This window comes from Roseateles sp. P1_C1_2, assembly GCF_056406535.1.
The window spans coordinates 1-57,103 of record NZ_JBFUAB010000015.1; the positions used below are offsets into that span (position 1 = coordinate 1).

Annotated in this window: 50 protein-coding genes (1 of these 50 cut by a window edge); 24 read left to right on the forward strand and 26 right to left on the reverse strand. The window is 68.0% G+C overall.

All coding sequences use genetic code 11. The features are described 5' to 3' along the window. From AC1D2H_RS15770 to AC1D2H_RS15780, 3 genes are all read left to right on the forward strand, one after another. The coding region (locus AC1D2H_RS15770; protein ID WP_478011609.1) for a hypothetical protein at window positions 1-484 on the forward strand (484 nt) is incomplete at its 5' end. Between the two features lie 13 nt (window positions 485-497). After that, the gene (locus AC1D2H_RS15775) at window positions 498-3,272 is read left to right on the forward strand and encodes a serine/threonine-protein kinase (RefSeq protein WP_478011610.1); all 2,775 of its coding nucleotides are present in this window, start codon (window positions 498-500) and stop codon (window positions 3,270-3,272) included. 123 nt (window positions 3,273-3,395) lie between these two features. Then, window positions 3,396-5,096 (forward strand): AMP-binding protein, encoded by a 1,701-nt coding sequence (locus tag AC1D2H_RS15780; RefSeq protein WP_477931086.1) that lies wholly within the window; start codon window positions 3,396-3,398, stop codon window positions 5,094-5,096. A 141-nt stretch (window positions 5,097-5,237) separates the two neighbouring features. On the opposite strand, the gene AC1D2H_RS15785 is transcribed toward AC1D2H_RS15780, so the two are convergent. After that, window positions 5,238-6,143, reverse strand: a complete 906-nt coding sequence (locus AC1D2H_RS15785; RefSeq protein ID WP_478011611.1) for a LysR family transcriptional regulator — start codon at window positions 6,141-6,143, stop codon at window positions 5,238-5,240. 158 nt (window positions 6,144-6,301) lie between these two features. Here AC1D2H_RS15785 and AC1D2H_RS15790 point away from each other — a divergent pair, with 158 nt between their 5' ends. The 4 genes from AC1D2H_RS15790 (at window position 6,302) to AC1D2H_RS15805 (ending at window position 16,204) form a co-directional block, all read left to right on the forward strand. Continuing rightward, window positions 6,302-8,473 (forward strand): malate synthase G, encoded by a 2,172-nt coding sequence (locus AC1D2H_RS15790; RefSeq protein WP_478011612.1) that lies wholly within the window; start codon window positions 6,302-6,304, stop codon window positions 8,471-8,473. Window positions 8,474-8,642: 169 nt separating this feature from the next. Next, on the forward strand, window positions 8,643-11,660 hold the full coding sequence (locus AC1D2H_RS15795; protein WP_478011613.1) for a TonB-dependent receptor: 3,018 nt from the start codon (window positions 8,643-8,645) through the stop codon (window positions 11,658-11,660). Between the two features lie 461 nt (window positions 11,661-12,121). Then, window positions 12,122-14,899, forward strand: coding sequence for a TonB-dependent receptor domain-containing protein (locus AC1D2H_RS15800; protein WP_478011614.1), 2,778 nt, complete (start codon window positions 12,122-12,124; stop codon window positions 14,897-14,899). 99 nt (window positions 14,900-14,998) lie between these two features. Beyond that, window positions 14,999-16,204, forward strand: coding sequence for an NAD(P)/FAD-dependent oxidoreductase (locus AC1D2H_RS15805; RefSeq protein ID WP_477931096.1), 1,206 nt, complete (start codon window positions 14,999-15,001; stop codon window positions 16,202-16,204). Here the strand turns inward: AC1D2H_RS15805 and pcaF are convergent, their stop codons facing one another. The 3 genes from pcaF to AC1D2H_RS15820 form a co-directional block, all read right to left on the reverse strand. Further along, window positions 16,205-17,407 carry a 3-oxoadipyl-CoA thiolase gene (pcaF, locus tag AC1D2H_RS15810; protein ID WP_477931098.1) on the reverse strand — a complete coding sequence of 401 codons (1,203 nt, stop codon included), beginning with the start codon at window positions 17,405-17,407 and terminating at the stop codon, window positions 16,205-16,207. 165 nt (window positions 17,408-17,572) lie between these two features. Next, window positions 17,573-18,985 carry an FAD-dependent oxidoreductase gene (locus AC1D2H_RS15815; protein WP_478011615.1) on the reverse strand — a complete coding sequence of 471 codons (1,413 nt, stop codon included), beginning with the start codon at window positions 18,983-18,985 and terminating at the stop codon, window positions 17,573-17,575. After that, entirely contained in the window at window positions 18,982-19,779 is a 798-nt protein-coding gene (locus AC1D2H_RS15820) for an enoyl-CoA hydratase-related protein (RefSeq protein WP_478011616.1), read from the reverse strand. The genes AC1D2H_RS15815 and AC1D2H_RS15820 overlap by 4 nt, the downstream gene beginning before the upstream one ends. A gap of 116 nt (window positions 19,780-19,895) precedes the next feature. On the opposite strand from AC1D2H_RS15820, the gene AC1D2H_RS15825 reads away from it, so the two are divergent. The 3 genes from AC1D2H_RS15825 (at window position 19,896) to AC1D2H_RS15835 (ending at window position 23,509) form a co-directional block, all read left to right on the forward strand. Further along, window positions 19,896-20,939: a sensor histidine kinase gene (locus tag AC1D2H_RS15825; RefSeq protein WP_478011617.1), complete on the forward strand. Its 1,044-nt coding sequence runs from the start codon at window positions 19,896-19,898 to the stop codon at window positions 20,937-20,939. After that, complete coding sequence (locus AC1D2H_RS15830; RefSeq protein ID WP_478011618.1) at window positions 20,936-21,691, forward strand: LytR/AlgR family response regulator transcription factor; 756 nt, start codon at window positions 20,936-20,938, stop codon at window positions 21,689-21,691. The genes AC1D2H_RS15825 and AC1D2H_RS15830 overlap by 4 nt, the downstream gene beginning before the upstream one ends. Before the next feature lie 99 nt (window positions 21,692-21,790). Beyond that, window positions 21,791-23,509, forward strand: a complete 1,719-nt coding sequence (locus AC1D2H_RS15835; protein ID WP_478011619.1) for a M14 family metallopeptidase — start codon at window positions 21,791-21,793, stop codon at window positions 23,507-23,509. A gap of 45 nt (window positions 23,510-23,554) precedes the next feature. Here the strand turns inward: AC1D2H_RS15835 and udk are convergent, their stop codons facing one another. From udk to AC1D2H_RS15850, 3 genes are all read right to left on the reverse strand, one after another. Then, on the reverse strand, window positions 23,555-24,196 hold the full coding sequence (udk, locus tag AC1D2H_RS15840) for a uridine kinase (RefSeq protein ID WP_478011620.1): 642 nt from the start codon (window positions 24,194-24,196) through the stop codon (window positions 23,555-23,557). Window positions 24,197-24,341: 145 nt separating this feature from the next. Continuing rightward, window positions 24,342-24,953: a LysE family translocator gene (locus AC1D2H_RS15845; protein ID WP_478011621.1), complete on the reverse strand. Its 612-nt coding sequence runs from the start codon at window positions 24,951-24,953 to the stop codon at window positions 24,342-24,344. A 48-nt stretch (window positions 24,954-25,001) separates the two neighbouring features. Further along, window positions 25,002-25,646 carry a glutathione S-transferase family protein gene (locus tag AC1D2H_RS15850; protein WP_478011622.1) on the reverse strand — a complete coding sequence of 215 codons (645 nt, stop codon included), beginning with the start codon at window positions 25,644-25,646 and terminating at the stop codon, window positions 25,002-25,004. Window positions 25,647-25,859: 213 nt separating this feature from the next. Here AC1D2H_RS15850 and AC1D2H_RS15855 point away from each other — a divergent pair, with 213 nt between their 5' ends. Together AC1D2H_RS15855 and AC1D2H_RS15860 are read left to right on the forward strand one after the other, a co-directional pair. After that, on the forward strand, window positions 25,860-27,281 hold the full coding sequence (locus AC1D2H_RS15855) for an aminotransferase-like domain-containing protein (protein WP_478011623.1): 1,422 nt from the start codon (window positions 25,860-25,862) through the stop codon (window positions 27,279-27,281). A gap of 250 nt (window positions 27,282-27,531) precedes the next feature. Continuing rightward, window positions 27,532-27,972 (forward strand): hypothetical protein, encoded by a 441-nt coding sequence (locus tag AC1D2H_RS15860; RefSeq protein ID WP_478011624.1) that lies wholly within the window; start codon window positions 27,532-27,534, stop codon window positions 27,970-27,972. A 253-nt stretch (window positions 27,973-28,225) separates the two neighbouring features. On the opposite strand, the gene AC1D2H_RS15865 is transcribed toward AC1D2H_RS15860, so the two are convergent. The 8 genes from AC1D2H_RS15865 to AC1D2H_RS15900 all read right to left on the reverse strand — a co-directional run bounded on the left by AC1D2H_RS15865 (window position 28,226) and on the right by AC1D2H_RS15900 (window position 35,856). Then, window positions 28,226-28,567, reverse strand: coding sequence for a hypothetical protein (locus AC1D2H_RS15865; RefSeq protein ID WP_478011625.1), 342 nt, complete (start codon window positions 28,565-28,567; stop codon window positions 28,226-28,228). A 167-nt stretch (window positions 28,568-28,734) separates the two neighbouring features. Beyond that, on the reverse strand, window positions 28,735-29,697 hold the full coding sequence (locus tag AC1D2H_RS15870) for a YncE family protein (RefSeq protein WP_478011626.1): 963 nt from the start codon (window positions 29,695-29,697) through the stop codon (window positions 28,735-28,737). Window positions 29,698-29,704: 7 nt separating this feature from the next. Next, window positions 29,705-30,082, reverse strand: coding sequence for a hypothetical protein (locus AC1D2H_RS15875; RefSeq protein ID WP_478011627.1), 378 nt, complete (start codon window positions 30,080-30,082; stop codon window positions 29,705-29,707). 61 nt (window positions 30,083-30,143) lie between these two features. Then, a complete protein-coding gene (locus AC1D2H_RS15880; RefSeq protein WP_478011737.1) occupies window positions 30,144-31,250 on the reverse strand; it encodes a Gfo/Idh/MocA family protein in 1,107 nt (368 codons plus the stop codon). Window positions 31,251-31,267: 17 nt separating this feature from the next. Next, on the reverse strand, window positions 31,268-32,272 hold the full coding sequence (locus AC1D2H_RS15885; RefSeq protein ID WP_478011628.1) for a sugar phosphate isomerase/epimerase family protein: 1,005 nt from the start codon (window positions 32,270-32,272) through the stop codon (window positions 31,268-31,270). 175 nt (window positions 32,273-32,447) lie between these two features. Further along, a complete protein-coding gene (locus AC1D2H_RS15890; protein WP_478011629.1) occupies window positions 32,448-33,395 on the reverse strand; it encodes a substrate-binding domain-containing protein in 948 nt (315 codons plus the stop codon). Window positions 33,396-33,407: 12 nt separating this feature from the next. Then, window positions 33,408-34,385, reverse strand: a complete 978-nt coding sequence (locus tag AC1D2H_RS15895; RefSeq protein WP_478011630.1) for an ABC transporter permease — start codon at window positions 34,383-34,385, stop codon at window positions 33,408-33,410. Further along, the gene (locus AC1D2H_RS15900; protein WP_478011631.1) at window positions 34,366-35,856 is read right to left on the reverse strand and encodes a sugar ABC transporter ATP-binding protein; all 1,491 of its coding nucleotides are present in this window, start codon (window positions 35,854-35,856) and stop codon (window positions 34,366-34,368) included. Before AC1D2H_RS15900 ends, AC1D2H_RS15895 begins: the two co-directional genes overlap by 20 nt. A 182-nt stretch (window positions 35,857-36,038) precedes the next feature. Here AC1D2H_RS15900 and AC1D2H_RS15905 point away from each other — a divergent pair, with 182 nt between their 5' ends. Genes AC1D2H_RS15905 through AC1D2H_RS15920 form a run of 4 tightly spaced genes read left to right on the forward strand, consistent with a single transcriptional unit; the run spans window position 36,039 to window position 38,266 of the window. Continuing rightward, the gene (locus AC1D2H_RS15905; protein WP_478011632.1) at window positions 36,039-36,488 is read left to right on the forward strand and encodes a hypothetical protein; all 450 of its coding nucleotides are present in this window, start codon (window positions 36,039-36,041) and stop codon (window positions 36,486-36,488) included. Then, complete coding sequence (locus AC1D2H_RS15910) at window positions 36,485-36,898, forward strand: VOC family protein (protein WP_478011633.1); 414 nt, start codon at window positions 36,485-36,487, stop codon at window positions 36,896-36,898. The genes AC1D2H_RS15905 and AC1D2H_RS15910 overlap by 4 nt, the downstream gene beginning before the upstream one ends. Beyond that, window positions 36,895-37,839, forward strand: coding sequence for a 2-hydroxyacid dehydrogenase (locus tag AC1D2H_RS15915; RefSeq protein WP_478011634.1), 945 nt, complete (start codon window positions 36,895-36,897; stop codon window positions 37,837-37,839). Before AC1D2H_RS15910 ends, AC1D2H_RS15915 begins: the two co-directional genes overlap by 4 nt. Before the next feature lie 46 nt (window positions 37,840-37,885). Then, window positions 37,886-38,266, forward strand: coding sequence for a GFA family protein (locus AC1D2H_RS15920; RefSeq protein ID WP_478011635.1), 381 nt, complete (start codon window positions 37,886-37,888; stop codon window positions 38,264-38,266). Between the two features lie 262 nt (window positions 38,267-38,528). Here AC1D2H_RS15920 and AC1D2H_RS15925 read toward each other — a convergent pair whose 3' ends face one another. From AC1D2H_RS15925 to AC1D2H_RS15935, 3 genes are all read right to left on the reverse strand, one after another. Further along, window positions 38,529-39,467, reverse strand: coding sequence for a hypothetical protein (locus AC1D2H_RS15925; protein ID WP_478011636.1), 939 nt, complete (start codon window positions 39,465-39,467; stop codon window positions 38,529-38,531). A 90-nt stretch (window positions 39,468-39,557) separates the two neighbouring features. Then, window positions 39,558-40,544, reverse strand: coding sequence for a substrate-binding domain-containing protein (locus AC1D2H_RS15930; RefSeq protein ID WP_478011637.1), 987 nt, complete (start codon window positions 40,542-40,544; stop codon window positions 39,558-39,560). Continuing rightward, window positions 40,541-41,407: a 23S rRNA (adenine(2030)-N(6))-methyltransferase RlmJ gene (locus AC1D2H_RS15935; protein ID WP_477931116.1), complete on the reverse strand. Its 867-nt coding sequence runs from the start codon at window positions 41,405-41,407 to the stop codon at window positions 40,541-40,543. Before AC1D2H_RS15935 ends, AC1D2H_RS15930 begins: the two co-directional genes overlap by 4 nt. A 102-nt stretch (window positions 41,408-41,509) precedes the next feature. On the opposite strand from AC1D2H_RS15935, the gene AC1D2H_RS15940 reads away from it, so the two are divergent. Together AC1D2H_RS15940 and AC1D2H_RS15945 are read left to right on the forward strand one after the other, a co-directional pair. Then, window positions 41,510-42,592, forward strand: coding sequence for an alkene reductase (locus AC1D2H_RS15940; protein ID WP_478011638.1), 1,083 nt, complete (start codon window positions 41,510-41,512; stop codon window positions 42,590-42,592). Between the two features lie 115 nt (window positions 42,593-42,707). Continuing rightward, entirely contained in the window at window positions 42,708-43,973 is a 1,266-nt protein-coding gene (locus AC1D2H_RS15945; RefSeq protein WP_478011639.1) for a PEP-CTERM sorting domain-containing protein, read from the forward strand. Here AC1D2H_RS15945 and AC1D2H_RS15950 read toward each other — a convergent pair. Both AC1D2H_RS15950 and AC1D2H_RS15955 read right to left on the reverse strand, forming a co-directional pair. Continuing rightward, window positions 43,933-45,075, reverse strand: coding sequence for a hypothetical protein (locus AC1D2H_RS15950; RefSeq protein WP_478011640.1), 1,143 nt, complete (start codon window positions 45,073-45,075; stop codon window positions 43,933-43,935). The genes AC1D2H_RS15945 and AC1D2H_RS15950 overlap by 41 nt on opposite strands. Next, window positions 45,075-45,641, reverse strand: coding sequence for an MOSC domain-containing protein (locus AC1D2H_RS15955; protein ID WP_478011641.1), 567 nt, complete (start codon window positions 45,639-45,641; stop codon window positions 45,075-45,077). Before AC1D2H_RS15955 ends, AC1D2H_RS15950 begins: the two co-directional genes overlap by 1 nt. A gap of 93 nt (window positions 45,642-45,734) precedes the next feature. Between AC1D2H_RS15955 and AC1D2H_RS15960 the strand changes: the two genes are divergently transcribed. Continuing rightward, window positions 45,735-46,994 carry a cation:proton antiporter gene (locus tag AC1D2H_RS15960; protein ID WP_478011642.1) on the forward strand — a complete coding sequence of 420 codons (1,260 nt, stop codon included), beginning with the start codon at window positions 45,735-45,737 and terminating at the stop codon, window positions 46,992-46,994. Next, a complete protein-coding gene (locus tag AC1D2H_RS15965) occupies window positions 46,991-48,106 on the forward strand; it encodes a YbdK family carboxylate-amine ligase (protein WP_477931126.1) in 1,116 nt (371 codons plus the stop codon). Before AC1D2H_RS15960 ends, AC1D2H_RS15965 begins: the two co-directional genes overlap by 4 nt. A 30-nt stretch (window positions 48,107-48,136) precedes the next feature. Here the strand turns inward: AC1D2H_RS15965 and AC1D2H_RS15970 are convergent, their stop codons facing one another. Further along, window positions 48,137-48,985, reverse strand: coding sequence for an amidohydrolase family protein (locus AC1D2H_RS15970; RefSeq protein WP_478011643.1), 849 nt, complete (start codon window positions 48,983-48,985; stop codon window positions 48,137-48,139). A 506-nt stretch (window positions 48,986-49,491) separates the two neighbouring features. Here AC1D2H_RS15970 and AC1D2H_RS15975 point away from each other — a divergent pair. Continuing rightward, window positions 49,492-51,366 carry a phosphoenolpyruvate carboxykinase (GTP) gene (locus AC1D2H_RS15975; RefSeq protein ID WP_478011644.1) on the forward strand — a complete coding sequence of 625 codons (1,875 nt, stop codon included), beginning with the start codon at window positions 49,492-49,494 and terminating at the stop codon, window positions 51,364-51,366. 61 nt (window positions 51,367-51,427) lie between these two features. On the opposite strand, the gene AC1D2H_RS15980 is transcribed toward AC1D2H_RS15975, so the two are convergent. Together AC1D2H_RS15980 and AC1D2H_RS15985 are read right to left on the reverse strand one after the other, a co-directional pair. Beyond that, a complete protein-coding gene (locus AC1D2H_RS15980; protein WP_477931132.1) occupies window positions 51,428-51,646 on the reverse strand; it encodes a hypothetical protein in 219 nt (72 codons plus the stop codon). A gap of 105 nt (window positions 51,647-51,751) precedes the next feature. Continuing rightward, window positions 51,752-53,482 carry a hypothetical protein gene (locus AC1D2H_RS15985; protein ID WP_478011645.1) on the reverse strand — a complete coding sequence of 577 codons (1,731 nt, stop codon included), beginning with the start codon at window positions 53,480-53,482 and terminating at the stop codon, window positions 51,752-51,754. A gap of 143 nt (window positions 53,483-53,625) precedes the next feature. Between AC1D2H_RS15985 and AC1D2H_RS15990 the strand changes: the two genes are divergently transcribed. Continuing rightward, window positions 53,626-53,916, forward strand: a complete 291-nt coding sequence (locus AC1D2H_RS15990; protein WP_477931136.1) for a hypothetical protein — start codon at window positions 53,626-53,628, stop codon at window positions 53,914-53,916. On the opposite strand, the gene AC1D2H_RS15995 is transcribed toward AC1D2H_RS15990, so the two are convergent. Genes AC1D2H_RS15995 through AC1D2H_RS16005 form a run of 3 tightly spaced genes read right to left on the reverse strand, consistent with a single transcriptional unit; the run spans window position 53,913 to window position 55,592 of the window. Beyond that, a complete protein-coding gene (locus AC1D2H_RS15995) occupies window positions 53,913-54,449 on the reverse strand; it encodes a DUF924 family protein (RefSeq protein WP_477931138.1) in 537 nt (178 codons plus the stop codon). The genes AC1D2H_RS15990 and AC1D2H_RS15995 overlap by 4 nt on opposite strands. A gap of 5 nt (window positions 54,450-54,454) precedes the next feature. Further along, window positions 54,455-54,676: a hypothetical protein gene (locus AC1D2H_RS16000; protein WP_478011646.1), complete on the reverse strand. Its 222-nt coding sequence runs from the start codon at window positions 54,674-54,676 to the stop codon at window positions 54,455-54,457. A gap of 40 nt (window positions 54,677-54,716) precedes the next feature. Then, window positions 54,717-55,592: a hypothetical protein gene (locus AC1D2H_RS16005; protein ID WP_478011647.1), complete on the reverse strand. Its 876-nt coding sequence runs from the start codon at window positions 55,590-55,592 to the stop codon at window positions 54,717-54,719. 188 nt (window positions 55,593-55,780) lie between these two features. Between AC1D2H_RS16005 and AC1D2H_RS16010 the strand changes: the two genes are divergently transcribed. Both AC1D2H_RS16010 and AC1D2H_RS16015 read left to right on the forward strand, forming a co-directional pair. Further along, window positions 55,781-56,542 carry a hypothetical protein gene (locus AC1D2H_RS16010; RefSeq protein WP_478011648.1) on the forward strand — a complete coding sequence of 254 codons (762 nt, stop codon included), beginning with the start codon at window positions 55,781-55,783 and terminating at the stop codon, window positions 56,540-56,542. Window positions 56,543-56,631: 89 nt separating this feature from the next. After that, window positions 56,632-57,103, forward strand: partial view of an AAA family ATPase gene (locus AC1D2H_RS16015; protein ID WP_477931145.1) — the 5' portion only. 422 nt of this gene lie beyond the right edge of the window; 472 of the gene's 894 nt are visible here — the first part of the coding sequence; it begins with the start codon at window positions 56,632-56,634; the stop codon falls past the right edge of the window.

The following is a 57,103-nucleotide window of genomic DNA, read 5'->3' on the forward strand; positions in this document are numbered from 1 at the left end:
CCGCCGCCTGGCCGATGAGCTCGCCCGCAGCCGCGACGTCAGCGGCCCGCCCTGGGCCGAGGCCGGCCTGGCCATCGCGCGTGTCGGCCTGCACCTGGGCGACCTCGCCCTGGCCCAGCAGGCCCTGGCGCCGCTGCAGGACCTGCAGGCGCAACCCTGGCTGAACGTCCACCAACAGCTGCGCAGCCGCGTCGAGCAGGCCGCCGGCGAACTGGCCCGGGCGCGCGGCCAGGCCCCCGCCAGCCTGGCGGCGCTGCGCCAGCGCGTGGCGCTGCTGGACGCCCTGCCCCAGCCCCAGGGCCTGCCGCATTGGCGGGCCCAGCTCGACCTCGCGGCCAGCCTGGCCGGCACGCCGGAGGCCGCCGCGGCGCTGCAGCGCGCCGACGCGCTGCGCCCGGCCTGGCTGGCCAGCCATCCTCTCGATGCCCTGCGCCGCGAGCTGGAGAGCRGCAAGCCCGCCCGTCAATGGGAAGGTCAGTTCTAGCCCCATGAACGCCATGGACGCCACCGACTGGCCGCGCATCTCGGCCCTCTTCGACGAACTGGCCGACCTGCCCGCCGCCGAACGCCAGGCGCGCCTGGCCGCTCTGCAGCCGCCCGCACTGGCCGAACGGCTGGCGCGCATGCTGGCCAATCTGCCGGAGGACGACGACGCCACCGTGCTGGTCGGCCAGACCGCCTTCAATGCGCAGCTGGCCGATGCCCTGGTCGAACGCCCCCACAACAAGCGGCCCGAGCCCGGCGACCGCTTCGGCGCCTGGTGCCTGGCCGAGCTGCTTGGCGAAGGCGGCATGGGCCAGGTGTGGCGGGCCGAACGGGCCGACGGCCTCTACCAGGGCGAAGCCGCCATCAAGCTGCTGCGCGAGGACCTCGCCAGCCCCGGCCTCGCGGCCCGCTTCGCCCGCGAGCGCGCCGTGCTCGGCCGCCTGACGCATCCCGGCATCGCGCGTCTGCTGGATGCTGGCGAGCAGGACGGCCGCGCCTACCTGGTGCTGGAGTACGTGTCCGGCCAGACGCTCAGCGCCCATGCACGCAGCCATGCCCTGCCGCTGGCGGCGCGCGTGAAGCTGCTCGTCGAAGTGGCGCGTGCCGTCGAGCATGCGCATGCCCAGCTCATCGTGCACCGCGACCTCAAGCCCGGCAATGTGATGCTCGACGAGAGTGGTTGTGCCAAGTTGCTGGACTTCGGCATCGCCGGCCTGCTGAACGACGCCGGCATGCAGGCCGACAGCCAGTTGACGCTGATCTCGGGCCGGCGCCTGACGCCCGCCTATGCGGCGCCCGAGCAGATCTCCGGTGCCGCCGTGGGTGTCGCGGCCGACATCTACTCGCTGGGCGTCATGCTCTACGAACTGGCCAGCGGCCAGCTGCCCTTTGACAGCAAGGGCCGCAGCCGCACGGAGCTGGAGCATGCGGTGCTGCACACGGAAGCGGTGCGGCTGACGCGCACGACCGGCAGCGGTGCCGATGAGCGCGACCAGGGCCCGGGCCGCCCGCCCGACGCGGCGCGCGCCCGCGGCGACCTCGAGGCCGTGGCTGCCAAGGCGCTGCGCAAGGATCCCGCCGAGCGCTATGCCAGCGTCGGCGCCCTCATCGACGACCTGCAACGCTGGCTGGAGCAGCGCCCGGTCAGCGTGCGCGCCGAGGAGTGGCGCCACCGCGTCCACCTCTGGGCCAGGCGCAACGCGGCCGTGGCCATCGGCGGCACGCTGGTCATCGCGGCGCTCAGCCTGGGCCTGGCCGTGAGCCTGTGGCAACGCCGTGAGGCGCAAGCCGCGGCGCGCGAGTCCGACCAGGTGACCGGCTATCTCGCCGAGATGCTGAGCGCCGCCAGCCCCGACCAGAACGGCGGCCGCCAGCCCACCGTCGTCGAACTGCTGGACCGCAAGCGCGACGAGCTGGCGACGCGCTTCAACGACCAGCCCGAGGTCAAGGACCGCGTCTTCAACACGCTGGTGAAGACCTATTTCGCGCTGCAGCGTTTCGACGTCGCCGCGCCGCTGGCCGAGGCCCGCCTGGCCCATGCGCGCCAGGCCTTCGGCGAGGACGACCCGCGCGCCGAGGACGCCGTCGTCTCGCTGGCCGGCATCCACACGGCCGTGGCCGGCGGCCAGCCCGTCATCGACCTGCTGGAGCCGCTGCTGCCCCGCTGGGACCAGCGCTACGGGCCGCTCAGCGAGAAGTCGCACAACCTGCGCCTGCACCTGCTGACCGCCTATGGCCGCCTGGGCCGCTTCGCCGAGGCCGAACGCGAGCTGGCGCTGGCACGGCGTTCCAACGACGTGATCTACGCCAAGAACCCCTTCGAGCATGCGCGCTTCGCGACCTACGAGAACGTGCTCTACGTCTACGAGGGCCGGCTGCGCGAGGCCGAGCGCTCGCTGGAGGCGGCCAAGCCGTTCTGGAATCCGAAGGAGGCCGAGCGCATACGCCCGGCGCTGGTGCTGGAACGCAACCTGGCCTTCGTGCGTTGGCGGCTCGCACGCGAGAGCGCGGCCGAGGCCACGGCGCGCAGCGATGACCTGATTCGCCGCTGGGATGCCGTCGCCCGCCCCGGCAACCATGCCAGCACGCTGATGCGCCAGTTGCTGGCCGTCTATCTGCAGCAGCTGGGGCGCTTCGGCCCGGCCCTGGATCAGCTGGAGAAAGCCCAGGCCGAGACCGAAGCCGCCGGCGCCGACGACGCGGTGACCGGGCTGCTGCGCCGCACCCTGGTGCTGGAGGCCCGCGCGCTGGCCGCCGGGCGCGCCGACACGGCCACGGTACGGGCGGCCGCCGAAGCCCTCGTCAAGCTGGACGCGGCACCGCTGATCGGAGACGTGCGCCGCGCCGAGGGCCTGCTGACGCTGGCCCATGTCGCCATCGCCCCCGGGGCCGGCGAGGCCGGCCAGGCGCTGGCGCGCGACATCGAGCACCGGCTGAACACGCTGCGCCCCCTGCTCGCCCAGGCCGGCAACCTGGCCAGCCGCATCGACCTCCTCAAGGGCCGGCAGGCCGGCACGCCGGCGGCCTGGCTGGCGGCGACGCGCATCCGCGTGGCCTATTTCGACGGCCTGCCCGAATCGCAGGGCCTGCCGGACTGGACCGCCCGCCTGCAACTGGCCTGCGCACTGCGCGCGGCGGGCGAGCCCTGGGAGGCGGCCCTCACGCGCGCCGAAGCCGCGCGGCCACCCAATCTGGCCGAGCTGACGCCCGACCTGCATCCACTGACCGGCGTCGCCGCGCAGTTGCAGGCCGGCACGGCAGCGGCCGACTGCGACTGGCGTTTCTAGAGACCTGCCTCTAGGCGCTGTGGGCAGGGCGTCACGGCGCAAGGTGTTTACCCGGGGGAGGGGCAGCTTTACAGGCGGTTAACTTTGCGGCTCCCGAAAAGAATCCCCTGAGGAGACACGCCCATGGCCACCATCGCCGCCGACCAGCTCGCCCTGCAACGCCTGTATCACTGGGAGCGCACGGCCGGCAGCACGGTCACGCTGACCCAGCCCATGGGTGGGCCCGAGGTCAAGGACTTCACCTGGGCCCAGGTGGGCGACCAGGTGCGCCGCATGGCCGCCTTCCTGAAGGCCAAGGGCGCCGCCGAAGGCTGGCCGGCCGACGCCAAGGTGGCGATGCTGTCCAAGAACTGCGCCTGGTGGCTGATGACCGACCTTGCCATCTGGATGGCTGGTTATGTGTCCGTGCCGCTGTACCCGACGCTGGCCGCCGAGACCATCACGCAGATCCTCACGCACAGCGAGGCGCGCTTCGTCTTCATCGGCAAGCTCGACGGCTGGGAGGGCATGAAGCCCGGCGTGCCGCCCAGCCTGCCTGGCGCCAGCTATGCGCTGTCGCCCGACGACGTGAAGAAGAACTACGAGAGCTGGGACGCCATCTGCGCCCGCACCGAGCCGCTGAAGGGCGAGCCTACGCGCGCCGCCGACGAGCTCTGCACGCTGATCTACACCTCGGGCACGACGGGCAACCCCAAGGGCGTGATGCACAACTTCGGCGCCTTTGCCTGGGCCATCAGCGAGGGCCTGGCGCGCTTCCCGATGAGCGTCAACGACCGCATGATGTCCTATCTGCCGCTGGCCCACGTGGCCGAGCGGGTGCTCGTCGAGCACAGCTGGCTGAAGGTCGGCCTCAAGGTGTTCTTCGCCGAGTCGCTGGACACCTTCACGGCCGACCTGCAGCGCTCGCGGCCGACCATCTTCTTCAGCGTGCCGCGGCTGTGGGTCAAGTTCCAGCAGGGCGTGCAGGCCAAGATGCCGCCGCAGAAGATGAACAAGCTGCTGCGCCTGCCCATCATCGGCGGCCTGGTGCGCAAGAAGGTGCTCAAGGCCCTGGGGCTGGACCAGTGCCGCATCGCCGTCGGCGGCGCCGCGCCCATGCCGGTGGCGCTGCTGGAGTGGTACGAGACCATCGGCCTGCACATCAACGAGGGCTATGGCATGACCGAGAACCTGGCGCTGTCGCACATGACGATGCCGGGCAAGAACCAGCGCGGCACCGTCGGCCCGGCCTATGGCGGCGTGCAGACGCGCATCGACCCGGCGAATGGCGAGCTGCAGATGCGCAGCCCGGCGCTGATGATCGGCTACTACAAGGAACCCGGCCTGACCGCCGACGCGCTGACGTCGGATGGCTGGCTGCACACCGGCGACAAGGTGAGCCAGGACGGCGATGGCTGCGTGCGCATCACCGGCCGCGTGAAGGACCTGTTCAAGACCAGCAAGGGCAAATACGTCGCCCCGGCGCCCATCGAAGACAAGCTGGGCATGAACCCCAACATCGAGGCCTGCTGCGTGGCCGGCGCCAACATGGGCCAGCCGCTGGGCATCGCCATGCTGTCGCCGCAAGGCATCCAGCGCGCCAGCACCGACGCGGAGCGCGCCGCGTTGATGGCCGAGCTGAGCAAGCATCTCGACGACGTCAACGCCCGCCTGGACCCGCACGAGCAGCTCGACACCCTGGTGCTGATCAAGACGCCCTGGACCGTCGACAACGGCTTCATCACGCCGACCTTCAAGGTCAAGCGCAACCGCATCGAGGAGGCTTACGCCGGCAAGTTCGACAGCTGGGCTGGCAAGCGCGCCAAGGTGCAGCTCGGGGATTGAGACCCCTCGCCCGGTCTGGCCCCACTGAACGCGGGCGAGCCCGGTCGGTCCCCCGAGGGGACGGCGATGCTTGCGGCATTGAGCCGCAAGCACATCGCCATGGCGGGCCGGCTAGGGAGCTGCCCGGCGCTCGGCCCGAATTCAAGAGCGCCAGTAGTCAGCGCGGCCGTAGTGGCCGCGCAGATGCTCCACCCAAAGCCGCGTGCGCAGCGGCAGATGGCGTGACTGCGGGAACACCGCGTAGATGCCGTTGGGCGGCGCCGCGAAGGCGTCCAGCACGCTGACCAGCCGCCCCGCCGCGAGATCGGCCTCGACCTCCCAGGTGCTGCGCCAGGCGATGCCCAGCCCTTCCACGCACCAGTCGTGCAGCACCTGACCGTCGCTGCAGTCCAGGCGCCCGACGGGCCGCAGGTGTTGCAACGCACCTTCGATCTGGAAGGCCCAGCCACGCACCTGGCTGGCTTCGGAGCTCAGCGTCAGGCAGGCATGGCGGCCGAGTTCATCGGGGTGCTTGGGCGTGCCGGCCCGCTTCAGATAGCCGGGCGCGGCGACGCACAGCCGCCGGTTGTCGGCCAGGCGCGTGCTGACGAGGCTGGAGTCGGGCAGGTCGCCGACGCGCACCGCGCAGTCGAAGCCCTCATGGACGATGTCGACGACGCGGTCGCTCAAGTTCAGCGACAGGCTGAGGTCGGCATGCTCGGCCAGGAAGCTGGGCACCAGCGGCGCGACATGGCGGCGGCCAAAGCCGGCCGGGGCCGTCACACGCAGATGGCCGCTGGCCTTCAGCCCGCCGGCACTGACGGCGGCCTCGGCATCGGCCAGCGACGCGACGAGGCGCTGGCAGTCCTCCAGGAAGGCCTGGCCCTCGGGTGTCAGCGTCAGCCGCCGCGTCGTGCGCAGCATCAGCTTGACGCCCAGGCGCGCTTCCAGCGCGTCCAGCCGTCGACCCATGACGGCCGGCGCGACGCCCTCGGCCTGGGCCGCCGCCGTCAGGCTGCCCTTGCCGGCGACGAGGACGAAGGACTCGATCTGCTTGAGCTTGTCCATGACGGGATTGTGCTGGCCCAAAGGTGCAAAGACAGCGGTTTCAGGAAAGATCTTTGCGTTTTTGTCACAGATGAATGGCGCGGCCCGCAGCGAATCCCGACACGCGACGCGGCTAGATTGGCGACATCCGTTGTTGCCTCTCGCAGGAGTTGTTCGCCATGCCCCGCACCACCCTCCACCGCCTGCAGGTCGATACCGACCTGGCCCGCTTCATCGACACCGAGGTGCTGCCCGGCACCGGCGTCGCAGCCGACGCCTTCTGGGCCGGCTTCAGCCAGTTGGCCCACGAACTCGCGCCAATGAACCGCGCCCTGCTGGCCGAGCGCGACCGCCTGCAGTCCGAGCTGGACGCCTGGCACGAGGCCCATCCCGGCCCGATCACCGACATGCCGGCCTACCGGACCTTTCTGCAACGCATCGGCTATCTCGTCGAGCCGCCCGCCCAGGTGCAGGCGACCACGGCCAACGTCGACGCCGAGCTGGCCCTGCAGGCCGGCCCCCAGCTCGTCGTGCCCATCCTGAACGCCCGCTATGCGCTGAACGCGGCCAATGCGCGCTGGGGTTCGCTGTACGACGCGCTGTACGGCACCGACGCCATCTCCGAGGCCGACGGCGCGACGCGCGACGGCGGCTACAACCCGGTGCGCGGCGCCAAGGTCATCGCCTTCGCCCGCCAGGTGCTGGACCAGGCCGCGCCGCTGGCCAGCGGCTCGCATGCGCAGGCGACCGGCTACCGCGTGGAAGGCGGCCAGCTCGTCGTCACGCTGGCCTCCGGCGCCACCACGGGCCTCAAGGACACCGCCGCCTTCGCCGGCTACCAGGGCGACGCCGCCACGCCGACCAGCGTGCTGCTGGTCCACCACGGCCTGCACCTGGACATCCGCATCGACCGCTCGACGGCCATCGGCAAGAGCGACGCGGCCGGCGTCGCCGACGTCGTGCTGGAGTCTGCGCTGTCCACCATCCTCGACCTGGAGGACTCGGTCGCGGCTGTGGACGCCGAGGACAAGCTGCTGGCCTACCGCAACTGGCTGGGCATCCAGCTCGGCACGCTGACCGAGGAAGTGGCCAAGGGCGGCAAGAGCTTCACGCGCCGCCTGAATGCCGACCGCGTCTACACGGCCCCGAACGGCGGCACCGTGACGCTGCATGGCCGCTCGCTGATGTTCGTTCGCAATGTCGGCCACCTGATGACCAACCCGGCCATGCTGCTGGCCGATGGCAGCGAGATCCCGGAGGGCATCATGGACGCCGTCGTCACGACGACGATCGCGATGCATGACCTGAAGCGCCGCGGCAACTCGCGCACGGGCTCGGTCTATATCGTCAAGCCCAAGATGCACGGCCCCGCCGAAGTGGMCTTCGCGGCCGAGCTGTTCAGCCGCGTCGAGCAGTTGCTCGGCCTGCCGGACAGCACCGTCAAGCTGGGCATCATGGACGAGGAGCGCCGCACCTCCGTCAACCTCAAGGCCTGCATCGCCGCCGCCGCCAGCCGCGTCGCCTTCATCAATACCGGCTTCCTGGACCGCACCGGCGACGAGATGCACACCGCCATGCGCGCCGGCCCGATGCTGCGCAAGGGCGACATGAAGACCTCGAGCTGGATCCAGGCCTATGAGCGCAGCAATGTGCTGACCGGCCTGGCCTGCGGCCTGCGTGGCCGGGCCCAGATCGGCAAGGGCATGTGGGCCATGCCCGACCTGATGGCGGCCATGCTGGAGCAGAAAGTGGCTCACCCCAAGGCCGGCGCCAACACCGCCTGGGTGCCGTCGCCGACCGCCGCGACCCTGCATGCGCTGCACTACCACCAGGTCAGCGTCAGCGCGGTGCAGCAGGCGCTGGAGAAGGTCGACCTCGCCGCCGAGCGCGAAGCCATCCTGAATGCGCTGCTGACCATCCCGGTCGCCCCCCAGGCCGACTGGACGCCCGAGCAGCGCCAGCAGGAGCTGGACAACAACGTGCAGGGCATCCTGGGCTATGTGGTGCGCTGGGTGGACCAGGGCGTGGGCTGCTCCAAGGTGCCGGACATCAATGGCATCGGCCTGATGGAAGACCGCGCCACGCTGCGCATCAGCAGCCAGCACATCGCCAACTGGCTGCGCCATGGCGTCGTGACGGCCGAGCAGGTGCGCGAGACCTTCGCGCGCATGGCCAAGGTCGTCGATGGCCAGAACGCCGGCGACCCGGCCTACCAGGCGCTGGCCACCCACCCGCAGGGCGCGGCCATGCAGGCGGCGCTGGACCTGGTCTTCAAGGGCGAGGCCCAGCCCAGCGGCTATACCGAGCCGCTGCTGCATGCCTGGCGGCTGAAGGTGAAGACAGCCTGCTGAAAGATTGGCGGCGCTGTCAAGCAGCGGAAGCCCGGTGTTGCCTACCTGCCAAGCAGAGGGACAACACGGGCCCAGCATTCCTAGGGGGAAATCAAGATTCCGGCCTTCTCCCTGACTTTTGGCATGTGTCAGAAGTCAGGTTCTCGATCCAACTCTCCGGAGGGCCATCTTGCTTACCCTGCATCACCCCCGTACCCCCTTCCTGCGCCACAGCGCAGTCGCCCTGGCGATCAGCCTGGGTTTTGCCGGCGCCGCCCAGGCGCAGAGCGCTGAAGGCTCGCTGTTCGGCCGCACCACGGCCGGCGCGACCGTCAACATCGTCAACGTCGACACCGGCCTGCAGCGTCAGACCACGGCGGAGGCGGCCGGCAACTTCACCTTCTCCAAGCTGCAGCCGGGCCGCTATCGCGTGACCTCGGGCGGCGTCACGCGCGAGGTGGTGGTGGCCCTGGGTTCCGGGACCGAGGTCAAGCTCAATGTCCAGGAGATGGAACGCATCGAGATCTCGGGGCGCGCCAGCCGCTCGATGATCGACGTGGCCAGCGTGGAGAGCAGCACGGTGTTCACCGCCGAGCAGCTGCGCGCCCTGCCGGTGGCGCGCAACGTCGACGCGGTGGCCCTGCTGGCGCCGGGCGTCGTGAAGGGGGATGCCGACCTGGGCGACAAGGGCGGCCTGCCGTCCTTCGCCGGCGCCTCGGTGGCCGAGAACGGCTACTACATCAACGGCTTCGACGTCACCAACATCCGCAACTTCCTGTCCTATGCCAATCTGCCCTTCGAGGCGATCGCGCAGCAGCAGATCAAGACCGGCGGCTACGGCGCCGAATATGGCCGCTCGCTGGGTGGCGTCATCAGCCTGCTGACCAAGCGCGGCACCAACGAATGGACGGGCGGCGCCTCGGTCTACTGGGAGCCGCAGGCCCTGCGCAGCAAGGGCGTGCGCGTCGCCAACAAGGAAACCGACCTGGACAGCGCCTTCCCGTCGCTGCCGCCCTACACGCACTATTACTACGACACCACGCTGAACCGCCGCGAGGTGCGTGAGTACAACGCCTATGTCGGCGGTCCCGTCATCAAGGACAAGCTGTTTGTCTTCGGCCTCGTCGAAGGCCGCAGCAACACGACCGACACCTTCGAGGAAAGCCAGTCCCACCGCATCAAGGACACGCATCCGAACTGGCTGGTCAAGGTCGACTTCGCGCCGACGGACAACCACCTCTTCGAATACACCGGCATCAGCACCAAGAGCAAGCGCGACTACTACGACTACGACTCCGCCACGCCCTATGCAGGCACGCTGGACGGCACGCCCGGCGCCAGCAAGCGCACGGCCGGCGGCCGCGTCGACATCCTCAAGTACACCGGCTACCTGACCGACGACCTCACGATCTCGGCCCTGGCCGGCCGCGTGGACGATCAGCAGCCCATTTTCAGCGGCGCGCGCCTGAACGGATCCGACTGCCCGACCGTCTACAACGTCGGCGCCACGGCCCCGCTGGGCTGCTGGAACGGCATCTTCCCCGGCGCTCCCGGCCGCGACCCCAACGCACCGCCCACCGACATCGACAAGCGCAAGGCCTACCGCGTCGACCTGGAGTACGTCGCCGGCAAGCACACCATCCGTGCCGGCCTGGACAACCAGACCTTCACCTCCGGCCAGGCCGGCGGCTCGGACTACTCGGGCGGCATCTACTGGCGCTATTTCGTGACCCCGGCCGCCGGCGGCACCGTGCGCGGCGTGGCCCTGCCCGGCAACACGCCCTATGTGCGCGGCCGCATCTCGCAGAACACCAGCGGCGAGTACGAGGTCAAGAACAGCGCCTACTACGTCGAGGACAGCTTCAAGGTCACCAAGGAAATCCTGCTCTACGGCGGCCTGCGCTGGGAATCCTTCGACAACAAGAACAGCGATGGCGTGAGCTTCGTCAAGAAGGACCGCGAGATGGCGCCGCGCCTGGGCTTCTCCTGGGATGCCAACGGCGACTCCACGCTCAAGGTCTACGGCAATGTCGGCCGCTACTACATCCCGGTGGCGTCCAACACCAACATCCGCGCCACCCGCGGCGAGTTCAACACCGAGGCCTACTACCGCTACACCGGCCAGGACCCGCGCACAGCCGCACCGACGGGCACCACCCAGATCGGCACGACGCTGGTGAACTCGGACGGCCGCATCCCCAACCCGGCCACCATCTCCGCCACCAACCTGAGCCCGATGAACCAGGACGAATACATCCTGGGCATCCAGAAGGCCGTCGCCAAGGGCTGGACGGCCGGCGCCAAGTTCACCTACCGCAAGATCAACAGCGGCATGGATGACTTCTGCGGCCACTACGCCATGGAAGACTGGGCGGCGGACAACGGCTACACCGCCTTCGACTCCGGCACGCTGGCCTCCTGCATCGTGCTCAACCCGGGCAAGGATGTCAGCCTGGCGATGGACCTGAAGAACGATGGCCAGCTGACGACCGTCAACATCCCGGCCAGCTACTTCCGCCTCGCGCCCTACACCCGCACCTACAAGGCGCTGGAGCTGACCCTGGAGAAGCCCTTCGATGGCAAGTGGGGCCTGCAGGTCTCCTATGTGCTGGCCAAGAGCCGCGGCACCGCCGAGGGCTATGTGCAGTCGCAGCTGAACCAGGAGGACGCGGGCATCACCCAGGACTTCGACTTCGGTTCCTTCACCGATGGCGCCAAGGGCTATCTGCCCAACGACCGCCGCCACACCTTCAAGGTGTTTGGCACCTACGCGCTGACGGAAGAGGTGTCGATGGGCCTGAACGCGGTGCTGACCTCGGGCCGGCCGTACAGCTGCATCGGCTTCGTGCCCAACACGGTGCCCGACTTCGCCGAAACCTGGACCGGCAGCGCTTCGTCCTACTACTGCCGCACCAGCACGACGGAGGTCAAGCTGGTGCCGCGCGGCACGGCGGGCCGCACGCCGTGGACGCACCAGTTCGACATGCAGTTCGCCTACAAGCCCAAGTGGGCCGCCAGCCGGCTGACGCTGCAGGCCGACGTCTTCAATGTGTTCAACACCCGCAAGGCGACGGAATACAACGAACTGCGCGACTACAGCTACGCCACCAGCGAGGTCGCACCCTACCGGCAGAACGCCAACTACGGCAGCCCGACGGCCACGCAGGAACCGCGCTATGTGCGCCTGAGCGGCCGCTACGAGTTCTGATGCCGCGCAGGGCCTGCCCTTGGCGGGCAGGCCCTGACAGGCTCGCGCCCCCTGCGAGCCCCCTTCTGGTGCAATCCTCGATGTCCTGGCGACCACGCGTTCGGCCGGGACGCTTCGCTTTGGCACTGCGCTGCAGGCAATGCCAGCGGCTGGCAACACCCATTTCGGTGTCAATCTGTTGCTTTCTGGTTCGAACAACCCGCCGGAAAAATCGGCTTCTGTTGCCCGATAACGACAGTGCACGCGCGCTGCGCCGCGTGAGCTAGGGATTTGCGCGCCTGGCGCCACGAAAAGCACGCGTCGGCACGGCCGAGCCCACTCAATTGGGGCGAACCCGCAAAGGTGCTCAGCAATCTTTCATCACACTTCCGCGACTCTCCGGCGCTACGGCCGGGGCTGTGGCCTAGCACTTGCCGCCCATCAGGTTAGGCAAGTTGTCTTAATTGTTAGGAGTTCCTTCGATGTTCAAACTTCATGCCGTCAGCGCCGCTGCGTTGGCTTGTCTCGCCGCAGCCATGCAGCCGGCTATCGCCCAGCAGCAACTGGAACGGGTCGAAATCACTGGTTCCAGTATCAAGCGCATCGCCAGCGAGGGCGCATTGCCCGTGCAGGTCATCAGCTCGGAGCAGATCAAGGCCACCGGCGCCACCAACGTGGCCGAACTGCTGCAACGCATGCCGGCCATGCAAGGCTTCCAGATTGCCGACATCGCCATCGGCTCCAACTCCGGCGGCACCGTCTTCGCCTCGCTGCACGACATCGGCCAAGCCTACACGCTGGTGCTGCTGAACGGCCGCCGCCTGGCACCCTCGGGTGACGGTGGTCGCGTCAATCTGAACTCGATCCCCATGAGCGCGATCGATCGCATCGAAGTGCTGACCGACGGCGCCTCGGCCCTGTACGGCTCTGACGCCATTGCCGGCGTCGTGAACTTCGTCCTGAAGCGCAACAAGCAGGGCGGCGAAGTCACGGCCAGCTACTCGAACCCGCTGGAAGGCGGCGGCAAGTCGGCCTTTGCTTCCATCACCTATGGCTTCGGCGACCTCGACCGTGACCGCTTCAACGTCGTGGCGTCCTATCGCCGCGACCAGCAGAAGCAGCTGAAGTCCAGCGATCGCGATTTCGCCAAGACCGCCTATGTGCCGGTCTACTTCCAGGGCAACAACTACGTCTACGACCGCACCAGCACGTCCGCCGACCCGGCCAACGCGCAGGTGACGTTCAAGCGTATCGGTGCTGACACCGCGACGCTGGGCGCCTACTCCTTCAACCCCTACATGAAGGAAAAGGGCGTTTGCGCCCCCAACAATTTCTACAGCCTCGCCAACACGATTCCGGCAGGCAGCGCGGCCACCGTCGGCACCGCGCAATGCGCGTTCGACTTCGTGTCGACCATCGACATCTATCCCGAATCCACGCGTGATTCGGCCTTCGTCACGGGTCAGCTCAAGGTTTCTGAAAATCTCAAGCTGTTCTCTGACATCGCCTACTCCAAGTACGACCTGATCGCCCGTATCGCGCCGAACCCGGTGCCCATCAACATCCCGGTCGGATCGGCGCTGTACAACAAGTACGTCTCGCCCTATCTGACGGCCGCCCAGCAGGCCCGCGTCAACACCGTCACGGCAGGCTTCCGCGCGACGGACTTCGGTACCCGCGATTCGGAGACCTTCACCACAGCCAAGCACGTCGTCGTCGGCGCAGATGCCGACGTCGGCAGCTGGAACATCAATGGCGCGCTGACCTGGTCGCAGAACTCGCTGGACGAGCATTACATCGGCGGTTATTTCAAGACCACCGAGTTCACGAACATCGTCAGCACGCTGGCCATCGACCCGTTTGTGCCGTCGGGCAACCAGACCTCCGCCGCGCAGAAGCTGATCGGCGACTCCATCTACCACGGCAGCATCCGTACCGCCTCGACGACGCTGAAGGGCGGCGACGTGCGCGCCTCGGGCGAAGTCTTCAACCTGCCCGCCGGTGCGGTGAACCTGGGTGTCGGCGCCGACGTCCGCAACTACCACTACAAGCAGACCCCGTCTGCCGACGCGGTCAACGGCGTCATCTACAACTTTGCCGCCAACCCGCAGTACGACCTCGAGCGCGACAACCTCGGCGTTTTCGCTGAATTGCTGATCCCGGTCGTGAAGGGCCTCGAGGTCAATGCCTCGCTGCGCTACGACAGCATCAGCAAGATCAAGGACGCGATCAACAACCGCGACTTCGGCAAGACGGAAAAGGCATCGACCTACAAGCTGTCGGGCAAGTACCAGGTCTCCAGCCAGCTGATGTTCCGTGGCTCCTACGGCACGGGCTTCAAGGCCCCGGACATGCTGGACATCGCCCAGCCGCTGGTCTCCAACGGCGTGACCGCCTCCAGCTACGACTGCCCCTTCCCTGGCGACGGCAGCGGTTCGCCGCCTTGCAAGCCTGGCAAGGCCCAGTACACGCAGCTGAGCGGCGGCAACGAGAACCTGAAGCCCGAGAAGTCCAAGCAGGCCACCCTGGGCGTGCGCATCGAGCCGAGCTCGAACTTCAGCGCGGCCCTGGACTACTGGCAAGTCAAGCTGCGCGACGCCGTCAGCGGCGTGTCGGCCAACCAGGCCTTCGGCGATCCGCAGAAGTACCAGAGCCTGTTCACCACGTACAAGCAGCCGGCTGAAACGTCGAACTTCTACGCCTTCATGGCCCTGTCGACCAACATCGGTCAGGCCATCACCAAGGGTATCGACTGGGAACTCGAAGGCCGCACGGAAATCGGTGGCGTCGGCCGCCTGACGACCTCGGTGTCTGGCACGTACATCATCGAGTCCTCGTACACCCGTGCAGGCACGAGCAACGACTTCACGGACAGCCTGGGCCACTACGGCGAAAACGCCGCCGTGACCTTCCGCAACATCCTGACCGCGCAGGCCAAGCTGCAAACCGGCGCCCTGACCAACTCGCTGCAGTTCAAGTACCGCAGCAAGTACCAGGACCGTGCGCAGACCGTTCGTGACCTGTCGACGGGCAAGAACACGACCATCGCGCTGAATGTGCCGGAGTACTACACCATCGACTACCAGGGCAGCTACAAGTGGAGCAAGGCGCTGGAACTGCGTCTGGGCGTCACCAACCTGCTGAACAAGGCCCCGCCGCTGACGCTGCGTGACTCTTCGGGCCACCAGGTTGCCTATGACCCGCGCTACGCCAGCCCGCTGATGCGCACCGTCTACGTGACCGGCACCTACACGTTCTGATGACGTGATCCGGCCGGCTTCGCGCCGGCCTCTTCAGGCCCGCCTCGGCGGGCCTTTTTCATTTCGGGGGCGAGAATGCGCGCCGCTCCTGCCCTTGCCATGACAGCCACCGATCCCATTCCCGACGTTCTCGTCATCGGAGCCGGCCCCGCCGGCAGCGCCTGCGCGCGCACACTGGCCCGTGCCGGCGTGTCAGTGCTGCTGGTCGACCAACACCCGCCCGGCCGCGACAAGATCTGCGGCGACGGCTTGATCCCGGATGCCCACAAGGCCCTGGCCCGCCTGGGCCTGCTGGACGAAGTCATGCGCCGCGCCGAGGCCGTGAGCCACGTCGGCTGCATCGGCCCGCGCGGTGGGCGCATCGACGTGCCCGGCACGCTGGCGGTGCTGCCGCGCAAGGAGCTGGACGCATTGCTGCTGCGCGCCGCCCGCGACGCCGGCGCGCGCTTCGAGCAGGCGCGCTTCGAGGCGCCGCTGGAGGTCGACGGCCGCGTCGTCGGCGCCCGGCTGAAGCGAGGTGACGAGATCGTCGAGATCCCTGCGCGCTGGGTCGTGCTCGCGACCGGCGCCGTCCCCAAGGCATTGACGGCCGCCGGCATGTGCGAGCGCCACACGCCCAGCGGCGTGGCCTTGCGCGGCTATGTGAAGGCGCCGCAGATGGTCGGCAGGATCAAGGCGCTGGAAGTCGTCTGGGACAAATCGGTGCGGCCGGGCTATGGCTGGATCTTCCCGGCACCCGACGGCCACTTCAACATCGGCGTCGGCGTGACGGACAGCCATCGAGACCTCGGCGGCAAGGGCCAGAAAAAGGACGTCAACCTGCGCGCCATCTTCGATGCCTTCATCGCCAAGTACGAACCCGCGGCGGAACTGATGCGGGTCGGCGAACTGGTGGGCGAGCTGAAGGGCGCTCCGCTGCGCTGCACGCTGGCCGGCGCCCAATGGACACGGCCCGGCCTGCTCGTCACCGGCGAGGCGGCAGGCAGCACCTATTCCTTCACCGGCGAAGGCATTGGCAAGGCCATGGAGACCGGCATGCTGGCGGCCGACGCCATCCTCGGCCACGCCGACGACGCCGCGGCCCGCGCCGCCTACGAAGCCGCCCTCACGGCCCTCAAGCCCAAGTTCGACCTCTACGAACGCGCCAACCGCGTCAACGCCCACCCCTGGCTGGCCGACCTGCTGATCTGGCGCGCCAAGAAGAGCCAGCGCCTGCTGGCACGGATGGCCGGCGTGCTCAACGAGACCAGCAACCCGGGCAATCTGGTCAGCCTGAAGGGCATCTCCAGGCTGTTTCTGGAATAGCTAGACGCGTTCCACGATCAGCGCGATGCCCTGACCGACGCCGATGCACATCGTGCACAGCGCATAGCGGCCGCCCGTCACCTCGAGCTGGTTGATCGCCGTCGTCACGAGGCGCGCACCGCTGGCGCCGAGCGGGTGGCCCAGCGCGATGGCGCCGCCGTTGGGGTTCACGCGGGCGTCGTCATCCGCCAGACCGAGGTCGCGCAGCACGGCCAGGCCCTGGGCCGCAAAGGCCTCGTTCAGCTCGATGACGTCCATCTGCGCGAGGGTCAGGCCGGTCAGCGCCATGACCTTGCGCGTGGCCGGCGCCGGGCCTATGCCCATGATGCGCGGCGCGACACCGGCGGTGGCCATGCCGACGACACGGGCGCGGGGCTTGAGGCCATGACGGGCCGCTTCGGCCTCGCTGGCCAGCAGCAGCGCACAGGCGCCGTCGTTGACGCCGCTGGCGTTGCCGGCCGTCACGCTGCCGTCGGGCTTGACGACGCCCTTCAGCTTGGCGAGCGCCTCGATGCTGGTCTCGCGCGGGTGCTCATCGAGCAGCACGCGAACCGGATCGCCCTTCTTCTGCGGCACTTCCACCGGCACGATCTCGCGCTCGAAGAAGCCGCGCTTCTGCGCCGCAATCGCCTTCATCTGCGAAGCAAGCGCCATGCGGTCCTGGGCCTCGCGCTCGATGCCGAAATCGGCCGCCACGTTCTCGGCCGTCTCGGGCATGGCGTCGACGCCGTACAGCGCCTTCATCTGCTTGTTGATGAAGCGCCAGCCGATGGTGGTGTCATAGACCGCGTTGGCGCGGCTGAAGGCCGACTCGGCCTTGGGCATCACGAAGGGCGCGCGGCTCATGCTCTCGACACCGCCGGCGATCATCAGCCCGGCCTCGCCGGCACGGATGGCGCGCGCGGCCGTGCCGATGGCGTCCATGCCCGAACCGCACAGGCGGTTGACCGTGCTGCCGGGCACGTCCATCGGCAAGCCGGCCAGCAGCGCCGCCATGCGGGCGACATTGCGGTTGTCCTCGCCGGCCTGGTTGGCGCAGCCATAGATGACGTCGGCGACCTGGGCCCAGTCGACATTCGCATTGCGCGCCATCAGCGCCTTGATGGGCAGGGCGCCCAGGTCGTCGGTGCGGATGGAGGACAGCGCGCCGCCGTAGCGGCCGAAGGGCGTGCGAATCGCGTCGCAGATAAAAGCGTGATTCATTGAAGTCTCCAATTGCATGTTCGGATTTGCGGGCCGAGCGACGGGCCGCTCCCTAGCCGGCCCGGCTGGCGATGTGCTTGCGGTTCGATGCCGCAAGCATCGCCGTCCCCGCGGGGGATCGACCAGACATGCCCGCGTTCAGCGGCGCAGGGCTGGGCGAGGGGCTCACCGTAAATACGGCGACACGCGATAGCGCTCGCCGCGGTAGTGTTGATCGAGTCGGTCCAGCAGTGCGACGACGGGTGCGGCGCTCCAGAAGGCCAGCCATTCGAAGGGGCCGGCGGGATAGTTGACGCCCAGTTTCATCGCCGCGTCGGCGCCGGCCTCGTCGCAGACGCCCTGGGCGACGGCATCGGCCGCCTCGTTGATCAGCATCGCGATCGTGCGGGCGACGACGAGGCCGGGCAGGTCGGCCACGGCGCGCGGCGTCAGCCCTAACCAGGTCAGCCATTCGGCGGTGCGTGCATCGCCGGCATAGGCGATGTCACCACTGGGCGCCAGCGGCAAATCAAAGACCGCCGCGCCCGGGCCGAAATCGCGCGCACGCCGGCCATCGGTCAGGCGCAGCTGGCGGCCGTCGACGGCCAGGCCGACCCAGTCGCTGTCCAGCTCGCGCACCGCCTCCGGCAGGTTGGCGACGAAACGTTCGGCCAGCGCGCCACGGCCATGCACGACGAGGCGGGCCGCCCGCGGCGGCGCGATGTTGACGGCCGGCAGCGCCGGCGGCCCTTCCGGGTAACGGTAGAAGCCGCGCCCGCTCTTGCGGCCAAAGAAACCGGCATCCACCAGCTCCTGCTGCACCAGCGACGGCGTGAAGCGGCGGTCGTGGAAGTTGGCCGCGAAGACGGAGTTGGTCACCGCGAAATTGGTGTCGTGGCCGATCAGGTCCATCAACTCGCAGGGGCCCATGCGAAATCCCGCGGCGCGCAGGCAGGCGTCGATGAGCTCGGGCGCCGCGGCACGGTCCTGCAACAGCATCAGCGTCTCGGCGTAATAGGGCCGGGCGATGCGGTTGACGATGAAGCCCGGCGTCGAGCGCGTGTGCACCGCCGTCTTGCCCCAGCGGCCGGCGAGCTCGAAGACGGCCTGCGCGACCTCGGGCGCAGTGCCCAGGCCGGACACCACCTCGACCAGCTTCATCAGCGGCACCGGATTGAAGAAGTGCATGCCGACGAGGCGCTCGGGCTTGTGCATACCGCGCGCCAGCGCCGTCACCGAGATGGACGAGGTATTGGTGGCAATGACGGCGTCGGCGGGCAGCAAGGTCTCCAGCTCGGCGAACAGCGCGCGCTTCACCTCCAGGTTCTCGACGATGGCCTCGATGACGAGGTCGGCGCTGCCGAGAGCCTCCACCGGCGTGATGCGCGCCAGCGTCGCCTGGGCCGCATCCGCGGTCAGCTTGCCCTTGGTGACCAGGCCGCCCAGCGTGGCCGAGAGCTTGCTCTTGGCGGCCTCGGCGGCGCCAGCGCGGGCGTCGAAGAGGGCCACCTCGTGGCCGGCCTGGGCGGCCACTTGCGCGATGCCGGCGCCCATCAGGCCGGCGCCGACGACGAGGATGCGGGAGTTGTTCAGATTCATTCGGAGGCCGTCCAGTTGGGCTTGCGCTTGGCCAGGAAGGCGGCGAAGCCTTCGCGGGCCTCGGGCGTCTTGCGCACGCGGGCAATCGTTTGGGCCGTCAGCTCGCGCACCTCGGCGGTGACCGGGCCGGGCGACAGCTGGGCATAGAGCTGCTTGATCTCGCCCTGGGCGGCGGGGCCGCAGGCCAGCAGCTCGGTGATGAAGGCGTCGACGGCCGCGTCCAGCCCCTCGACCGGCACGACGCGCTGCACGAGGCCGACACGCATGGCTTCGGTGGCATCGATGCGGCTGGCCGTCAGCGCCAGGCGGCGCGCCTCGCGCAGGCCCACGGCGTTGACGAGGTGCGGGCCGWTGACGGCGGGCAGGATGCCCATGCGGGCCTCGCTGACCGAAAAGCTCGCCGCCTCGGCGGCGACGGCCATGTCGCAGGCGGCCACCAGGCCGACGCCGCCACCCAGGGCCGCGCCCTGCACGCGGGCGATCGTCGGCTTCGGGGTCTCGGCAATGCGCGCCAGCATGGCCGAGAAGCGGCGCGCGTCGGCGAGGTTGTCGTCCTGCGAGGCGGCGGCGGCGCGCTGCATCCACTGCAGGTCGGCACCGGCGCTGAAATGCTTGCCTGAGCCGGCCAGCACGATGGCGCGCACGCCGGCGTCGTCGCCCAGCTGCGCGAAGGCCGCATCCAGTTCGGCGATCAGCGTCTCGTCGAAGGCATTGAAGACGGCCGGGCGGTTCATCGTCAGCACGGCCACGCCGTCGCCGCGGCGCTGCAGGTCGAGGGAGGTCCAGGAAGGCATGCGGGCATTCTGCACGTTTCCCGACCGATCGGTCGACTCTGCCATTCAGGCGTTCCAGCCCGCCATTCGCCGCCCGATTGGCGCCGTGCCACCGCCCCGCCTCCTAGACTGCCGCCATGCCTCGCCTCGACGACTATGTCCAATGGTTCTATCCCGGCTCGCGCCGTGTCTTCACGCCCGCGGAGATGGCCCGTGGCGGCGACCAGGCCTGGCCGTCGGGCATAGACCAGTACGTCTTCGTCAACGTCATCCTGCTGCTGGCCGCGTTCTCGCACCAGATGTCCAAGGGCACGCGGCCGGTGGCGTGGTTCCTGTCGCTGTTCATCACCTCCGTTGCGCTGGCCGTGGCGCGCGGGCTCTGGCGCAACCCGAGCCGGCGCCGGCTGAACATCGCCTGCTACGGCATTGCGGCGGTCGTCGCGGTGTTCTTCGTCGTGCTGATCAGGACGGGCTGGCGCGAGGCCGCCATCGACCACGCGGCGCTGGCGGTGGTGGTCATGACGGCCATCCTGTCGGCCTGGTGGGGCTTGACCGTCTACCGCGTGGAGCAGATCGAGGCGCGGCTGCGCGAGCTCGCCGAGCAGGACATTGCGCTGCGCCTGCAGACGCGCCTGGCCGCGGCGCAGATCCAGCCCCATTTCCTGTTCAACACCCTCGCCTCGCTGCAGCACTGGGTGGACACCGGCGATGCCCGCGCCGCACCGCTGCTGCGCGACTTCACGGCCTATCTGCGCGCGACGCTGCCGATGTTCGACCGCGAGCTGCAACCGCTGGCCGAAGAGATGGAAATGGTGCGCCGCTACCTGACCATCATGCAGGCCAGGCTGGGTGCGCGGCTCGCCTTCAGCATCGACATGCAGGTCGACCTGGACAGCCCGGTGCCGCCGGGCATCGTGCTGACGCTGGTGGAGAACACCATCGCCCACGGCATCGAGCCCCAGCTGCGCGGCGGCCATGTCGAAATCGCCGCACGCCACGAGGCCGATCGCCTGGTGCTGACCATCACCGATGACGGCCCGGGCCTCACACCCGGCTGGACCGAGGGCGTGGGCCTGTCCAACACCCGGCGCCGCCTGCTCGGCGCCTACCCCAGCGCCACGCTGACGCTGACCGACGCCACGCCCGGTTGCACTGCCACCCTGACCCTGCCCCTGCCATGAACTTCACCGCCCTGATCGCCGACGACGAGGAGGCCCCGCGCGAGCAGCTGCGCGCGGCACTGGCCCGCCTGTGGCCCGAGCTGGACATCGTCGCCGCCAGCACCAATGGTGCCGAGGCCTGGGACGACTGCCTGGCCCATGAGCCGGCCATCGCCTTCCTCGACATCCGCATGCCCGGCCTCACCGGGCTGGAGGTGGCGCGCCGCCTGTCCGCCCTGGCCCAGCCGCCGCTGATCGTCTTCGTGACGGCCTACGACGACCACGCGCTGGCGGCCTTCGACGCCGGTGCGGTCGACTATGTGCTCAAGCCCGTCGACGACGAGCGCCTCGCGCAGACGCTGGCCCGGCTGCGCGCGCGCTTGGCCCAACCGACGGCGGACACGACGGCCCTGCAGCGCCTGCTGGCCAGCCTGCCGCAGGCGAAACCGGTGCCGCGCCCCATCCAGGCCAGCGTCGGGCGCGACGTGCTGCTGATCCCGCCGGAAGAAATCATCTACTTCGAGGCCGACCAGCGCTACACCCGCGTCGTCCACCAGAGTGGCGACGCGCTGATTCGCACGCCGCTGCGCGAGCTGCTGACGCAGTTCGACCCGGAGCAGTTCTGGCAGATCCACCGCAGCGTGCTCGTCAACAGCCGCTGCATCGCCAAGGCCATCCGCGTGGACGAGGGCACCATGGTCGTCACGCTGCGCGGCCGTGACGACAAGCTGCCGGTGTCGCGACAGTTCCAGGCCCTGTTCAAGGGGCAATGAAGGGCAAACCCTTGGGCACCGGCGTGGGCCGTCTCCAGACAATCCGCCGCATTCCAGGCCCCTAGTTCTTGGGGCCACATCAAGACAGACACCGCCGCCATGCCCACCCCACTGCCCACTCCGCGCTTCGACCATTTCTACCGCTACGACGAACTGACGGCCCTGCTGTTCGCCTATGCCGAGGCCCGCCCCAACCTGGTGTCGGTGCGCTCCATCGGCAAGAGCTACGAGGGCCGCGACATCTGGGTCGTCGTCATCACGAACCTGGCCAGCGGCATGGACATCGACAAGCCGGCGATGTGGATAGACGGCAACATCCACGCCGCCGAGCTGACCGCATCGACGACCTGCATCTACTACGTGCACCAGTTGCTCAACATGCATGGCGGCACGTCGGCCGAGGCCCAGCAGGTGAACCGCCTGCTGGACACGCGCACCCTCTACATCGTGCCGCGCCTCAATCCCGATGGCGCCGAGCTGGCCTTGGCCGACCGGCCGCGCCACATCCGCAGCTCGACCCGGCCCTACCCCTACACCGAGGAGCCGGTCGACGGCCTGACCATCGAGGACGTCGACGGCGATGGCCGCATCCTGACCATGCGCGTGCCCGACCCGCACGGTGGCTACAAGAAGCACGCGGCCGACCCGCGCCTGATGGTGCCCCGCGAACCGGGCGAGCAGGGCGGCGAGTACTACCGCCTCATCCCCGAGGGCTTCATCAAGAACCACGACGGGCTGACGGTCAGGATCAACCCCGACCGCGAAGGGCTGGACCTGAACCGCAACTTCCCTGGCGAATGGCGCCAGGAGTTCGAGCAGATGGGCGCCGGCCCCTACCCGACCAGCGAGCCGGAAGTGCGGGCCATGGTGGACTTCATCACCCAGCACCCCAACATCGGCGCGGCCATCAGCTATCACACGCACAGCGGCGTCATCCTGCGCCCCTGCGGCACGCGCAGCGACAAGGACATGACGCCCGAGGACCTGTGGCTGATCAAGAACTTCTCGGCGCTGGGCGAGAAGCACACGGGCTACCCTGCCATCAGCATCTACGAGGAATTCCGCTACCACCCCAAGGACGTCATCACCGGCACACAGGACTGGGTCTACGAGCACCTGGGCGCGCTGTTCTGGGTGGTGGAGCTGTGGTCGCCCAGCAAGGAAGCCGGCGTCGAGATCGAGAAGTACATCGACTGGTACCGCCAGCACCCGGTCGAGGACGACGTCAAGCTGCTGAAGTGGAGCGACGAGCAGTGCGGCGGCCAGGCCCACGTCGCCTGGACGCCCTTCCAGCATCCGCAGCTCGGCGCCGTCGAGATCGGTGGCTGGGACAAGATGAACTACTGGCGCAACCCGCCGCCGGCCCTGCGCGAACGCGAGGCCGCGCGCTTCCCGGCGTGGATGACGCAGATCGCGATGAGCCTGCCCAAGCTGGAGCTGATCCGCACCGAGGTGCGGGCGCTGGGCCCCGACATGTGGCGGGTGCGCCTGGCGGTCGCGAATGCGGGCTATCTGCCGGCCTATGTGACGCAGCGGGCGCTGGAGCGCAAGGCGGTGCGGGGCGTCATGTTCGAGATCCACCTGCCCAGCGGCGACCCGGCCATCAGCCTGGTCAGCGGCAAGGAGCGCATGGAAGGCCCGCAGCTCGAGGGCCACGCGCCCAAGCAGAGCCAGCTCGCCTTCCTGCCCAACAAGCAGCCCACGGGCGACCGCGCGGTGGCCGAGTGGGTCGTGCGCGCGCCGGTGGGCACGCGGCTGGCACTGTCGGCCAGCGCGGAGCGCGCCGGCATCATCCGCACCGAGGTCGTGCTGGACTGAGGGGAATCCTGCGGCTCGCCGGTTGGGGCGACGGGCGCCTGGGGCTCAGCCCCGCTCGAAATCGCGCAACAAGCTCATCACCTTGGTGGTGATGATGTCTACCGCCGGACCGTTGGCACCGTGCGGCAGGATCACGTCGGCGTTGCGCTTGGTCGGCTCGATGAACTGCTTGTGCATGGGGCGCACGGTTTCCAGATACTGGCTCACCACCGACTCGGTGCTGCGGCCACGCTCCGAAATATCGCGCTGCAGCCGACGGATGAACCGCACGTCCGAGGCCGTGTCCACATAGATCTTCAGCGACATCATGTTGCGCAGCCTGGTGTCGTACAAGGCGAACAGGCCCTCGACAACGATCACCGGTGCGGGCTTCACGGTGATGGTTTCGCTGGAGCGGTTGTCGGCCGAGAAGTCATACACCGGCATCTCGATCGCCTCACCCTTGCGCAGCGCGGCCAGGTGCTGCGCCATCAGCGGCCAGTCAAAGGCATCGGGATGGTCGTAGTTCTGCTTGCGCCGGTCCTCGGGCGGCATGTGGGACTGGTCCCGGTAGTAGTCATCCTGCATCACCACCGCCACCTTCTCCGGCCCGATGGCGGCCAACACCTGACGCGTCACCGTCGACTTGCCACTGCCGCTGCCGCCTGCCACACCGATGACGAAAGGCTTGTGAGGGGTTTTGGGCATGAGGTCGTGGAGCGGGCGTGGGCGATGCCTGGGAATTTACAAGCTGGCGAGCGGATTGTGTGCGGCCTCGGGCTCCGCTTCAGGCTGGTTGCCGCCTTTCAACAGCGGATCTGCTGCCAACCAGCAGTCGCAATGTCAACGTGCTCTAGCCTTTCAGCGGCAACAGCACTCCAATGGCCGCAATGATGGCGCCGCACACATGATTGAAACCTCGCCCCGCCCGGGCCAGCCAAGCGGTGACGCGCTGAGCCATGCCTGCGATCAGCATCTCGGTGGCGACCTCGACGGCGGCGAAGGTGCCAGCGATGAAGAGGAACTGGGTTGAGATCGGACGCGCCGGATCGATGAAGCTGGGCAGAAAGGCGCTGAAGAACAACAGCACCTTGGGGTTGGTCACGGCCGACAGAAGCCCCTGCAGAAACAGGGCGCCGCCGGTGGCCGCTTCGGTGGTGTCCGCCGCAGAGACGCCCACCGGAGGCGACCGCCACACCTGGACGCCCAACCACACCAGATAGACGCCACCGACCCACTTCATGATAGTCAGTGCCGTGGCCGAGGTTTGCAGGAGCGCACCGATGCCGAACATCGACAGCGCGATGACGGCGACGAAACCTGTGGCACCGCCCATGACGGTGAACGCGGCCTTGCGACATCCGTGCACAGCGCCATGCGTCAGCGCCAGCAGGCCGTTAGGGCCGGGCGACATTGACAGGCCGAGGACGGCGGCAAGGTAGAGGAGCCAGGTATGCAATTCCACGAGCGTGCGGTTCTGCGCGATGTTGGGCCGAGTGCGCGGCACAGGCCATCAGGCCGCCTCCACCCTCTCGCAATAGGCCTTGAACGCTCGCTGCCATGCCGGCCTCGCCAGGCACCGGTCGCGGTATGCCACGACGCCAGGGTAGGGCGTGATCAGGGTTTCGTCCTTGACACCTGCCGACAGCACGTGGGCCATCAGGATGTCCGCGGCCGTGAAACTGTCTGTCGCGACGAACTCGCGCCCGGTCAGCCAGCGCTCCAGATTGCCCAACACGCGATGGACCCATCCGACCAGGAACTTGCGGGGCTTGGCGCAGCCACCGTCGGCCGTCCAGTCATGCACCATCAGCGCCATCAAGGGCAGCTCGACCGTGCTCAATGCAGCAAAGCACCAGCGCGACACCTGCGTCTCGCCCGCCAAGTCTGCCGGAATGAGCTGGCCGGCCTTTTTCGCCAGGTAAAGGACGATGGCGGCCGATTCAGACACCACCATCCCGTCGTCGTCGATCGCCGGGATCTGCTCAAACGGACTGAGCCGGCGATAGGCCTCGGTGTTCAGGTCGTGTGCCGGATGGTCCAAGCCGGCGACCTCGAAGGGCAGCTGCATCTCTTCCAGAGCCCAGAGCACGCGGAGGTCGCGGGTGTGGGTGCGCGCGCCGGCATTGACCTTGGCAAATCCGTAGACAGTGAGCATGGTGATCCTTTCAGTGCTTCGGCTTGGCGTTCACGATAGGCTCACCGGAGCGATCCGCACAGCCACAGTGACGAGCCGGTTTGACCGGCACAGATTGCACCCAGGGACGGCTGTACCAGCTGCATCCATCGCCGTCTGTGCCAGTCAGACCGCTCCGCACAAGGACAGAATGCCTGGATGTCAGCAGTGCCTGAGCCCGCGGAGCCCGCAACCTTGTACCTGCGGATCGCCGACAGCGTCGCCGCGCCCATCCGTAACGGGACTCTGGCGCGTGGCGAGCGGATTCCCTCGGTGCGCGAGCTTTCGCGCCGCCACGGCGTGTCACTCGGCACGGTCGTGCAGGCCTATCGGCTGCTGGAAGACGCGCGCCTCATCGAAGCCCGGCCTCGCTCGGGCTACTTCGTCACGGCACGGCCGCCCGGCCTGCCCGAACCCGAGGTTTCCAACCCGCCAACGAGTTCACTCGCCGTGGACGTCAGCTCGCTGGCCGAACGCGTCATGCAGCTTGCGCACGACCCGAGCTACGTCTCCTTTGGAGCCGCCTGCCCCAGCCCTGAGCTGTTCTCGCAGGATCGCGTGCGACGGGCTGTGGCCCGTGCCGCGCAACGCCATGGTGCCTCGCTGACACGCTATGCCATCGGCCCGGGCGACGACGGCCTGCGCCGCGCCATTGCCCGGCATGGGCTCTATTTGAGCTGTCAGCTCGACCCGCGCGACATCGTCGTCACCAACAGCTGCCTGGAGTCCATTGCGCTGTGCCTGCGTTCGGTAACCCGGCCGGGTGATGTGGTGGCGCTGGAATCGCCGACGCTTTTCAGCTTCCTCGTCATCCTGGAGAGCTTGCATCTCCGTGCGCTGGAGATTCCCACTCACCCACGCACCGGCTTGTCTGTCGACGCGCTGCAACTCGCTCTCGACACCCARCCCGTGAAGGCCGTGCTGGCCGTGCCCACGCTTTCAAATCCGATAGGCGCCTGCATGCCGCTCGCCGAGCGCCGACGCCTGGCGCAGTTGGTGGCCGAGCGCCGTATACCGCTCATCGAAGACGTGCTGTGCAACGACCTCGCCGCAAGCGACGAGCACCGTCGCGCCGTGCGCGGGTTCGATCCAACCGGCCATGTCATGCTTTGCGGTTCGTTTTCCAAGACTGTGGCGCCCGGGTTGCGCTTGGGCTGGGTGGACGCCGGCCGCTGGAGCGGCCAGGTCGCGCGACTCAAGCAAGCCACCAGCGGCAGCCAGTCCACCGTGCTTGAGCAAGCATTGGCCGATCTGTTGACACAGCCCGGCGTCGAAGCCGGCCGGCGCCGCCTGCGCGACGCGCTTGCGACCCGCGTCGACGAAGCTCGCAGCCTCGTCGCCCGCCATTTCCCGCCCGGCACGCGGGTGACCAACCCGGCAGGCGGTCTGATCCTGTGGGTGGAGCTGCCGCTCGGCACTGACGCGCTCGGGCTTCACCAGGCGGCTTTGGCGGAGGGCATCGTCGTTTCACCGGGCACCATGTTCAGTGCCACCGACCACTTCCGCCATTGTGTTCGGCTGGGTCTCGGCGGGGACTGGGACGAGACACACCGGCGCGCGCTTAAGCACGTTGGGACGCTTGCAGCAGCGCAGGTGCGGCAAGCGCACCGCCTTTAAGACCCGGCGTGCGGGCGCCTAGCCGCTGACCGCTTCAGGCTGATAGGAGCCGTTCGAATCGGATAGGCCGCCGCATGGCTGCAATCTCCAAGAGTCGGCATTTAAGGATGTCCGCAGCTTTTGTCGACGACCACCCCGACCCGGGCCCTTGACGACGACTCGCCAGGCCTCCAGGCAAAATCCAGATGATCGGGGCGAGCCTGGCGTCAGGCCTGCCGGGAAGCCCACCTTGAAGAATGGAGCAGCATCAATGGCGCTGACGAAGAAGGGCGAGTTCTGGTACGGGACGACGTCCGGCGACACCCAGGCCGAGCTGCGCAGCTACAGCGTTGCGAATCGCCATKAGGCTGTCCGGTTTGCCGCGTCCAAATGCGACTGCGGGTGCCGGACCTTCGCGCTGCAGAGCGACGAAGAAGCTGGCGTGGCGATCCGCACCTGCACCGACTGCGGGCAGGAACATCTGATGGGCGACAGCGCGGACTACGTTGAAGAAGCTGTGCCCGAGGCGCACGAGTGCGTGTGCGAGAACGAGGTGTTCGAGCTGATGTCCGGCGTTTCCGTGTACGAGGGCACACATGACGTGCGCTGGTACTACATCGCTTGCCGCTGCGTGGAATGCAATCTGGTCGGGGTCTTCGCAGACTGGAAGTGTGAAGCGGGTGATGCGGCGGCCTTCCTCGCCAAGGTATGAGCGGCCGAAACCTGCAGAATCAGGCTCGCAGGCTCGGGGTCGTGCAAGGCTCAGAGTCAGGGCTTAAGTTTCAAGGCCTAGCTTGAGCAATGCCTGACCCTCTCGCGCGGAGCGCCAAGACCCGGCACATCGACGGCGCCATGAAAGCACTACCGCGCGAGCGGCCGAGGGGTGTTATGAAGTGGTCGGTGGACTTGGCGGTATCAATGACAGCTAGCGCAAAACGGACGTCGGCTTGAGCGAATGCTCGCCGTCATCGCCTTCGTTTCAGGCCTACATGGGCACCATAGACGGCAGCCGGGATCGTGACCAAGATGGCCATCACGGTGAACCACAAAGGCTGGGTCAGATCGGACAGAAGCAACCCCACGACCACACTGAGCACGCCGAAGGCCGCGGCGTTCCAGTACGGAAGTGTCGGCGCGAGGCGAGCGCAGACGCCGCCGCCTACGGCCGTCGTCAGGGTCCCCAACACGAACGTCATTGCCAGGTATGCAGGCTGTGCAGCCAGCGCTGCGACATCGGCTGATGTGCTGGTATCGCCGGGCCAAAGAACCAGCACGGCGATGCCGGTCATCAAGTCCAGTGCAAGCATGGTCACGAGCCCAACCGCGAGGGCCCGCACGCTGAGGCGAGGTATTTCCATTGAATTCTTGTCGGCTGAAATGCGGTGGGCACAGTGAATCAAACCCGCCAAGGATATGGCCACGCCGCCCAGGCGCATCCGGTGGCGACGGGCCGCAGCCCGCTACTGCCGGTTCATCAACCGCCGCTTCCCTCGAGTTGAACCTGCTCCGCCGTGCAACTGCCACCCTCGTTCCTGACCCGATAGATGGCCCTCGGTCCGTCGCGCCCTCCGATCGGCGCGTGAAAGACCACGGCGCTGCCGTCGCGAGAAATCAGCATCTCGCGTTCGTCCATCCATTGGCCGCTGACCTTGCAGCGGCGCTTGCCACTGAAGATCTCCATCGTTCCGAAGCTTTGGCCCGTCGGCCCGAAGAAGAGATGCGAACGCACGCAGGTGAGCGGGTCCTTGTCCGCGCAATGGATCATGAAGGTCGAGGCGTCCACCAGCCCTTGCAAGCCCGCCGGGAGGCTGCCCTGCAAGGCCTGGAAGCTGAGTGGCTTCGTTGGATGATTCAGGAACAGAGTGCCTTGAACGTGATCGAGCTGGGTCGCGCGGCCGTAGATCTGCTCATGCAGCAAGGTCTTCTGCCGGCCCTGGAGGCGGCGCCACAGGCCGAAGCGCCCGCCGGGCTGCGTGGCTTCCAGGAAGACATGCTCGTCATCGCCGAGTTCCAGCGGAAAGCCCATCCGCGCTGCGCCGGTGTAGAGCACCGTGCGCGCGTCGCTCTGCAGATCGATACGCACCAAGGCGCTCGCCTGCTGCCGATTCAGCGTTGTCACGACCAGGTGGTCTTCGCTGCGGCCGTAGGCGATGTTGAAGGTGTCGTCCGGCAGCGGCACCGTCCGGATCGACGCGACCGTCTTGCCGGAAAACGTCAGCAATCTCGCCTCGGCCCTGGGCGCCTTGCCTGGCCAGGTCACCAGCAACCGCTGCCCGCTCGGGCTCAGGGCCAGTTGCGCATCAACCGGAATATTGCCGAGGTCGAACACCGGTGGCGGCGGCGCGGCGCATCCGGCCATGAGGGCCGCGGTCAACAGCCAGGCCGTCAATGCGCGCGCCGGCGAACGGTTGGACTTTGCTTCGTCGCCGGAATTCATAGGCTCACTACTGGGCATGCGCACCCTCAAAGCGCTTGTAGACAAGAACACCCAGCAAAAGGCTCACCGGACTTGCCAAAACCCAATAGACGCCGAGCAGTACGCCAGCCGCAGCGGGAACACTCAAGGCGCCCATGCAGAGATACGCCAGAGCCAGCATTGCCGGAGCTCGCCATGTGTTTGCTGGAGCGAAATGCACGCAGAGGCAACCGGCCAAAGCAGCAATCAGAGCGCCGGCCCCCTGGGATACATACCAACCCATGGAGTAGAACGCGAACGGCGCGGTGGCCAAGGGGTTCAGAACGCCGCTCGACTCAGCGGCATTCCGGTTGATGGCTGCCACCGAGTACGCGAATGCGAGGATGGCCGCCCACTTGAAGATCAACGCGATGGCAACGCCACGGACATGTGTTCGTTTGCGCACAGGGCCACCGCTGAGGCGCGCTTCAGTCTGCCTGGAAGCCAACCCACTGCCCCTTCGACGCCACCGCGCGTTCGACGAAGCGCACGCCACGTGCGCCGTCCTCGACACGCGGGTAGTCGCCACTGCGAGTGCCCGCGTGCACGTCGCCGGCGAGCTCCGTGTAGAGGTTGGCGAAGGCCTCGATGAAGCCCTCGGGGTGGCCAGGCGGCAGCCGGCAGGCGCGGCGGGCGGCTTCGCTGAGGTTGGCTGAACCTCGGGTGAGGCGCCGCGGCGGCGCGTCCAGCGGCGAGTGGATGAGCAGGTTCGGGTCTTCCTGGCGCCAGTCCAGGCTGCCGCGCTCGCCGAACACGCGCAGGCGCAGGTCGTTCTCGTGGCCTACCGCCATCTGCGAAGCCAGCAGCACGCCGCGCGCACCGCCGGCGAGGCGCAGCAGGATGCTGGCGTCATCGTCGAGCTGGCGGCCAGGGCCGAAGCTGCTGAGCTCGGCGCAGAGCTGCTCGATGGCGAGGCCGGTAACGGTGTGCAGCAGGTTCTCGGCATGCGTGCCGATATCGCCCAGCGCGCCGCCGGGGCCGCTCTGCGCCGGGTCCATGCGCCAGCTCGACTGCTTGTTGCTCGCGCTTTCCAGCGCGCCGGCCAGCCAGCCCTGGTGATACTCGACGATGACCTTGCGGACCTTGCCGATCACGCCCGCCCGCACCAGCTCGCGGGCCTCGCGCACCATCGGGTAGCCGGTGTAGTTGTAGGTCACGGCAAAGGCGGTGCCGCGCGCCTTGACGAGGGCCACCAGCTCGCCGGCCTGGGCGCTGCTGTGCACGAGTGGCTTGTCGCAGGCGACGTGAAAGCCCGCGTCGACAAAGGCGCGCGCAACGTCGAAATGCAGATGGTTGGGCGTGACGATGACGACCAGATCCACGCGCTCGTTGGCCGGGCGGCACTGTTCGTCGGCCAGCAGGGCGCGCCAGTCGGCATGGATGCGGTCATCGGCCAGCCCCAGGTCGCGGCCCGAGGCCAGCGACTTCTCGGGCGTGGACGACAGCGCACCGGCGACCAGCTCGTAGCGGCCGTCCAGCGCCATCGCGTGGCGGTGCACGGCGCCGATGAAGGCATCACGACCGCCGCCAACCATCGCAACCCTCAGCTTCTTCACGCCATGCCCTTCGAGAAGGCCGCGTCAAACGCGCCATGCGCCGGCGGAAAGTCCAGACGCCGGCAGTAGGCCGCGCTCTCGGTGGCGCCATGCACGCGGTCCATGCGGCTGTCCTCCCACTCCACCGACAACGGCCCCGCATAGCCCACGTCGTTCAGCGCCACGATGATGGATTCGAAGTCGATCATGCCGCGGCCCACACTGCGGAAGTCCCAGCCGCGGCGTGGGTCGCCGAAGCTGGTGTTGCCGCCGAAGGTGCCGACCGTGCCGTCGCCGCGGCCCCACCAGACGTCCTTCATGTGCACATGGAAGATGCGCGGGGCGAACTGGCGGATGAAGCGCACATAGTCCACGCCCTGGTAGGCCAGGTGGCTGGGGTCGAAGTTGAAGCCGAAGCGCGGGTGCTGGTCCAGCGCTGCCAGGGCGCGCTCGGACGTGGCGATGTCGAAGGCGATCTCGGTGGGATGCACTTCCAGCGCGAAGTTCACGTCCTGCTCCGCGAACACATCGAGGATGGGCGTGAAACGGCGCGCGAAGTCGGCAAAGCCGGCGTCCCAAAACGCCTGCGAAGTGGGCGGGAAGGCATAGGCGGCATGCCAGATGGACGAGCCGGTGAAGCCGGTTACGCGTCGCACGCCAAGTTTGGCGGCGGCACGCGCCGTGTCGGCCAGCTCGGCCGCGGCGCGCTGGCGCACGCCTTCGGGATCGCCGTCGCCCCACACATGCGCCGGCAGGATGGCCTTGTGGCGCTCGTCGATGAGGTCGCAGACGGCCTGGCCGATCAGGTGGTTGCCGATGGCGTAGACCTTGAGCCCATGCTCGGCCAGCAATGCCCGCTGGCCGGCGGCATAGCCGGTCTCCTTCAAGGCGCGCTGCACATTGAAGTGGTCGCCACCGCAGGCAAGTTCCAGGCCGTCATAGCCCATGCGTTTGGCCAGCGGAGCCAGCTCAGCCAGCGGCAGGTCGGTCCATTGGCCGGTGAAGAGGGTCAGAGGTCTCATGTCGGTGATCCATTCCGCGTTTGCGGTGCGAGGTATTCCGGGCCGAGCGCTGGGCCGCTCCCGAGCCGGCCCGCCATGGCGATGTGCTTGCGGCTCGATGCCGCAAGCATCGCCGTCCCCTCGGGGGACCGGTCAGACGCACCGCGTTCAGCGGTGTGCGGCTGGGCGAGGGGCTTCAAAACGGACTGTCGGGGAAGTAGAAGTCCTTGGCGTTCTCACGCGTGATCAACACCGAGGGCACGATGGTCTTGGCCGGCAGCTTCTGGCCCTTCAGGCGCGCCTCGGCGGTGAGCTTGATGGCGTCGTAGATGAACTTGGGCGAGTAGGACACATTGGCCTGGATGCGGGGGTCGCTGCCGTCCTTGAGGATCTTGACCATGCCCTTGGCGCCGGCGCCGCCGAACACCAGCTTCACGTCCGTGCGCTTGGCCTGGTCGATGGCCCTCAGCACGCCGAAGGCCATGTCGTCGTCGGCGGCCCAGACGGCGTCGATCTTCTTGTAGCGCGTCAGGAAGTCCTGCATCACCTTGAAGGCGTCATCGCGGTTCCAGTTGCCATGCTTGGCGTCCAGCAGCTTGATGCCCGGGCTCTTGGCGATGCCGGCCTTGAAGGCATCCATGCGCTCGTTGTCGATGGTGGTCGGGATGCCGCGCAGCGCGACGATGTCGCCCTTGCCACCCAGCTGCTTGGCGATGAACTCGGCCGGCACGGCGCCGAAGGCGGTGTTGTCGCCGGCCACATAGGCGTCCTGCGCGGAAGCATCCGTCAGGCCGCGGTCCACCACGGTCACATAGACGCCCTTGCCGTGCAGCTGCTGCACGGGCTTGGTCAGCGCGGCCGACTCCTGCGGCAGGATGACGAGGGCGTTGATCTTGTTCGTCGTCAGCAGGTCCTGCAGCTGGTTGGCCTGCTCGCCGGCCGAGGCCGCGGCCTTGACGGTGATCTTGAGGCCGGGGTTGGCCGCCTCCAGCTCCTTCTTGGCCTGGTTGGCCCACCAGACGATGCCGGCCGTGAATCCGTGGTCGGCCGAGGGAATGGCGACGCCGAGGTGGACGGGCGCCTGGGCTTGTGCAGCGAACGCTGCGGTGAGTGCCAGTGCCGTGGCGAATCTGCGAGTGAGCATGCGGATGTCTCCTTAGCGTTGCCGTCTTTGCATGAAGGCGACGGCGATGATGACGGTGCCCTGCACGGCGGCATTCAGGTGGATGCTGATGAAGCTGGTGAGGTTGAGCACATTGCCGATCACCGACAGCAGCAGTGCGCCCACCACCGTGCCGGCGATGCTGCCCGAGCCGCCCTTGAGCGCCGTGCCGCCGATGATGACGGCGGCGATGGCCTCCAGCTCCCATAGCAAACCCGTGGTGGGCGAGGCCGAGCCCAGCCGCGGCACATAGAGCAGCGTGGCGACGCCGACCATGGCGCCCAGCACCACATAGCTGCCCAGCTTGACCGCATCGACCTTGACCGCCGCATACMGCGCCACCTGCTCGTTGGAGCCTATGGCCTGCACGTGGCGGCCATAGGCGGTGCGCTGCAGCAGGGCCGCCGCGGCCACAGCCACGACGGCGAACACCCAAACGGGCACCGGCACGCCCAGCAGCGTGCCGTAGTAGACCGGGGCGTAGGCGTCGGCCAGCTCGTTGTCCAGCGTGATGGCACCGCCATCGGCAGCCCAGGTCAGCACCGCGCGGAAGATGCCCAACGTGCCCAGCGTGACGATGAAGGGCTCGATGCGGCCGCGCGTGATCAGCCAGCCATGCGCAAAGCCCAGCAGGCTGCCCAGCAGCACGGCGCAGCTGGCACCGGCCACCACCGCCAGCCCCGGTGCCACGCCACAGGCGCCGAGCGCGTTCATCAACAGGATGACRCAGCCGGCGATCAGCGCGGCCATGGAGCCGACGGAGAGATCGATACCGCCGCCCACGATGACGAAGCACATGCCCACCGCGATGATGCCGGTGAAGGTGGTGCGGGTCAGCACATTGAGGGCGTTGTCGGCGGTGGCGAACTCAGGGTTGAGGAAGGTGGCGACCAGGCACAGCACGACCAGGCCGGCGAGAGGGCCGAGGCCACGAAGGCGCGCGGCGATGGCGTCAGTGCGTTCCAGTGGCATGGGCGATCAGCAGGTCTTCGGTGGCTTCGTTGGCATCAAGCACGGTCTGCAGGCGGCCGGCACGCATGACGGCGATGCGGTGGCAAAGGCCGATGAGCTCCATCAGCTCGGAGGACACGACGATGACGGCAAGGCCATCGGCCGCCAGGCGCTGGATGAGGCCATAGAGCTCGCGCTTGGCAGCCACGTCCACGCCGCGCGTGGGCTCGTCGAGGATGACGATGCGCGGGTCGGGGTGCAGCACCTTGGCCAGTGCCAGCTTCTGCTGGTTGCCGCCCGACAGCGAACGCGCGGGCACATCGAGCGAACCCGCGCGGATGCCGAATTCATCGACCGCACGCCGCAGCGCCGCGGCCTCGTCGGCCGGCCGCAGCCAGGGCCTGGCGTAGCGTGACAAGGCCATCAGCGTGAGGTTCTGGCGCAGGCCGAAGTCCAGGTGCAGGCCCTTGCCCTTGCGGTCTTCGCTGAGATAGGTGAGGCCGTGGTCGGCGGCCTCGCGCGGGTTGGCTAAGCGCACGGCGTGGCCGGCGATGTCGACTTTTCCGGTCGTGCCCGGCCGCAGGCCGATCAGGCCTTCGAACAACTCGGTGCGGCCCGCCCCCACCAGGCCCGCGAAGCCGAGGATCTCGCCCGGCGCGACGTCGAAGTTCACGTCGTGCGCCCAGCCCGGCACGCTCAGGCCCTGCACCTTCAGCAGCGGCTCCGCGTCCGGCCGGGCGGACTTGGGCGGGAACAGATCGCTCAACTCGCGCCCCACCATCAGGCTGGCCATCTGCGCCCGGCTGAGGCTGGCCGTGGGGGCGCGCGTCACGAAGCGGCCGTCGCGCATGACGACCACTTCGTCGGTCAGGCGCTCGACCTCCTCCAGCTTGTGCGAGATGTAGATCAGCGTCACGCCGTCGGCCTTGAGGCTGTCCACCAGGCCGAAGAGCTGTTCGGCTTCGGTGCGCGTCAGCGTCGCCGTGGGCTCGTCCATCACCAGCACGCGGGCGCGGCGCTGCAGGGCCTTGGCGATCTCCACGCGCTGCTTCTGCGCCAGGCTCAAGGCGCGCACGGGCATGTCGGGCGAGCAATCCAGGCCCACCTGGGCCAGCAACTGCGCGGCGCTCTTGCGCATGGCGCGGTCGTCCAGCAGCCAGCCGCGCTTGAGTTCATGCCCGAGGAAGATGTTCTGCGCCACCGTGAGGGCCTCGGCCAGCGCGAACTCCTGGTGGATCATCGCGATGCCCTGCGCCTCGGCCGCACGCGGGCCGTCGAAGCACACCGCCCTGCCATCCAACCTCAGCTCGCCGCCGCTTGGCGCCTCGTAGCCCGCCAGGATCTTCATCAGCGTGCTCTTGCCCGCGCCGTTCTCGCCCAGCAGGCCGACCGCGCGCCCGGCCGTCAGCTCGAAGCTCACGTCGTGAAGAACAGCCACGCTGCCGAAGGACTTGGCGATGGCTTGAAAGCCCAGGGTATGGCGCACGCTCATGGCGAGTTGCTGACACTGACCCGAAACGCAACCATCCCCAGTCCCTGACCCGGATTCGAGGCGGCGATCATCACATGCTGGAGCCACTTGCCGCTGCGCCGGACGGTGCCACTTGGGCGTTCCCCCACCCTAAGATGCGCCGCTTGCTGGCCCGACCGCGGGGAGACCTTGTGCGCAGAATCGTGACGATAGCCTTGGCCGGCATGGTGGCCGGAGCCCTGGACATCCTGGCCGCGTTCGCGAGCTACACCTCGCACGGCGCCACGGTGCCAGGCATCCTGAAATACATCGCCAGCGGGCTGGCCGGCGCCTCGGCGATGAAGGGCGGCCAGGAGATGGCGGCCCTGGGCCTGCTATGCCATTTCGCCCTCACCACCGCGATGGCGGCGATCTACTTCTTCGCGGCGCTCAGGCTGAGCGTGCTGACGGATCGTCCCTGGCTCTGGGGCAGCGTCTACGGCGTGCTGACCTGGGTGGCGATGGTCTACGTCGTCGTGCCGCTGTCCGGGGTCAGCGGCTGGAAGTTGCCGGAGGGATGGAACATCGTCGCCGGCCTGCTGGCGCACATCTTCTACGTCGGCGTGCCCATCGCCCACATCACGCAGCACGGCCTGCGCGGCACGCAACGATGAGAAGCGTCTTCCACCTGGCCTATCACGTCCGTGACCTGGACACGTCTCGCGCCTTCTATGGCGAACTGCTCGGTTGCCGCGAGGGCCGCAGCACCGACACCTGGGTTGACTTCGATTTCTTCGGCCACCAGATCTCGCTGCATCTCGGCGAACCCTTTGCGGTCGCGAACACCGGGCGCGTGGGCGAGCACCTGGTGCCGATGCCGCACCTCGGCCTGGTGATGGCCATGCCCGACTGGCGCGCGCTGGCCGATCGCCTCACGTCACGCGGCCTGGACTTCGTCATCGCGCCCAGCCTGCGTTTCGTCGGGGAGCCCGGCGAGCAGGCCACCATGTTCTTCCTCGACCCCAGCGGCAACCCCATCGAGATCAAGGGCTTCGCCGACCTCGACAAGGTCTATGCGACGTGACCGGTGTGCTGCCTTTCATCGCGACGCCCGGCTCGCCCTTCGAAGCCGAGTGGATCGCCGCCTTGCAGTCGGCCATGCCCGACGAACGGGTCGTGCCGCTCGCTGCCCTGGACGAGGCCGAGCGGCAAGTCTGCACGGTCGCAGTCGTGGCGAATCCGCGCCCGCAAGACCTGCGTTGCCTGCCGCGGCTGCAATGGGTGCACAGCGTCTGGGCCGGTGTCGAGCGCCTGCTGGCCGAGCTCGGCGACACGGAGCTGAAAGTCGTGCGCCTGGTTGACCCGCAGCTGGCGCAGACGATGGCCGAAGCCGTGCTGGCCTGGACGCTCTATCTGCACCGCGACATGCCGCGCTATGCCAGCCAGCAGCGCGAGCGCCTCTGGCAGGCCCTCGACTACGTGCGGCCGCAACACAAGACCGTGGGCCTGCTCGGCCTGGGCGCCCTCGGCGAAGCGGCGGCACGCCGGCTGGTGGCCGCGGGCTTCAAGGTGCAGGGCTGGAGCCGAAGCCTGCGCGAGGTTAGTGGTGTGACTTGCCACGCCGGCGACGGCGGACTGGCGGCGGTGCTGACCAGCAGTGACATCGTGGTCTGCCTGTTGCCGCTGACGGCTCAGACGCGCGGGCTGCTGAACGATTCGACCCTGGGCCGAATGCGCCACCAGGCCTCGTTGATCAACTTCTCCCGCGGCGCCGTCGTCGATGACGAAGCCCTCAGACGCGCGCTCGACCGCGGCGCCTTGCGCCACGCGGTGCTCGATGTGTTTGCCACCGAACCCTTGCCGGCCGAAAGCTGGCACTGGACGCATCCTGCGGTGACGGTGCTGCCGCATATCTCGGCGCCCACCGACCGGCAGACGGCGTCCGGCATCGTGGCAGCCAATATCGCCGCCTACCGAAGGGACGGCGTGATTCCTGCCCATGTGGACCGCGGCCGGGGCTATTGAGCGCAGGCATAGTGCTGGCGACTTGCCGCCTGACATCTGCCCGCCCATGACCCAGCCTCTTTCCGCCCGTGGTTCCTGCTACTGCGGTGCCATCTCCGTCACGGTCTCTTCCCCGCTGCGTCGCCCGGTCAATTGCCACTGCGGGGAGTGCCGTCGCCTATCCGGTGCGGCATTCACGACATGGATCACGGCACTGCGCGATCAAGTCGTGATGAACAACGCCGAAGGGCTGAGCGTGTTCAAACCGACGCCCAACTTGCAGCGCTCGTTCTGCAAGCAGTGTGGGTCGCATGTCTTCACGGCAGACGTGCGGCTGCCAGCAGTCTTCGGGTTCCCGGCGGGGGTCTTCGAAGGCGAAGCCGTCGAGCCCCCGGACCACGACTACTTCCTCGAGGACAAGGCCAGCTGGTACGGCTCCGCACCTTGAGCGTCGAGAAGGCTGCCGATGGCTATTGCGTGCCGGTCCAACAAGGGCGCGAAAGAAAGGACAGCTTCAGGCTGAGGCTGTGTGAAAACGCGATCTCAACGGCGTTTCAGGGGTCTCGACACCCTTGGCACTTCGGCGATCGTTGATCCTGACGCGATCTGATAGGCCGCTTTCTCGCCGGTCCGTCGACTGGTGGTGTTTTCACACAGCCTCGGCTGAAAGCGGACCCTCCGTACTCACTCAATTGAGCGGCAAGGCTAGCTCACTCGCTTGCTTCCTTGAGCGCCCGATGCGCCGCTTCGAGCACCCGTTCCAAGGTGCTTGTCCCCGTGACCGGCTCGCCAATTTGCTGTGCCGAACACGCAACGATGTCAAAGGTCCGATCCGAGAAATTGACGATCCAGTGACGCGCTGGAAATTGAGACCAGTAGCCCGTCTGCAGAGACTCCGACAAGATATTGAACGCGTTTCGCGTCAGCCCTGCATTGGCGTATGGATGGCTCTCGAGCAGCGAGCCGATGCGAGACTCCTGATGCTCTATATAGGTAGAGAACTCAACGAGTGCGACTCGATCGTCTTCGGTTCTGTACCCTAGCCACATCACGTCACCCAACACGAGTGCGCAAGGCGCATCCGAGGTCGACTCGTGAAACCCTATCAATGGAACCTCTCGCCAAACGGTAGCGGTTGCGTAGAAGGGCTTGATCGCCGGGAGGTACTCCGGATTTGGTACGACTGGGCGCGGCGGCAGCACAGGGTGCAAGGTCTTCCATCCGTCAGGGGTTTGGACGCACATCTCGCCGCTCCCGTCCGGCATCACAACGTTGGCATAGGAGACGTTGTCCACCACCATCAGTTCCGAGGCCTCAGCTGGGCGCACGTTCAGCAAGAGCCGTGCGGCCTCCTGCAGCGGCTCGTCGGGGCGGGTCCGCTTCGCCAACGCGACCAGTTCCTCGACACCTACCAAAGGGTTATCCCTCAGAAACTCAGCGGCGACGTCTTGATCGATGAGTCCCATCGCGCCAGCGAAACGCAAACGGCTCTTGGCCTCCCAGGCCGTTTCGAGGTCGCTCATTGCCGGATTGCTCAGGTCAACGAACTCTGGGATGCGCGCAACCGCCAATCGATACCACTCGTCGATTTCGCGTTCAAACAACGTGCAGGGCTCGGGCACATCTACGGGAAAGTTGACATCAGGCACGGCTCATCCTTCTCTTGCTGGATTTCTATTCAACGAACGTGAAGTGGTTTGATTCGCCACAGGGGACCGCTTCCGCTGCCAAGCAGCCCCTCAGGTCGCCCGTACGACCAGCTCCGTCGGCATGATCTCGCTGGCAGCGCCCTGGCCGCCGATGAGGTCGAGCACCTTGCGCGCCAGCAGCACGCCGCCGTGGTGCCAGTCCTGGCGCACGCTGGTCAGCGGCGGCGCAAAGCTCTGGGCCGCCGGCGAGTCGTCATAGCCGATCACCGACACGGCGTCGGGCACGGCCAGGCCGGCGTCGGTGAAGGCGCGCACGGCGCCCATGGCGAGCAGGTCGCTGGCCGCGAACAGGCCGTCCGGCGGCTTGCCCCCTTTCGCAAGGTGCGCCTGCACGGCCGTGAAGCCGGCGCCGAAGGTGAAGGCCGCCGGCGTCAGCGTCTGCGTCTTGAGCCCGGCCTTCTTCAGCGCCTTGGCAAAGCCCTGCTGGCGGTCACGGATCTCGGCATGGCGCACATCGCCGAGGAAGAGCAGCTCGCGCCGCTGCAGCGTGATGAGGCGCTCGGCCGCGCAGGCGCCACCATGGGCGTTGTCGCCACCGACGACGACCGCATCGCCGCGGCCATGCTCGGCACCCCAGACGACCATGGGCAGGCCCATGGCCGCGGCCGACTTCACGGCCGAGCCGTTGGCGCCCTGGCCGAGCAGGATGACGCCGTCCGCCGACGCCGCCATGCCCTGGCCGGGGCTCTGCAGCGCCGACAGCAGCACGCTGTAGCCGCGCGAGGTCAGCTCCTGCGTGATGCCGCCCAGCAGCTGCAGCGGGTAGGCGTCGGTCATCGGCCGGTCGGTGTCGGGCTGCATCTCCAGCATGACGGCCACCATGTGGCTGCGGCGCAGCCGCAGGTTGCGCGCATGGTGATTGAAGCGATAGCCCGCCGCCTCGGCCAGCGTCTTGATGCGCTCACGCGTGGCCGGCGTGACCGAGGGGCTGTCGCGCAGCGCGCGCGAGACGGTGATGGTCGACACGCCAGCGAGTGCGGCGATCTGCTCCATCGTGACCGGCTTGCTCTCGGTCATGCCACTTTTTGTTCGAGCACGTAGTTCGCGCCGTCGTACTGGCCCAGCTTCTCCACCAGCAGCGGCAGGCACTCGGCCAGCTCGTCGTGTAGCGTGAAAGGCGGGTTGGCGATGAACATGCCACTGCCCAGCATGCCCAGTCCCTTGCCGTCCGGGCGGTCGGCGGGCTCGGCCACGGTCAGGCGCACATGCAGCCAACCCTTCTTGGCAGCAGCGTCGGCACTGCCCTTCAGGCGCGCCGCAAGTTGGCTCGACTCCAGCAGCTGCAGCTGCGGGTACCAGATCATGACGACGGTGTCGGCCGCGCGCTCCAGCGCCTCGCGCAGCGCAGCGAGCACCTTGCCGTAGTCGCTCTTGATCTCATAGGACGGGTCCATCAGCAGGGCCGCGCGGCGCGTCGGCGACGGCAGCTCGGCCTTGATGGCGGCGAAGCCGTCGGTGTCGCGCACCTGGGTCTGCGCGCGCGACTCGAGGTAGCTGGCCAGGATGCGGTGGTCGGTCGAGTGCAGCTCGTAGACGCGCAGCCGGTCGGTCTCGCGCAGCAGCATGTGGGCGATGGCCGGCGAGCCGGGGTATTGGCGCAGCTGGCCGTCGGGGTTGAAGGCGCGCACCAGGTCCAGGTAGTCGGCCAGCGGCGCGGGCAGGTCCTTGCGGTCGTAGAGCCTGGCGACGCCCTCGGCGTACTCGCCCTTCTTCTGCGCATAGCGGCCCTCGACGGAGTAGCCACCGGCGCCGGCGTGGGTGTCGATGAGGGTGTAGGGCTTGTCCTTTTCACCCATGTAGCGCAGCACGCGGGTCAGCACGAGGTGCTTGAGGACGTCGGCATGGTTGCCGGCATGGAAGGCGTGGCGGTAGGCGAGCATGGGGCGATTGTCGCTAACACATCCGGGATCAACCCCGCCAGGACGGGGAAAGGCGACGAAAGCCAGACTTGCAACCATCCGTCTCGTCCCTATTTCACCGTCATGCCTACCCTCTTCGACCCCGTCCGCTTCGGCGACATCCCGCTGGCCAACCGCGTCGTCATGGCGCCTTTGACGCGCAACCGCGCGACGCGCCAGACCCCGCATGAGCTGCATGTCGAGTACTACCGCCAGCGCGCCGGCGCCGGGCTGATCATCACGGAGGCCACCCAGATCCGCCCCGATGGCCAGGGCTATTTCGACACCCCGGGCATCCACACGCCCGAGCAGATCGCCGGCTGGAAGCAGGTCACCGACGCCGTGCATGCCGAGGGCGGCAAGATCGTCGTGCAGCTCTGGCATGTGGGCCGCATCTCGCTGAAGAGCCTGCAGCCGGGCGGCCAGCAGCCCGTGTCGTCCACCAACCGCGCCGCCAAGACCAAGACCTACGCCGCCTATGGCGAGCTGGTACCCACCGACGAGCCGCGCGCGCTGGCCACGCACGAGATCCCGCAGCTGATCGCCGACTATGTGCAGGCCGCCAAGAACGCCATCACGGCGGGCTTCGACGGCGTCGAGATCCACAGCGCCAACGGCTATCTGCTCGACCAGTTCCTGCGCGACAGCGCCAACGACCGCAACGACGAATACGGCGGCTCCATCGAGAACCGCGCCCGCCTGCTCATCGAGGTCATGACGGCAGTCGCCGGCACCATCGGCGCGGGCCGCACGGCGCTGCGCCTGTCGCCCGTCACGCCGAGCAACGACATCGGCCAGGACAGCAACCCGCAGGCCCTTTTCAACTACGTCGCCGAGCAGTTGGCGCCGCTGAAGCTGGCCTTCCTGGAAGTGGTGGAGGGCGCCACCGGCGGCGCGCGCGACATCGCACCCTTCGACTACGCCGAGCTGCGCCGCCGCTTCGCCGGCCCCTACATCGCCAACAACGGCTATGACCGTGGGATGGCTCTGGATGCCGTCGCCAGCGGCAAGGTCGATGCGGTGGCCATCGGCCGGCCCTTCATCGCCAACCCCGACCTCGTCGAACGCATCCGCGACGACCAGCCCTGGGCCCTGCCGCAGAAGGAGACCTTCTACGGCGGAGGCGTCCAGGGCTACACGGACTACCCGGCGCTGAAACAGGCCTGATCCATACGTCGCCGATATGGCGATGTGATGTTTCAGATATTTGACGACTGGAGTTGCCCTCTCTAGTGTGGAGGCCGTCCTTGGGACGACCCCGAATAAACACTGGAGACAAGCAATGAATCGCCTTCTCGCGCTGGCCTTGGCGGCCACGCTGGCGGGGCCCGCCCTCGCGGCCGACCCCATCAAGATCCTCTTCGTCGGCAACAGCTACACCTTCGGCCGTGTCGACCCGGTGATGAGCTACAACGCCGCCGCCGTGCACGACCTGACGGCCGGCTTCAACGCCATCAACCCGGCCGGCACCAACAGCTTTCCCGCCGGCACGGTGGGCTCGGGCACGTTCGAGCCCCACCCCTGGGGCGGCGTGCCGGGCATCTTCAAGAAGATGACCGACGAGGCGGGCATGAGCTACGACGTGTCGCTGTCCACGCGCAACGCGGCCTCGCTGCGCGGTCAGTTCCTGGACACGGCCAACAGCGACTGGAAGCTGCGCGAGAACGTCGCCACGCAGCAGTGGGGCGCCGTCGTGCTGCAGGAGCAAAGCGACGCGGCCCTGCCGGCCGGCAGGGGCAAGAACGCCAATCTCGCCACCTTCAATGCCTACGCCGACCAGTTCGAGCGCTTCATCCACAACGGCGCAGCCCAGAGCTACAAGGAATCGGCACTGTTCGGCAGCCTGGCGGCCTGCACGGCCACGAGCCTGTCGGCGGGCAGCTGCGGCACGACGCGCAACATCGCCGCCAACACGAACGCGAGCGCCAATACCAAGGTCTATCTGGAGCAGAGCTGGGCCCGGCCCGACATGGTGGAGGCGCACAAGGTCACGACGCCCGACCTGACAAGCGCCGACGGCCGCCCCATCGTCGACGCGGCCGGCGGCAACGCGACGCTGTACTACAACAGCCTCGCGGCGATGACGGCCGACCTGCACGACTCCTTCTACGCCAAGGCCGCCTCCAACCCGGGCTTTGCCGGCGTGGTGCCGGTGGGCGATGCCTTCCAGCTCGCGGTCGACCAGGGCCTGGCCCAGGGCAGCGGCTTCTACAACGCCGGCGGCACCTTCGCCGAGACGGCCGGTGCGCTGAACCTGTGGTGGCTGGACCGCACGCATGCGAGCAAATACGGCTCCTATCTGTCCGCCCTGACGCTGTTCGGCAGCATCACCGGCCGCGACCCGCTGACGCTGGGCTTGGGCGAGCAGGCGGCCATCGACCTCGGCATCGACGCGACGACGGCGCGCGCGCTGCAGCGCGTGGCCAGCCAGCAGCTCGGCTTCACGACGGCCGTGCCGGAGCCGCAGAGCCTGGCCCTGCTGCTCGCCGGCCTGGGCATCATCGCCCTCAGGACTGGAAAGCGCCGGGGTGGCGCGCCGGCCCGCTGAGGGCCTGGCTGGTGTGCGGGTGGCGGTACTCGCGCGACGGCGAGAGCCGCAGCCCGCCACCTTCGCCCGCATCGACTGCCTTGCCGCGCAGTGAGGATTCGGGCTTGAGCCGGTAGTCGTCGCGCGCCGCGCGCACGAACTCGTCCCACTCGGCCGTGAAGTTGGCGCGCCGCGTCCAATGCCCCTCGGCCGCGAGCTTGGGCGCGCCGACGAGCAGGTTGTTGGCCAGCACGACCTCGGCCTGCGGCGGCGTCACGCGCAGCCAAATACCGCCATTGGGGCCGCCGCTGGGCAACTGGTCCACCAGCGTGTTGTTGACGAGGTAGAGGGCCTGCTTCTCCCACTTGGCACCTTCGACGCCGAAGGAGATCACATGCGGGTTCTCCGTCGTCGAGCTCTGCATGATGAGGTTGCCCATGACGACGGCGACGCCGCCGTTGGGAAACTCCAGCTCATAGCTCGCGCGGCCGCCGATCTCGTCGCTGAGACGGTTGTAGAGGATGTGGTTGAGCGCCGCGCGGCTCTTCAGCAGATGGCCGAGCCGGCCGTGATGGAAATAGCTGCCCGTCACGGCCAGCCGCCTGATGGCACCGACGTAGACGTTGTGCGTCTTGCCCTCGCGCAAGGCGATGGCCCCGAAGTCGCAGTCGATGATGTCGAGCTCGATGCCGTCATCGTTGGCCGTCAGCACGCCGTTCTCGTTGTCGACGAAGCTGCAGCCCAGCAGCGTCAGCGAACCCGCCTCGACGCGAATGCCGGCGCCATTGCGCTCCGGCACCGCGGCGCCGACGAAGTCGAAGCCCTCGATGCGCTGGCGCTGGCCGCTCATCACGAAGATGCCCTTGCCTTGCGCGTGCGCGCCGTTCGCGATCAGCCTCACGCGGCCGCCGACGGCACGCAGCGTCAGCTCATGCTGGCGCCAGCTCGCGACGTCGGCCACGTAGTCGCCCGCATCGACCTCGATGAGCATGCCGTCCTTGGCCTGCCGCGCCGCGGCCGCCAGCGACTTGACGGCGCGCCGGGGCCCGACCTGCAGCGCCGGCCCGGCATGGGCGGCAAAGGGCGCAAGTCCCGCCGCGACCAACAGCGCGCGGCGCCGCATCAACGTTGCTTTTTCATTTTGGCTTTGAACAGCTCGACGATGCCGACCTCGCGCGGCCCCGGGATCAGCTCGAAGGCCTCGCCGACAGCTATCGTGCCTTCCCGCCTCACGGCCAGATAGAAGCCGCAGTAGCCGCTCTGAACCATCAGCTTGGCCGCCTGGTTGAAGCCCATGTGGGCATTGAACTTGAAGCAGGGGTAGCGCGGCTCGGAGACGGCGAGCTCGCAGTCCGCAAAGCGCAGCACGTCGCCTATCCAGACCTTGCTCTCCAGCAGGCCCGACAGCGTCAGGTTCTCGCCGCAATCGCCCGGCCGCAGGGCGCCCTCGACCTTGGCCTGGCCACGCACCGTGCTCCAGAAGGCGTAATGCTCCTGCGGGTAGGCATAGACGGCCTTGGAGAGGCCGCCATGCACGCTGAGGTCGGCCTGCTCGTCGCCCTCCAGGCCCAGGGGCCGCACCGCGATGCGGCCCTCACGGGGGCGCTTGCGGATGGCGGAGTCCAGGGACTCGCCTGAGGTCGCGACGAAATGTTCGACAGGGGCGGTATTCACGCTGAGGACTTGCATGCCGGGCATTGTCGAGGAGGCTTTCGGCGTGTTGGCCTACAAGGGTCTGCTGGCCGGCCATCTAGGCTTCTGCAAAAACCCCAAGGGAGAGCCATGAACGCACTCGACACCGGCGCCAGGGTTTGGGCCGGGCTGGCCGTGCCGCCTTCCAGCGCGCTGATGTTCGTCGTCGGCGTATTGCTGGCCGGCGCCCTGGCCGGCGAATTCATCGCCGCGACGACGCGGCTGCCGCGCGTCGTCGGCTACACGCTGGCGGGCTGCGTCGCGGCCGCCTTCGGCCATGGCGTGGCCATGCCGCTGGCCGGCGCGGCCCAGACCGTCACCGACCTGGCCCTGGGCCTGCTGCTGTTCGAGATCGGCAGCCGCGTGCATCTGCGCTGGCTGGTCCGCAACCCCGGCCTGGCCTTGACCAGCCTGGCCGAGTCCCTGCTCAGCGCCGTGGCGGTGGCCGTGGTGCTGCGCTTCTTCGACCTCGGCTGGCAGACGACCATTGCCTGCGCCATCCTGGCCATGCCAGCACCGGCCGCCGTGTCGGGCCGCGTCGCGATGGAGCTGGGCGCCGAGGGTCAAGTCACTCAGCGGGCTTCGCTGCTGACGGCCCTGAACACGCTGTACGCCGTGGTCGCGCTGATCCTGATGCGCACCTGGTGGGCGGCGGACGATGGTGGCAGCCTGCCCCAGGCGCTGGCCGGCCTGGCGATCTCGCTGCTGACCACGCTGGGCCTGGCGGCGCTGCTGGCCGGTGCCGTCTATCTCGTCGCGCGGCGGCTCGACCTGCGCAACGAGAGCGCCGTGCTGCTGCTGTTCGGCCTGGTTGCCTTCGCCATCGTCGCGGCGCGCGCCATCGGCGTGTCGACGCTGCTGATGCCGCTGCTGGCCGGCCTCTTGCTGCGCAACACCAGCGAGCGCCCCTGGGTCTGGCCGCGCCACTTCGGCACCTCGGGCGGCGCCCTGGTGCTGATGCTGTTCGTCATCGTCGGCTCGGCCTGGTCACCCAAGATCCTCGTCGCCGGCGGTTTCGCGGCGCTGGCGCTGCTGGCGACCCGCTTCGTCGCCAAGACCATCGCCATCGTGGCGCTGGCGCCCCTGGCCAAGTCCAGCTGGCGCCAGGGCCTGGCCCTGTCCATCACGATGACGCCGCTGTCGGCCACGGCCCTGGTCATGCTCAGCGAGCTGATGCGCGCCGAGCCCGGGCTGGCCGCCGGCGCCGTGCCCATCATCCTGGCCAGCATTGCCGTGCTGGAGCTGATCGGCCCGATTGCCGTGCAGTTCGCGCTGCGCCTGGCCGGCGAGCTGCCACCGGCGCCCAAGCGCCGCAATCGCCAAGAGAACGGCAAGGAAGGCAAGCAATGAGCCTGGGGGTCTTCTCCAAATCGCAGCCACTGACGCTGGGCGTCGAGCTGGAACTGCAGATCGTCAACAGCGCCGACTACGACCTCGCGCCCGTCTCCGCCGACCTGCTGCGTCTGATGGAAAAGCGCAGCATTCCCGGCGACGTGAAACCCGAGATCACCAGCAGCATGATCGAGCTGGCCACCGGCGTGTGCACGGGCTTCGGCCAGGTGCTGTCGGAGCTGGGCCAGATACGGGACGCGCTGGTGGGCTGCGCCGAGCAGCTCGACGTCAGCCTGTGCGGTGGCGGCACCCACCCCTTCCAGCACTGGAAGCGCCAGCGCATCTTCGAGACGCCGCGCTTTCACGAGCTGTCGTCGCTGTACGGCTATCTGTCCAAGCAGTTCACCATCTTCGGTCAGCATGTGCACATCGGCTGCCCGAGCGCCGACGAGGCCCTGGTGCTGCTGCATGGCATGAGCCGCTTCATCCCGCACCTGATTGCGCTCGCGGCGTCGTCGCCTTTTGTGCAGGGCGAAGACACCGGCTTCGACTCCGCGCGGCTGAACTCGGTGTTCGCCTTCCCGCTGAGCGGCCGCGCCCCCTTCGTGCAGACCTGGGACGACTTCGAGACCTACTTCACCAAGATGACCCGCACCGGCGTCGTCTCGGGCATGAAGGATTTCTACTGGGACATCCGCCCCAAGCCCGAGTTCGGCACCATCGAAGTCCGCGTGTTGGACACGCCGCTGACCATCGAGAAGGCCGCGGCCCTGGCTGGCTTCATCCAGTGCCTGGCGCGCTGGATCACGGTGGAGAAGCCGTTCAAGCTCAGCGAGGACGACTACCTGCCCTACACCTTCAACCGCTTCCAGGCCTGCCGCTTCGGCCTGGACGGCACCTTCGTCGACCCCGAGAGCGGCGAGCACCGCGTGCTGCGCGACGACCTCATCGCCGTGCTGACCCGGCTGGACACCCACGCCGGCGACCTGCGCGCCGAGGCCGCGCTGCAATATGTGCGCCGCGAAATCAACGGCGTGGGCAATGACGCGACCTGGCTGCGGCGCATCGAGGCCGAGAACCACCTGCTGCCCGAGGTGATCCGGCGGGCGGCCAAGCGCTGGCACGGGTGAGCGCCGGCGCCCGCATCCAGCGGCGGTGTGCTACTTCAGCCCGAACAGCTCGCGCGCGGTGCCGTAGCGGATCTGCGCCCTTTCCTGCTCGGTCAGGCCCAGGCGCTCGAAAGCCGCCAGCGTGCGCGGCAGGGACAGTTGCGGAAAATCCGAGCCGAGCAGCACATGGTCGACGCCGACGTTGCGGACGGTCCAGACGAATTCGTCCTGGATGGGCGATCCGGCCGCGATGATCACGCTGGCGGAGATGTCGAAATAGATGTTGTCCGCGAACAGGCCCTCGGCCGTTCGCGCCAGGGCCAGGATGTTCCAGAAGCGGAAGTTGAGCCCGCCCATGTGGGCGAAGATGAACCTGGTCTTCGGCGTCTTCAACGCAAGATTGAACAGGTTCTCGGTGTCGCCGGGGATGATGCTGGCGTTGTCCATCAACACGACGACGCCCAGTTCGCCGGCCCGCTTGACGAGGGTCGACACCCGCGGGTCCGTGACGTCGAACTTCTGCGTGTGCGCATGCAGCTTGAGTACCTTGATGCCGCGCGCCGCGACCCGCTCCAGCTCCACCACGGCCGCCTGGCCGTCATAGGGATGGACCGTCGCGATCGGCAGCATGCCGGGGTGCTTGGCGGCTAGCGCGATCAGGCCGTCGTTGCTGGCCCGTGTCTTCTCGACCTCGCCCGCCGGTGCCTGGTTCGGGCCACCGAACCACATGGCCCCGAAGCCGGCCACCGATTGCCCGCCGGCCTTGAGCTGGGCCTCGTAGTCGCGGATCGAAGCTTCGCCATTCCACAGGTGGACATGCGAATCGAAAGTCTTCTCCTGGCCGAAGGCAGCGCCCTGCGACAGCAGCAGCAGCGCGAGTGCAAACACAGCAGGCTTCATCGTTTCTCCAAGGCGGCACCGTTGAATCAGCGCGTCAGCCCAAAGTATTCCCCAGGACGCAGCCACGCTCCGCTGCCTCCCCTCATGACCGAGGTCCCCGCCCCAGCATCCAATGGGCCGTGCTGCTGCTGCGCGCAATGGCATGGCGACCGATGGACGGGCGGTAGGCCCGATAGAAGACAACGCGGGTGGCGTCGTGATGGGCAAGGATGGCGGCCGCGCCCAACCACGGAGTAGTTGCCGGCACCTCGGCATGACAGCGCTGACCACGCCAAAGTTGCACGAAGTTTCACGCTGCCTTCGCGCAAACCCTAGGCCCACTTCACGAGCGCCGTGAGCCTCTCGCCCGCGCCAGCATGGCGTTATTCCTGTTTTGCATGACCCCACCGATCCCGGTGGTTACGGCGTGATTACATTGGATTCGACAATCCACCTCCTCAGGTTCGGTGTGCTTGGGCCAGCTCGCTGGCTGCCCCAAACACATTCCCATGATTGGAGCTTTCGCCATGAACCAACCCGCCATGCAGGGGCTGCGGCTGAACCTGCCCGCCTATGTCAAGAACGCCCGGCTGATCGCCTGGGTGGCCGAGATCGCGGCCTTGACCGAGGCCGCCGACGTCTACTGGTGCGACGGCAGCGCCGACGAATACCAGCGCCTGTGCGACCAGCTCGTCGCCGCCGGTACCTTCAAGAAACTCAATCCCGCGCTGCGCCCCGGCAGCTACCTCGCCAACTCCGACCCCAGCGACGTCGCCCGCGTCGAGGACCGCACCTTCATCTGCTCCGCAGCCAAGGAAGACGCGGGCCCGACCAACAACTGGATGGCCCCGGCCGAGATGCGCGAGCTGCTGCAGACCGGCGACAAGGCGYTGTTCAAGGGCTGCATGCGCGGCCGCACCCTCTACGTCGTGCCCTTCAGCATGGGCCCGCTGGGCAGCCCCATCGCCCACATCGGCGTGGAGCTGAGCGACAGCCCCTATGTCGCCGTCAACATGCGCACGATGACGCGCATGGGCCGCGCCGTCATCGAGCTGCTGGGCACCGATGGCGACTTCGTGCCCTGCGTGCATACCGTGGGCGCGCCGCTGGCAGAAGGCCAGGCCGACGTGTCCTGGCCCTGCAACAAGACCAAGTACATCGTCCATTTCCCCGAGACGCGCGAGATCTGGAGCTATGGCTCGGGTTACGGCGGCAATGCGCTGCTGGGCAAGAAGTGCTTCGCGCTGCGCATCGCGTCCACGATGGGCCGCGACCAGGGCTGGCTGGCCGAGCACATGCTGGTGCTGGGCGTGGAAAGTCCCGCCGGCAAGAAGATGCACGTCGCCGCCGCCTTCCCGAGCGCCTGCGGCAAGACCAACTTCGCGATGCTGATCCCGCCCAAGGCCTTCAACGGCTGGAAGATCACGACCATCGGCGACGACATCGCCTGGATCAAGCCGGGTGCCGACGGCAAACTCTACGCCATCAACCCCGAGGCCGGCTATTTCGGCGTCGCGCCGGGCACCAATTCGCACACCAACCCCAACTGCATGGACAGCCTGCAGCGCGACGTGATCTTCACGAACGTGGCGCTGACCGATGACGGCGACATCTGGTGGGAAGGCATGAGCGACACGCCGCCGGCCCACGCCATCGACTGGCAGGGCAAGGACTGGACGCCCGCCATTGCCAAGGAAACCGGCGCCAAGGCCGCCCACCCCAACGCCCGCTTCACGGTCGCCGCGACGAACAACCCGGCGCTGGATGCCAACTGGGACAACCCCGCCGGCGTGGCCATCGACGCCTTCATCTTCGGCGGCCGCCGCTCCACCACCGTGCCGCTGGTGACCGAAGCCCGCAACTGGACCGAGGGCGTCTACATGGCCGCCACCATGGGCAGCGAGACGACCGCTGCCGCCGCCGGCCAGCAGGGCATCGTGCGCCGCGACCCGTTCGCGATGCTGCCCTTCATGGGCTACAACATGGCCGACTACTTCCAGCACTGGCTGGACCTGGGCGCCAAGCTTGAAGCCTCGGGAGCCAAGCTGCCCGCCATCTACTGCGTCAACTGGTTCCGCAAGGGCGCCGACGGCAAGTTCGTCTGGCCGGGCTATGGCGAGAACATGCGCGTGCTGAAGTGGATGCTGGACCGCCTGGAAGGCAACGGCGGTGGCAGCGAACACGTCTTCGGCGTGACGCCCGGCTATGCCGACCTGAACTGGGAGGGCCTGGACTTCTCGCAGGAGAAGTTCGACACCGTCACCCGCATCGACGCCGCCGAATGGCAGGCCGAGATGAAGCTGCACGACGAGCTGTTCGCCCAGCTCGCCTTCCATCTGCCCGCCGAGCTGCCTGCCGTCAAGGCGCGCATCGAAGAGCGCCTCGCGAAAGAGGCGGGCTGACCGTTTTTGTTGACCCTTCCGGTGACAAACTTTGTACGGGCGCCTTCGGGCGCCCTTTTTTTCAGCGCTTGCTGCCGAACACCAGCAGCAGCCCGCCGACGGCGATGGCGCCGACGCCCAGCCACATCGGGATATTGACCTGCTCCGTCTCCTTGGCCGAGACCTCGAGCGAGCCCAGCTTCACGACGGTCTTGTCCTTGGTATAGCTGAAGCCGCCCATGGCGAGGCTGGCCGCGCCGATGACGAGCAGCAGGATGGCGATGATCTTGGTGGCACCCATGGCGCTCTCCTGTTTTGAGGTGCGCTCAGTCTCAGGTCGACCGCCTGTGACAAACGGTGTCGAACGACGCGACCCGCTGTCAGACAAAGCCGACAGCGGGTCGTCTCACGGGTAGTCCTTCAGCGTCGCCGTGTTGCTGCCGCCCTTGCAGCGTGCCGCATCGCCGGCGTCGTTGATGACGTGCTCGATGCTGCCCTTGTCCACCAGGCAGACCGCGATCATGTGGTGGAAGCGCACACCGGGCAGCTGGGGAGCCTCGATGGCGCGGTCCAGCGCGACGTCGGGTTTCAGGAAGACGCTGTACAGCCCCAAGCCCCAGGCCTCGTGGCGCGTCACCGAGTCGGCCACCTTGTAGGCCGCATAGCCGCGGCCACCGGCTGCATTCGTCCACTGGGCTTGAGTCGGTGGGTCGTAGGGGATCTCGGACTGGTAGAAATAAACGCGGCCACCATTGCCCTGCCAGACGACCTGCTCCTTTTGGAAATGCTCGGCGAACAGGCCGTAGATGGTCACATCCTCGCCATTGACCCACAGGCCATGCGCCGAAGGATTGCTCGTCCAGCTGACGCCGGCGCCATGGTCGGCGCGCCACAGCCAGGTGTGGTCGACGATGGTGTCGTGAGCATTGATGCGCAAGGCCGTGTCGACCTGGCCGGCCGCCGCGCCGCCGATGCGGAAGAACAGGTCATGCAGCACGATGGGGTCGGCCCTGTGGCGCTTGCGGGTACCCACGGGCGCCACCTCCATCAGCACGCCCGAGTCCTTCTCGCCCGCGTCCAGGAAGAGGCCGGCGATCGTCAACCCGTCGACGTCCGCCGTCTTCAACAGCGGCTGGCCGACGTCCGAGCGCAGCGTCGGAAAGCCGATGCCCAGCACGACGGTACCGGGGCGCCTGACCTGCAGCGTCTCGGTCAGCAGGTACTCGCCCGGCGTGAACAGCAGATGCTTGCCCRCCGCCAGCTGCGCGTTCATCGCCGCCGCCGTGTCGCCCGGCCTGGCGATGAAGAACTGGGCAATCGGCAGCGTCCTGCCCGGCGCCTGCCTGCCGTCGGCCCAGGAGATGCCGACGCTGTCGCGCCGCAGCGCCGGCAAGCGCACCGCGTAGCCACCCTGGGCGTCGATGAAGAGATAGGGCTTCTCGCGCACCAGCGGCGTCTTGTCGACCTTGGTGAAGCGCTGGCCCGGCGTCGGGAACTCGCCCGCCGGTGCCCCCTGCACGCCGACGAAGACCATGTTCCAGTTCGAGCCCGTCCAGCTGCCCCACCGGCTGTTGCGCGACAGCCATTGCTGCTGGGTCGCCGAGTTCACCTGGCCGTCCACCAGCACGTCCGAGAACCAGCCACCGCTGGCCCAGCCCTTGTTCTGGTTCAGCCGCATATTGCCGCGCACATGCATGCGCCGGAACGGGATGGCCTGGGACACGGCCCACTGCATGGTGTTGTCGCCGATGCCCAGCGTCGGCGTCACCGAGAAGTTCTCGGCGCCGCGCCAGAAGTTCTGCGTCGCGTTGTCGCCGTCGAGGAAGGCCGTGGAGCGCAGGTCGCCGACGACATGGACATCGTCCGGGTGCGCGCCCAGGCCCAGCACCTGCGTGTAGAAGCCCACCGGGATGCGCAGGCCGTCGTAGGTGCCGGGCTTGAGCAGGATGGCGTCGCGGCGCGGGCCGAAATGGTTGGGCTGCTGGGCCGCATAGACCTCGTCGATGCGCTGCTGCAGGCCCGGCGTCGCGGGGTCGAAGATGTGGACGTTGGGGCCGAAGTCCGGCTTGTCAGCCGCCACGGCGGCAGCCGCCAGGCCCACGGCCAACACGGCCGCCATCGCTTGCTTGCACTGCATGTCTCTTCCTCGCCAGGTCTTTGGCTGTCGTTGTTGGAATCGGTTCCACTTTCCTGATTGGATCACGCACCACCAGGCACGGCCTTCAGGGTTACTCCTGCGCAGGGCAGCGCACAATGGCTCGACTTGCGCAAGGAGACCCGATGAGCCAAGGCTTTGGTCACGAGGTGCCAGGACGGCACGCCCAGCAGGAGCACCGCAAGGTCTCCCGGTACCTGATCGTCATCGAGTCGGGCGCCGGCCCGGTCGCCAAGCTCTTTCTCGACAGCCGCGAGCCGGCGGGTGAGTTCGACGTGGGCACCGAGGAGGTTGCCGTCATGACGCGCAGCGCCACGTCGTCGACGGGCGCCGGCGGTGCGGAGTGGAACAAGGCCCTCGCTGGCCACAGCGCCGAGGAGCGCGCGGCGGCAACCGTCTATCTGCTGGACGTCTAGAAGCTCGAACCGGGCTGCGTGAGGAAGACCTCTTCCTCCGGCGTCGACGCGCGGCCGAGGATGGCGTTGCGGTGTGGGTAGTGCCCGAAGCGGTCGACGATGGCCTTGTGCTTGAGCTCGAACTCATGCGTGTGCTGCGGCGCGCGCTCACGCATCAGCGGCTCGCCCGCCGCATGGATGGCGACGGATTCGCTGTGCATATAGGGCATGTAGAGGAAGGCCCGCTGCTCGACGGGCAGGGCCAGGTCGGCACCGGCGGCCACGGCCTCCTGAGCGAGCGCCAGCGCCAGCGGGTCGGCCGCAAAGGCATCGGCCGTGCCGCGGTGGATATTGCGCGCGAACTGATCCAGCGCGATGACCTCGGCGAGGCGCCCCTCGGGCGTGGCGCGCCAGGCAAAGAGCTCGCAGCGCCTGGCCTGTTCATGCAGGGCGCCAAAGCGGGCGCGGACGAGTTCATCGAAGGCCGTGTCGACCTTCCACCATTGGGCCGGCGTGATCTCCTCGAACCAGAAGCGCAGGACGGTGTCGTGCATGCCGTTCACCCCTTGCGGCCGCCCAACAGCAGCAACAGCCCACCCACCGCAATCGCCCCCACGCCCAGCCATACCGGCAGGTTCACCTCTTCCTTCTGCTTGGCCGACAGCTCCAACGGCCCGAGCTTCACGACGGTCTTGTCCTTGGTGTAGCTGAAGCCACCGGTGACCAGGCTGGCAGTGCCGGCGATGATGAGAAGGATGCCGATGATCTTGGCGACGTTCATGGCGGGCGGTTGAAGTGGCAGAGCCGTCAGCTTAAGTGCTTCACCAGGCGTAGCTGGCCCCCAGCAACCCGTAATTCACGCCTCCGCCCTGCGGCCCGCGGCTGCGGCCGATGCCGGGCGTGAGGGTCCAGCCGGCACCCGCGGCGATGGCGGCCTTCATCTGCACGCTGCGCAGGCTGCCGCCGTCATGCACGCGGTCCTGCTGCACCTCGCCGTTCAGCGCCACGCGCTCGTTGACGCGCCAGGTCGCGCCGAGCTGATGGCTGCGGTCCAGGGCCGCCTCGTCGCGGTTGACGGCCGAGACGCGATTGCCGATCAGCGGCACGCCGTCCAGCAGGCCGCCGCTGTTCGTCGCCTGCGTCGTGCGGGTCGCGTAGCGGTTGCGCAGGCTGGCGCCATAGACCGTCAGGCGCGGCGTCACCGCGACGGCGCCGTGCAGGCCCAGGCCGTGGCCCTTGACGCGCTGCTCGACCGGCGCGCCGGCGACGCTGGCGTGGGCGCGTGCGGTGCGCCGGGTAGCGTCAACGCCGATATTGGCGTCTGCCGTCGGCTTCCAGTCCAGCGCCGCCGCCACGTCGGTCTGGCGCAGGGCCGCGCCGTCGCGTCGCTGGCTGGCATTGACGCTGGCCTGCCAGGCCTTGCCCGCCACGCCGCCGCCGACGGCCGCCTGCCTGGGGCGGTAGGTGAGGCCGCTGGCCGCATCGCGGCTGCGCGACTGGCCGACGCCGGCCTGCACCCAGGCGCTGTCGCCCACCGGCAGGCTGATGGCCGCCGCCGCGCTCTGGTTGCGCTGGCCGTCGCGTTGCACGGCGAGGTTCAACGCGCGCTTGTCGGCGTTGGGCGCCGGCTCGTCAGCCTTGGCAGTGCCGGCCAGCAGCAGGGCGGTGGCGACGAGGATGGGCTTGAGGTTGTTCATCAGGGCTCCAGGTTCTGTGGGTCACAGTGACCCTTTCAACCCGACAACGCCGCCCGCCCCGCCATCCTTCCAGTGCCGATGTAACCAGTCGCAGCCTAGGCGCGCCGGCGCGCTTCAGGGTTCGCGGGGATGCGTGATTCCGACGGGTCGACCACACTGCCGCCCGACCATAAGAAGCCGCAGGGAGCGTGAAGTTCATGATGTCGAAATCGATCATCCTGGCGGCGAGCCTGCTGGTGCCCATTCCGATCTGTGCCGCGCCGGACCTCCCTCCCATGCTCGGTCAGTGGGCGGGTGTGATAGCGCAGGCATGCCCCGTCCTTATCAAGGACTTGACGGGGAACCGCGATATCCAGGCAGCATTCGCGGGACGCGCAGTCGACAGCCAATCGGTATGCAACTGTGCCGTTGACAAGATCGTCGACGACTCGCGACTCGTTGCCGAATTCAGGGTCGAGAATGCGGTTCTCGCCCAGCGGCTGAACGCGGGTGGCCTGAAGGCCTACGCCACCCTTCGCGGCATCACCTCCATCCTGGCCTGCCTGTCGACAGATGTGGACAAGTCGCTGGCGGCCATGCGAATCGATGACGAATACGTACCGCGCGTCCAGCTCATCGAAGCAAGCAGCCAGCCTCAGTTCGAGAACGTGGATGAGCCGGCGTTCAAGGCGCTGATGGCCAAGAACGGCAGCTCAACGCCGGCCTCGCTCGCCGGATCGATGCGCACGGTCAGCGCTGATGTGCTGCGCCAGACCGGTCAGCCATGCGGGCGCATCCGCGTGCTGGACCTGAGCCGGGTCGAAGAGGACGTGCCCGACAAGTCCCTGGGCGCTGACAAGGAGGTCAAGCTGACCTGGCGCGTCAATGCCTGTGGCCGCGAGCTGACGACCGAAGAATCCTTCACGCAGATGTCCCGCGAGTGGACCGACAGCATGCTGAAGCCCAAATAGCCGCTGGGGCGCGTGGGCCCCGAGATCCTGCACTTGGGGCGGGACACGCCGATACTCCCGGCACCGCGATTCACCAGGGCGCTGCCGACATGAATCAGCCAACGGCCAGCATCGATGCCATCGCCGAGGCCCTGCAAGCCCAGGCCTATCTGCCCTCGCGCGAATTGGCCACGGCCGCCTTCCTGGCGCTGCGACTGTCGCGCCCCCTGCTGCTGGAAGGCGCCCCAGGCACCGGCAAGACGGCCATCGCGGCCGCGCTGGCGGCGGCCCTGAAGCGGCCGCTGATCCGCCTGCAGTGCTACGAGGGCCTGGACCTGGCCGCCGCGGCCTACGAATGGAACTATGCGCGGCAGATGCTGGAGATCCGCCTCGCGCAGGCGCACGAGCGCGAGCGCACGGCCGACGAACTGTTCTCCCGGCGCTTTCTCATCGAACGCCCGTTGCTGCAGGCCTTGACGACCCAGCCCGCCCCGGTCCTCCTCATCGACGAGCTGGACCGCGCCGACGCGCCCTTCGAGGCCTTCCTGCTGGAGTTCCTGGCCGACTTCCAGATCACCATCC

Excerpts from the sequence above, each read along its gene's own strand:
- AC1D2H_RS15775 (WP_478011610.1), top strand. The coding sequence starts at position 498 with ATGGACGCCACCGACTGGCCGCGCATCTCGGCCCTCTTCGACGAACTG.
- AC1D2H_RS15780 (WP_477931086.1), top strand. The coding sequence starts at position 3,396 with ATGGCCACCATCGCCGCCGACCAGCTCGCCCTGCAACGCCTGTATCAC.
- AC1D2H_RS15785 (WP_478011611.1), bottom strand. The coding sequence starts at position 6,143 with ATGGACAAGCTCAAGCAGATCGAGTCCTTCGTCCTCGTCGCCGGCAAG.
- AC1D2H_RS15800 (WP_478011614.1), top strand. The coding sequence starts at position 12,122 with ATGTTCAAACTTCATGCCGTCAGCGCCGCTGCGTTGGCTTGTCTCGCC.
- AC1D2H_RS15805 (WP_477931096.1), top strand. The coding sequence starts at position 14,999 with ATGACAGCCACCGATCCCATTCCCGACGTTCTCGTCATCGGAGCCGGC.
- pcaF (WP_477931098.1), bottom strand. The coding sequence starts at position 17,407 with ATGAATCACGCTTTTATCTGCGACGCGATTCGCACGCCCTTCGGCCGC.
- AC1D2H_RS15815 (WP_478011615.1), bottom strand. The coding sequence starts at position 18,985 with ATGAATCTGAACAACTCCCGCATCCTCGTCGTCGGCGCCGGCCTGATG.
- AC1D2H_RS15825 (WP_478011617.1), top strand. The coding sequence starts at position 19,896 with ATGCCTCGCCTCGACGACTATGTCCAATGGTTCTATCCCGGCTCGCGC.
- AC1D2H_RS15830 (WP_478011618.1), top strand. The coding sequence starts at position 20,936 with ATGAACTTCACCGCCCTGATCGCCGACGACGAGGAGGCCCCGCGCGAG.
- AC1D2H_RS15835 (WP_478011619.1), top strand. The coding sequence starts at position 21,791 with ATGCCCACCCCACTGCCCACTCCGCGCTTCGACCATTTCTACCGCTAC.
- udk (WP_478011620.1), bottom strand. The coding sequence starts at position 24,196 with ATGCCCAAAACCCCTCACAAGCCTTTCGTCATCGGTGTGGCAGGCGGC.
- AC1D2H_RS15850 (WP_478011622.1), bottom strand. The coding sequence starts at position 25,646 with ATGCTCACTGTCTACGGATTTGCCAAGGTCAATGCCGGCGCGCGCACC.
- AC1D2H_RS15865 (WP_478011625.1), bottom strand. The coding sequence starts at position 28,567 with ATGCTTGCACTGGACTTGATGACCGGCATCGCCGTGCTGGTTCTTTGG.
- AC1D2H_RS15870 (WP_478011626.1), bottom strand. The coding sequence starts at position 29,697 with ATGAATTCCGGCGACGAAGCAAAGTCCAACCGTTCGCCGGCGCGCGCA.
- AC1D2H_RS15880 (WP_478011737.1), bottom strand. The coding sequence starts at position 31,250 with ATGGTTGGCGGCGGTCGTGATGCCTTCATCGGCGCCGTGCACCGCCAC.
- AC1D2H_RS15885 (WP_478011628.1), bottom strand. The coding sequence starts at position 32,272 with ATGAGACCTCTGACCCTCTTCACCGGCCAATGGACCGACCTGCCGCTG.
- AC1D2H_RS15890 (WP_478011629.1), bottom strand. The coding sequence starts at position 33,395 with ATGCTCACTCGCAGATTCGCCACGGCACTGGCACTCACCGCAGCGTTC.
- AC1D2H_RS15900 (WP_478011631.1), bottom strand. The coding sequence starts at position 35,856 with ATGAGCGTGCGCCATACCCTGGGCTTTCAAGCCATCGCCAAGTCCTTC.
- AC1D2H_RS15910 (WP_478011633.1), top strand. The coding sequence starts at position 36,485 with ATGAGAAGCGTCTTCCACCTGGCCTATCACGTCCGTGACCTGGACACG.
- AC1D2H_RS15920 (WP_478011635.1), top strand. The coding sequence starts at position 37,886 with ATGACCCAGCCTCTTTCCGCCCGTGGTTCCTGCTACTGCGGTGCCATC.
- AC1D2H_RS15930 (WP_478011637.1), bottom strand. The coding sequence starts at position 40,544 with ATGACCGAGAGCAAGCCGGTCACGATGGAGCAGATCGCCGCACTCGCT.
- AC1D2H_RS15935 (WP_477931116.1), bottom strand. The coding sequence starts at position 41,407 with ATGCTCGCCTACCGCCACGCCTTCCATGCCGGCAACCATGCCGACGTC.
- AC1D2H_RS15940 (WP_478011638.1), top strand. The coding sequence starts at position 41,510 with ATGCCTACCCTCTTCGACCCCGTCCGCTTCGGCGACATCCCGCTGGCC.
- AC1D2H_RS15945 (WP_478011639.1), top strand. The coding sequence starts at position 42,708 with ATGAATCGCCTTCTCGCGCTGGCCTTGGCGGCCACGCTGGCGGGGCCC.
- AC1D2H_RS15950 (WP_478011640.1), bottom strand. The coding sequence starts at position 45,075 with ATGCGGCGCCGCGCGCTGTTGGTCGCGGCGGGACTTGCGCCCTTTGCC.
- AC1D2H_RS15955 (WP_478011641.1), bottom strand. The coding sequence starts at position 45,641 with ATGCAAGTCCTCAGCGTGAATACCGCCCCTGTCGAACATTTCGTCGCG.
- AC1D2H_RS15960 (WP_478011642.1), top strand. The coding sequence starts at position 45,735 with ATGAACGCACTCGACACCGGCGCCAGGGTTTGGGCCGGGCTGGCCGTG.
- AC1D2H_RS15965 (WP_477931126.1), top strand. The coding sequence starts at position 46,991 with ATGAGCCTGGGGGTCTTCTCCAAATCGCAGCCACTGACGCTGGGCGTC.
- AC1D2H_RS15970 (WP_478011643.1), bottom strand. The coding sequence starts at position 48,985 with ATGAAGCCTGCTGTGTTTGCACTCGCGCTGCTGCTGCTGTCGCAGGGC.
- AC1D2H_RS15980 (WP_477931132.1), bottom strand. The coding sequence starts at position 51,646 with ATGGGTGCCACCAAGATCATCGCCATCCTGCTGCTCGTCATCGGCGCG.
- AC1D2H_RS15990 (WP_477931136.1), top strand. The coding sequence starts at position 53,626 with ATGAGCCAAGGCTTTGGTCACGAGGTGCCAGGACGGCACGCCCAGCAG.
- AC1D2H_RS15995 (WP_477931138.1), bottom strand. The coding sequence starts at position 54,449 with ATGCACGACACCGTCCTGCGCTTCTGGTTCGAGGAGATCACGCCGGCC.
- AC1D2H_RS16000 (WP_478011646.1), bottom strand. The coding sequence starts at position 54,676 with ATGAACGTCGCCAAGATCATCGGCATCCTTCTCATCATCGCCGGCACT.
- AC1D2H_RS16005 (WP_478011647.1), bottom strand. The coding sequence starts at position 55,592 with ATGAACAACCTCAAGCCCATCCTCGTCGCCACCGCCCTGCTGCTGGCC.